At 72.6% G+C, this 56425-nt stretch carries 52 protein-coding genes and 1 tRNA gene (2 of these 53 running past the window's edge); 34 read left to right on the forward strand and 19 right to left on the reverse strand.

What is annotated here, in order from left to right:
* The 3 genes in view from ABT070_RS24430 to ABT070_RS24440 are tightly spaced (each overlapping or abutting the next) and all read left to right on the forward strand, a layout consistent with a single transcriptional unit that may run on beyond the window.
* Positions 1–712, forward strand: the end of a protein-coding gene (locus ABT070_RS24430) for a PP2C family protein-serine/threonine phosphatase (RefSeq protein ID WP_351763967.1). It extends 914 nt beyond the left edge of the window; the window shows 712 of its 1626 coding nt (coding positions 915–1626); its start codon lies off the left edge, out of view; its stop codon occupies positions 710–712.
* On the forward strand, positions 712–1797 hold the full coding sequence (locus ABT070_RS24435; protein WP_351763968.1) for a cobalamin B12-binding domain-containing protein: 1086 nt from the start codon (positions 712–714) through the stop codon (positions 1795–1797). Before ABT070_RS24430 ends, ABT070_RS24435 begins: the two co-directional genes overlap by 1 nt.
* Positions 1794–2180, forward strand: a complete 387-nt coding sequence (locus ABT070_RS24440) for an STAS domain-containing protein (protein ID WP_351763969.1) — start codon at positions 1794–1796, stop codon at positions 2178–2180. The genes ABT070_RS24435 and ABT070_RS24440 overlap by 4 nt, the downstream gene beginning before the upstream one ends.
* Before the next feature lie 43 nt (positions 2181–2223).
* Here the strand turns inward: ABT070_RS24440 and ABT070_RS24445 are convergent, their stop codons facing one another.
* The 3 genes from ABT070_RS24445 to ABT070_RS24455 form a co-directional block, all read right to left on the reverse strand.
* Complete coding sequence (locus ABT070_RS24445) at positions 2224–2571, reverse strand: PRC-barrel domain containing protein (protein WP_351763970.1); 348 nt, start codon at positions 2569–2571, stop codon at positions 2224–2226.
* 86 nt (positions 2572–2657) lie between these two features.
* Positions 2658–3725: a dipeptidase gene (locus ABT070_RS24450; RefSeq protein WP_351763971.1), complete on the reverse strand. Its 1068-nt coding sequence runs from the start codon at positions 3723–3725 to the stop codon at positions 2658–2660.
* On the reverse strand, positions 3722–5095 hold the full coding sequence (locus ABT070_RS24455; RefSeq protein ID WP_451101485.1) for an amidohydrolase family protein: 1374 nt from the start codon (positions 5093–5095) through the stop codon (positions 3722–3724). Before ABT070_RS24455 ends, ABT070_RS24450 begins: the two co-directional genes overlap by 4 nt.
* Positions 5096–5225: 130 nt before the next feature.
* On the opposite strand from ABT070_RS24455, the gene ABT070_RS24460 reads away from it, so the two are divergent.
* From ABT070_RS24460 to ABT070_RS24485, 6 genes are all read left to right on the forward strand, one after another.
* A complete protein-coding gene (locus tag ABT070_RS24460; protein ID WP_351763973.1) occupies positions 5226–5996 on the forward strand; it encodes an IclR family transcriptional regulator in 771 nt (256 codons plus the stop codon).
* Positions 5993–6934: an ornithine cyclodeaminase family protein gene (locus ABT070_RS24465; RefSeq protein ID WP_351763974.1), complete on the forward strand. Its 942-nt coding sequence runs from the start codon at positions 5993–5995 to the stop codon at positions 6932–6934. The genes ABT070_RS24460 and ABT070_RS24465 overlap by 4 nt, the downstream gene beginning before the upstream one ends.
* A 288-nt stretch (positions 6935–7222) precedes the next feature.
* Positions 7223–7660, forward strand: a complete 438-nt coding sequence (locus tag ABT070_RS24470; protein WP_351763975.1) for a DUF485 domain-containing protein — start codon at positions 7223–7225, stop codon at positions 7658–7660.
* The gene (locus tag ABT070_RS24475) at positions 7657–9267 is read left to right on the forward strand and encodes a sodium/solute symporter (protein WP_351763976.1); all 1611 of its coding nucleotides are present in this window, start codon (positions 7657–7659) and stop codon (positions 9265–9267) included. Before ABT070_RS24470 ends, ABT070_RS24475 begins: the two co-directional genes overlap by 4 nt.
* A gap of 318 nt (positions 9268–9585) precedes the next feature.
* Positions 9586–10164, forward strand: coding sequence for a hypothetical protein (locus tag ABT070_RS24480; RefSeq protein WP_351763977.1), 579 nt, complete (start codon positions 9586–9588; stop codon positions 10162–10164).
* 124 nt (positions 10165–10288) lie between these two features.
* Positions 10289–11050, forward strand: coding sequence for a bestrophin-like domain (locus ABT070_RS24485; protein WP_351763978.1), 762 nt, complete (start codon positions 10289–10291; stop codon positions 11048–11050).
* A gap of 42 nt (positions 11051–11092) precedes the next feature.
* Here ABT070_RS24485 and ABT070_RS24490 read toward each other — a convergent pair whose 3' ends face one another.
* Complete coding sequence (locus ABT070_RS24490; protein WP_351764052.1) at positions 11093–11974, reverse strand: LysR family transcriptional regulator; 882 nt, start codon at positions 11972–11974, stop codon at positions 11093–11095.
* Positions 11975–12072: 98 nt separating this feature from the next.
* Here ABT070_RS24490 and ABT070_RS24495 point away from each other — a divergent pair, with 98 nt between their 5' ends.
* Positions 12073–12438 (forward strand): YybH family protein, encoded by a 366-nt coding sequence (locus ABT070_RS24495; RefSeq protein WP_351763979.1) that lies wholly within the window; start codon positions 12073–12075, stop codon positions 12436–12438.
* An 89-nt stretch (positions 12439–12527) separates the two neighbouring features.
* Here the strand turns inward: ABT070_RS24495 and ABT070_RS24500 are convergent, their stop codons facing one another.
* The gene (locus ABT070_RS24500) at positions 12528–13124 is read right to left on the reverse strand and encodes a TetR/AcrR family transcriptional regulator (RefSeq protein ID WP_351763980.1); all 597 of its coding nucleotides are present in this window, start codon (positions 13122–13124) and stop codon (positions 12528–12530) included.
* 72 nt (positions 13125–13196) lie between these two features.
* Between ABT070_RS24500 and ABT070_RS24505 the strand changes: the two genes are divergently transcribed.
* Positions 13197–13724 carry a GNAT family N-acetyltransferase gene (locus ABT070_RS24505; protein ID WP_351763981.1) on the forward strand — a complete coding sequence of 176 codons (528 nt, stop codon included), beginning with the start codon at positions 13197–13199 and terminating at the stop codon, positions 13722–13724.
* 408 nt (positions 13725–14132) lie between these two features.
* On the opposite strand, the gene ABT070_RS24510 is transcribed toward ABT070_RS24505, so the two are convergent.
* Positions 14133–14771: a nucleotidyltransferase domain-containing protein gene (locus ABT070_RS24510; RefSeq protein ID WP_351763982.1), complete on the reverse strand. Its 639-nt coding sequence runs from the start codon at positions 14769–14771 to the stop codon at positions 14133–14135.
* 253 nt (positions 14772–15024) lie between these two features.
* On the opposite strand from ABT070_RS24510, the gene ABT070_RS24515 reads away from it, so the two are divergent.
* Positions 15025–15558 carry a cupin domain-containing protein gene (locus tag ABT070_RS24515; protein WP_351763983.1) on the forward strand — a complete coding sequence of 178 codons (534 nt, stop codon included), beginning with the start codon at positions 15025–15027 and terminating at the stop codon, positions 15556–15558.
* A 75-nt stretch (positions 15559–15633) separates the two neighbouring features.
* On the opposite strand, the gene ABT070_RS24520 is transcribed toward ABT070_RS24515, so the two are convergent.
* Positions 15634–16410, reverse strand: coding sequence for a GNAT family N-acetyltransferase (locus ABT070_RS24520; RefSeq protein ID WP_351763984.1), 777 nt, complete (start codon positions 16408–16410; stop codon positions 15634–15636).
* 123 nt (positions 16411–16533) lie between these two features.
* The gene (locus ABT070_RS24525; protein ID WP_351763985.1) at positions 16534–17103 is read right to left on the reverse strand and encodes a TetR/AcrR family transcriptional regulator; all 570 of its coding nucleotides are present in this window, start codon (positions 17101–17103) and stop codon (positions 16534–16536) included.
* 92 nt (positions 17104–17195) lie between these two features.
* Here ABT070_RS24525 and ABT070_RS24530 point away from each other — a divergent pair, with 92 nt between their 5' ends.
* Positions 17196–18668: an MDR family MFS transporter gene (locus tag ABT070_RS24530; RefSeq protein ID WP_351763986.1), complete on the forward strand. Its 1473-nt coding sequence runs from the start codon at positions 17196–17198 to the stop codon at positions 18666–18668.
* A gap of 41 nt (positions 18669–18709) precedes the next feature.
* Here the strand turns inward: ABT070_RS24530 and ABT070_RS24535 are convergent.
* Both ABT070_RS24535 and ABT070_RS24540 read right to left on the reverse strand, forming a co-directional pair.
* Positions 18710–18783 (reverse strand) — tRNA-Met (locus ABT070_RS24535).
* Between the two features lie 53 nt (positions 18784–18836).
* A complete protein-coding gene (locus tag ABT070_RS24540) occupies positions 18837–19040 on the reverse strand; it encodes a cold-shock protein (RefSeq protein ID WP_009192932.1) in 204 nt (67 codons plus the stop codon).
* A gap of 269 nt (positions 19041–19309) precedes the next feature.
* Between ABT070_RS24540 and ABT070_RS24545 the strand changes: the two genes are divergently transcribed.
* The 4 genes from ABT070_RS24545 to ABT070_RS24560 all read left to right on the forward strand — a co-directional run bounded on the left by ABT070_RS24545 (position 19310) and on the right by ABT070_RS24560 (position 23812).
* Complete coding sequence (locus ABT070_RS24545) at positions 19310–19606, forward strand: hypothetical protein (RefSeq protein WP_351763987.1); 297 nt, start codon at positions 19310–19312, stop codon at positions 19604–19606.
* A gap of 279 nt (positions 19607–19885) precedes the next feature.
* A complete protein-coding gene (locus ABT070_RS24550; RefSeq protein ID WP_351763988.1) occupies positions 19886–21469 on the forward strand; it encodes an FMN-binding glutamate synthase family protein in 1584 nt (527 codons plus the stop codon).
* A gap of 13 nt (positions 21470–21482) precedes the next feature.
* Positions 21483–23279 carry a thiamine pyrophosphate-dependent enzyme gene (locus ABT070_RS24555; RefSeq protein WP_351763989.1) on the forward strand — a complete coding sequence of 599 codons (1797 nt, stop codon included), beginning with the start codon at positions 21483–21485 and terminating at the stop codon, positions 23277–23279.
* A gap of 98 nt (positions 23280–23377) precedes the next feature.
* Positions 23378–23812, forward strand: coding sequence for a VOC family protein (locus tag ABT070_RS24560; RefSeq protein ID WP_351763990.1), 435 nt, complete (start codon positions 23378–23380; stop codon positions 23810–23812).
* Positions 23813–23942: 130 nt separating this feature from the next.
* Here the strand turns inward: ABT070_RS24560 and ABT070_RS24565 are convergent, their stop codons facing one another.
* The 3 genes from ABT070_RS24565 to ABT070_RS24575 form a co-directional block, all read right to left on the reverse strand.
* Entirely contained in the window at positions 23943–25271 is a 1329-nt protein-coding gene (locus ABT070_RS24565; protein WP_351763991.1) for an NtaA/DmoA family FMN-dependent monooxygenase, read from the reverse strand.
* Between the two features lie 10 nt (positions 25272–25281).
* Positions 25282–26367: an LLM class flavin-dependent oxidoreductase gene (locus ABT070_RS24570; protein WP_351763992.1), complete on the reverse strand. Its 1086-nt coding sequence runs from the start codon at positions 26365–26367 to the stop codon at positions 25282–25284.
* Between the two features lie 295 nt (positions 26368–26662).
* Entirely contained in the window at positions 26663–27169 is a 507-nt protein-coding gene (locus ABT070_RS24575) for a cupin domain-containing protein (protein ID WP_351763993.1), read from the reverse strand.
* Between the two features lie 138 nt (positions 27170–27307).
* On the opposite strand from ABT070_RS24575, the gene ABT070_RS24580 reads away from it, so the two are divergent.
* The 13 genes from ABT070_RS24580 to ABT070_RS24640 all read left to right on the forward strand — a co-directional run bounded on the left by ABT070_RS24580 (position 27308) and on the right by ABT070_RS24640 (position 40608).
* Positions 27308–27742 carry an RrF2 family transcriptional regulator gene (locus ABT070_RS24580; protein WP_351763994.1) on the forward strand — a complete coding sequence of 145 codons (435 nt, stop codon included), beginning with the start codon at positions 27308–27310 and terminating at the stop codon, positions 27740–27742.
* Positions 27739–28659, forward strand: a complete 921-nt coding sequence (locus ABT070_RS24585; RefSeq protein ID WP_351763995.1) for a DsbA family oxidoreductase — start codon at positions 27739–27741, stop codon at positions 28657–28659. The genes ABT070_RS24580 and ABT070_RS24585 overlap by 4 nt, the downstream gene beginning before the upstream one ends.
* 486 nt (positions 28660–29145) lie before the next feature.
* The gene (locus tag ABT070_RS24590; protein WP_351763996.1) at positions 29146–30714 is read left to right on the forward strand and encodes an ABC transporter substrate-binding protein; all 1569 of its coding nucleotides are present in this window, start codon (positions 29146–29148) and stop codon (positions 30712–30714) included.
* Between the two features lie 31 nt (positions 30715–30745).
* Positions 30746–31774 carry an ABC transporter permease gene (locus ABT070_RS24595; protein ID WP_351763997.1) on the forward strand — a complete coding sequence of 343 codons (1029 nt, stop codon included), beginning with the start codon at positions 30746–30748 and terminating at the stop codon, positions 31772–31774.
* A gap of 2 nt (positions 31775–31776) precedes the next feature.
* The gene (locus ABT070_RS24600) at positions 31777–32664 is read left to right on the forward strand and encodes an ABC transporter permease (protein WP_351763998.1); all 888 of its coding nucleotides are present in this window, start codon (positions 31777–31779) and stop codon (positions 32662–32664) included.
* The gene (locus ABT070_RS24605) at positions 32664–33542 is read left to right on the forward strand and encodes an ABC transporter ATP-binding protein (protein WP_351763999.1); all 879 of its coding nucleotides are present in this window, start codon (positions 32664–32666) and stop codon (positions 33540–33542) included. The genes ABT070_RS24600 and ABT070_RS24605 overlap by 1 nt, the downstream gene beginning before the upstream one ends.
* Positions 33539–34387, forward strand: coding sequence for an ABC transporter ATP-binding protein (locus ABT070_RS24610; protein ID WP_351764000.1), 849 nt, complete (start codon positions 33539–33541; stop codon positions 34385–34387). The genes ABT070_RS24605 and ABT070_RS24610 overlap by 4 nt, the downstream gene beginning before the upstream one ends.
* Positions 34388–34412: 25 nt before the next feature.
* The gene (locus ABT070_RS24615; protein ID WP_351764001.1) at positions 34413–35753 is read left to right on the forward strand and encodes an LLM class flavin-dependent oxidoreductase; all 1341 of its coding nucleotides are present in this window, start codon (positions 34413–34415) and stop codon (positions 35751–35753) included.
* A gap of 10 nt (positions 35754–35763) precedes the next feature.
* Positions 35764–37515 (forward strand): FAD-dependent monooxygenase, encoded by a 1752-nt coding sequence (locus ABT070_RS24620; protein ID WP_351764002.1) that lies wholly within the window; start codon positions 35764–35766, stop codon positions 37513–37515.
* Between the two features lie 18 nt (positions 37516–37533).
* The gene (locus tag ABT070_RS24625; protein WP_351764003.1) at positions 37534–38568 is read left to right on the forward strand and encodes an LLM class flavin-dependent oxidoreductase; all 1035 of its coding nucleotides are present in this window, start codon (positions 37534–37536) and stop codon (positions 38566–38568) included.
* A gap of 1 nt (position 38569) precedes the next feature.
* Positions 38570–39337 carry an alpha/beta hydrolase gene (locus tag ABT070_RS24630; protein ID WP_351764004.1) on the forward strand — a complete coding sequence of 256 codons (768 nt, stop codon included), beginning with the start codon at positions 38570–38572 and terminating at the stop codon, positions 39335–39337.
* 61 nt (positions 39338–39398) lie between these two features.
* Positions 39399–39962, forward strand: a complete 564-nt coding sequence (gene ssuE, locus ABT070_RS24635; protein ID WP_351764005.1) for an NADPH-dependent FMN reductase — start codon at positions 39399–39401, stop codon at positions 39960–39962.
* A gap of 193 nt (positions 39963–40155) precedes the next feature.
* On the forward strand, positions 40156–40608 hold the full coding sequence (locus ABT070_RS24640; RefSeq protein WP_351764006.1) for an iron chaperone: 453 nt from the start codon (positions 40156–40158) through the stop codon (positions 40606–40608).
* 176 nt (positions 40609–40784) lie between these two features.
* Here the strand turns inward: ABT070_RS24640 and ABT070_RS24645 are convergent, their stop codons facing one another.
* The gene (locus tag ABT070_RS24645; protein WP_351764007.1) at positions 40785–43580 is read right to left on the reverse strand and encodes an ATP-binding protein; all 2796 of its coding nucleotides are present in this window, start codon (positions 43578–43580) and stop codon (positions 40785–40787) included.
* A 136-nt stretch (positions 43581–43716) separates the two neighbouring features.
* On the opposite strand from ABT070_RS24645, the gene ABT070_RS24650 reads away from it, so the two are divergent.
* Together ABT070_RS24650 and ABT070_RS24655 are read left to right on the forward strand one after the other, a co-directional pair.
* Positions 43717–44169, forward strand: coding sequence for a pyridoxamine 5'-phosphate oxidase family protein (locus ABT070_RS24650; RefSeq protein WP_351764008.1), 453 nt, complete (start codon positions 43717–43719; stop codon positions 44167–44169).
* 159 nt (positions 44170–44328) lie between these two features.
* Positions 44329–45018, forward strand: a complete 690-nt coding sequence (locus ABT070_RS24655; protein WP_351764009.1) for an SDR family oxidoreductase — start codon at positions 44329–44331, stop codon at positions 45016–45018.
* A 202-nt stretch (positions 45019–45220) separates the two neighbouring features.
* On the opposite strand, the gene ABT070_RS24660 is transcribed toward ABT070_RS24655, so the two are convergent.
* The 4 genes from ABT070_RS24660 to lanKC all read right to left on the reverse strand — a co-directional run bounded on the left by ABT070_RS24660 (position 45221) and on the right by lanKC (position 51856).
* Positions 45221–47119 (reverse strand): ATP-binding cassette domain-containing protein, encoded by a 1899-nt coding sequence (locus tag ABT070_RS24660; RefSeq protein WP_351764010.1) that lies wholly within the window; start codon positions 47117–47119, stop codon positions 45221–45223.
* Between the two features lie 19 nt (positions 47120–47138).
* Positions 47139–48905, reverse strand: a complete 1767-nt coding sequence (locus tag ABT070_RS24665) for an ATP-binding cassette domain-containing protein (protein WP_351764011.1) — start codon at positions 48903–48905, stop codon at positions 47139–47141.
* A 137-nt stretch (positions 48906–49042) separates the two neighbouring features.
* Positions 49043–49168, reverse strand: coding sequence for a SapB/AmfS family lanthipeptide (locus tag ABT070_RS24670; protein ID WP_020127262.1), 126 nt, complete (start codon positions 49166–49168; stop codon positions 49043–49045).
* Between the two features lie 102 nt (positions 49169–49270).
* Positions 49271–51856: a class III lanthionine synthetase LanKC gene (gene lanKC / locus ABT070_RS24675; protein ID WP_451101422.1), complete on the reverse strand. Its 2586-nt coding sequence runs from the start codon at positions 51854–51856 to the stop codon at positions 49271–49273.
* A gap of 575 nt (positions 51857–52431) precedes the next feature.
* Between lanKC and ABT070_RS24680 the strand changes: the two genes are divergently transcribed.
* Positions 52432–53673 carry an NAD(P)/FAD-dependent oxidoreductase gene (locus ABT070_RS24680; protein WP_351764013.1) on the forward strand — a complete coding sequence of 414 codons (1242 nt, stop codon included), beginning with the start codon at positions 52432–52434 and terminating at the stop codon, positions 53671–53673.
* Between the two features lie 70 nt (positions 53674–53743).
* Here the strand turns inward: ABT070_RS24680 and ABT070_RS24685 are convergent, their stop codons facing one another.
* Positions 53744–54646, reverse strand: a complete 903-nt coding sequence (locus ABT070_RS24685; protein ID WP_351764014.1) for an NAD-dependent protein deacetylase — start codon at positions 54644–54646, stop codon at positions 53744–53746.
* Positions 54647–55124: 478 nt separating this feature from the next.
* Between ABT070_RS24685 and proP the strand changes: the two genes are divergently transcribed.
* Positions 55125–56425: the 5' portion of a glycine betaine/L-proline transporter ProP gene (proP, locus tag ABT070_RS24690; RefSeq protein WP_351764015.1), read on the forward strand. Its footprint extends 58 nt past the window's final position; 1301 of the gene's 1359 nt are visible here — the first part of the coding sequence; the start codon lies at positions 55125–55127; its stop codon lies off the right edge, out of view.

Below are 56425 nucleotides of genomic sequence, written 5' to 3' on the forward strand. Positions count from 1 at the left end.
GTCGCAGGACCATGAGCGGGTCGGCGGGGACTTCTACGACGTCCACCCGGGTGCGGACCCCACCGAGGAAACGTTCGTCATCCTGGGAGACGTGGCCGGCAAGGGTCTGGAAGCCGCCGTGCTGACCGGGAAGATCCGCAGCGTGCTGCACGCGCTGCTGCCCCTGTCCGGTGACCACCAGCAGGTGCTCAGCCTCCTCAACGGCGCGCTGCTCAACTCCCACCACACCCGGTTCGCGACCCTGGTGCTGGCCTCCGTACGGCGGCACTCGGAGCAGGTGCGGCTGCGGCTGACCAGCGCCGGGCACCTGCCGCCGCTGATCGTCCGCGACGACGGCCGGGTGGAGGAGGCCGCCACCAGCGGCACGCTCGTGGGAGCGCTGCCCGACGTCCAGGTGCGCAGCGTCGACGTGGTGCTGGCACCCGGGGAGACCTGCCTGCTGTACACCGACGGGATCACCGAGGCCCGTGGCGGCCCGCTCGGTGATCAGCTCTACGGCGAGGCGAGGCTTCAGGAAGCCCTGCGCGAATGTGCGCGGATGCCCGCGGAGGCGGTGGTGGAACGCGTTCAGATGCTGGCCGCGCAGTGGCTGGACAGCGACCGCCATGACGACATGGCCACGCTCGCGATCACCAATCCCGTCGGCGGCCACGGCACGCCGGACATCGCGCGCGGGCTCGAGGGCCGCCACCCGTACCGGAAGGAGCTGTGATGGTCGGCGGCGAAGTCGACACCTCCCTGCGGGGGCTGTCGGAACGGCTGTGGACCGCGGTGATCGGCCGGGACGAGCCGACCGCGCTGCGGCTGGTGACCGCGGCGGCCGACGCGGGAGCCGACGGCGAGGCGCTGCTGCTGGACGTCGTCGCCGGTGTGCAGCACCGCGTCGGCATGGAGTGGGCCGCCAACCGCATCAGCGTGGCCGAGGAGCACGCGGCCAGCGCGATCACCGACCGGGTCATCGCCGCCCTCGCCCGCCATCCCGCGCCGACGCCCGCCCCGCCCGAGCGGGGGCGGGTCACGGTGGCCTGCGTGGACGGCGAATGGCATGCCCTTCCCGCCCGGTTCCTCGCCGAACTCCTCAGCCTGCGCGGTTGGCGGGTGGACTTCCTCGGCGCCCACACGCCCACCCCGCAGCTCATCGCGCACCTGCACCGGACCAACCCCGCCGCTGTGCTGCTGTCGGCCTCGATCCCCACCCATCTGCCCACCGCGCACCAAGCGGTCACCGCCGTGCAGTCCCTCGGCATCCCCGTCATGGTCGGCGGCGCCGCCTTCGGCGCGGACGGCCGCTACGCCCGGCTCATCCAGGCCGATGCCTGGGCCCCCGACGCGCGCGCCGCCGCGGACCTCCTTGCCCTCGGCCTGCCCGCCCATCGGGCGCAGCAGCGGCAGCAGATCGACGACCTGCCCCACCTCGCCGATCAGGAATACACCTTCATCAGGCAGAGCCGTACCGTCCTGGTCAGGCAGTCTCTGGCCGCCATGGAGGACCGCTGGCCGGGCATGCGGTCCTACAGCACCGCCCAGCGCGAACGGACCGCCGAGGACCTCGCCCACATCGTGGACTTCCTGGCCACCGCCCTCTACGTCGACGACGCGGCCCTGTTCACGACGTTCACGACCTGGACCGCGGGCATCCTCACCGCCCGCCGTGTGCCCGCCGGCAGCCTGCGCCTGGGGCTGGACATCCTGGCCGACCAGCTGCACGACTACCCCCGCGCCCTCGGCTTCCTCAAGAGCGCGTCCGACACCCTGCCGGCCATGCCCACCGGCCCCGGCCCGGGAATCACCGTATGACCCCCTGTCCCTCGGCCGCACTGTCCCTGTCCCTCCAGGCCGCCGACGCGCACACGCTGCGTCTGGCGATCCGTGGCTACCTCGACTACGACACCAGCGACGAGTTCACTCCCGCCGTGGACAAGCTGCTGGGCGCACACGCCGAACAGCACGGGCCGGCCCTGCGCCATCTGCACCTGGACTGGACGGAGCTGACCGCCTTCGACTCCAGCGGCCTGTCCGCCCTGCTCGGTCTGCGCCGCCGCACCCACCCGGCCGGCATCACCCTGCATCTGCACCACCAGCCCGCCCACTTCACCCGCCTGCTCGAAGTAACCGGCGTCATGGGCCACTTGACACAGCAGGCGCAGGAAGCGGGGTCCCCTGAGGCTGCGCTCCCCTGAACGGCGAGCGGCCCGCGCCCCTCAGGGGTGCGGGCCGCTTCCGTCAGTGGCCGGATCCGTGCCGGCCGCCCAGTTGGTCGCGGTGGCGCGGGTCGCCCAGGTAGGTGTCCGCGTCGAAGACGGGTGCCGACTTGGCCTGTGCCTTCGTCCGGGACAGCTGCACGATGCGGGCGTCGTGGTCGACGCCCAGGACGGCGCCCGACGGGATCACCACGTCCTTGCCGAGAACCCACAGGCCGGTGTGCACCACCAGGAACCGCGGACCGAGGTCCCTCGAGTACTTGCTGACCTTGCCCACGTGACCGTCCGTGGCGTCGACCTGGTATCCGGTCAGGTCGTCGTCCGGGGTGTGGCCGGCGGTCGGCACGTGGTGTGTGTGGTGTTGGCTCACGATGTCCTCCCTGTCGTCCTGCTCCTGCTGGTGCCCGCTCAGCCGCGCGACAGACATACGGGAACTTGGCCACGCACATCACAGGGCTACGCCGTCCACACCCGTTCCGCGTAGTCGACGAAGTTGCGCCCCATGATCTTCTCGATGCGGCCGGAGGAGTAGCCGCGCTGTTCCAGCAGCCGTATCAGCTCGCGGAACTGGTCCACGCCCCGCAGGTCGACCACGAAGGGGTAGGTGTCCGCCCGTTCGCCGGCCGCGGAGACGCCCGCCTGCCGGCGCTGCGCCACGTGCTCGGCCAGCCGGGCCCGGTAGGCGTCGAGGTCGTCGATCGCGGTGACGGAGCCGTCGGTGCCGATACCGACGTGGTCCTCGCCGCAGACGTCCACGGCGTGCGCGATGTGCTCGACGACGTCGGCGGCGCGCGCGTGCCCGGTGGGGCTGAGGAACGGCATGAAGTAGATGCCGACGAAGCCGCCGCGCGAGGCCACCAGACGCAGTTCCTCGTCGGTCTTGTTGCGGGGAAGGTCCGTCAGCGCGCGGCACCCCGTGTGATTGATCGACACGGGGACCCGGGAGTGTGTGGCCGCGTCCAGACAGGTCCGCTCGCCGCTGTGCGACAGGTCGACCATGAGGTGGTGCTCGTTGAGGGCGTCGACCACCTCGCGTCCGAAGGCGGTCAGTCCCGTGCCGGCCGGCGCCGTCGAGCCGCCGCCGAGGCGGTTGGCCTGGTTGTAGGTCAACTGGACGACGCGCACGCCGCGTTCGGCGAAGGTGGCGACCCGACCGACGTCGTCCCCGACGGCCACCGCGTTCTGGAACCCGTAGACGACGCCAACACGCCCGTCGACGGCGGCGGTGCGGATGTCCGCGGCGGTGGTGACCTTCAGCAGGTCGTCCGGGTGGCGGTCGATGATGCCGTCCCAGACGTCGATCTCGTGCAGGGTGTGCTCGTAGGGCGGCAGGTCACCCATGACATAGCCCAGGGTGATGTTGACGGCGGTCAGGCCGGAGGCTCTCGCGTCGGCGAGCGTCCGGGCGTCGACGGTGTACTGCTCGCCGGTCGGGTTGAGGTCGCCGGCCGCGTCCATCGACTGCGGGGCGTTGGGGTTGTCGAGCTGTCCCAGCGCGTTGACGATCAGGGGCTTGCCGGTCAACGGGTCTCCCGGGGTGGGGTGGTGGCGTAGCCGGCGCGCGGGAAGCGGCGGCCGCGCTTGACGGTCAGGGTGATGGTGCGCAGGTGGTCGATGTCGGCCAGCGGGTCCTGTGCGAAGACCGCGAAGTCGGCCAGTTTGCCCGGCTCGACGCTGCCCGTCAGGTGCGCTGTGCCGGCGCTGCGGGCGCCGACGAGTGTCGCGGAACGCAGCACGTCCGGGGCCGGGATGCCGCACCGCTTCACCAGGAAGGCGAGCTCTTCGTACAGGGCGGGGAACGGCTCGCCCGGGGCGGTCTCGTAGTCGGTGCCGGTGGCCAGCGCCACGCCGGCCCGGTGTGCCTGCGCCGTGAGGGCGATGGCCAACTCGGTCTGGCGCCGGGCGCGTTCGGCGCTCTCGGGGTCGTCGCCGGCGAGTTCCTCGCTGGCCCACATGCCGGCGGTCGCGTCCAGGACGACGTCCTGTTCCCGCATCCGGGCGAAGAGCGCGTCGAGCCGGGCGTCCTCGCCGGTGACCAGACTTTCGTGATCGACGGCCGGCTTGTCCTTGTAGCGGGTCAGCGGCTCCTCGGCGGCCTCGTGGGCCAGCAGGGTCACATGCGAGACGGTGTCCACGCCGGCCGCGACGACCTCGCCGGGCGTGGCGGGGAACACGGCGGCGTGCGCCCACACGGGGATGCCCTGGCGGTGCGCCTCGGCGGTGACGGCGGCGACGAGTCCGGCGTCCAGGTCGGCGTAGACCTTGATGGCCGACGCGTACGTCCCCCGGGCCATGGCCACCGCCAGGCGGAGGTCGGTCGTGTCGGTGACGGCCTGCATCCAGGGCACGTGTCCGGGCACGGCGCCCTGGGTCACCTGGTGGGTGCGGGGGTCGTCGAAGAAGCCCGGGCCGGCCATGAGCGCCGCGTAGTGGATGTCCGGGGCGGCGATCTCGCCCACCAGCGCGGCCCGCGTGAGGTCGCCGACCTGACGCAGGTCGTCCGCCATGTCCCGCACGGCCGTGACCCCGCTGTGGACGAGGCGGCGCAGGATCGCCTCGGCGGCCGGACGGTCGGGCGGAGTGGCCAGGTGCTGGTGCGCGTCGACGAGGCCGGGGGTGACGAAGTGGCCGGTGAGGTCGACGACTTCGGCTCCCTCGGCGAGGGCGGCCGCCACGTCCGTCTCGTCCGCGACGGACCGGATCACGGGACCGTCCACGACGAGGGACACGGCGGGCCGGGGCGCGCTGCCGGTCCCGTCGAACAGCGTGAGGCCGCGGTAGACCACCAGTTCGCCGGCCTCGGGCGGCGCGAAGCGGTTCGCGCCGGCGGAACTCTCGTCGGCCTCCCCGGAACTCTGGTCCGTCGTCCCGGAACTCTCGTTCGTCAAGGTCACCACTCTCGATCTGTTACGCTCTACGTAACAACTCTCTCGCTGCTCGAAACAAGCGGTACCCTACCCCTGAATCCCGGCGGCGGACACGCCTCGCCGGGACGGTCCGTCAGGTCATCCGGGAAGGGCTTCGATGCCGCAAGCGACACAGGCGACGCGCACGGCCGTGGACAAGGCGCTGGATCTGGTCGAGGCCGTCGCCCGGGCTCCCCGGCCGCCCCGGCTGACCGACCTCGCCGACGAGGTCGGGCTGCACCGGGCCACCGCCTACCGCGTCCTCGTGGACCTCGTCCGACGCGGCTGGGTCCTGCGCGTCGACGACCGCTATCTGCCGGGCACCGCCGTGCTGCGCCTGTCGGCCCGGGCCGCGCACAACTCGCTGACCTCCCTGGCCCGCCCGGTGCTGGAGGGCCTCTCCGCGCGCACCGGCATGATGGTCAACCTCCAGGTCCTCGAGAACGACGGCTCCCGGGTGGTGGACGTGATCCGCCCGGACCGGCTGGCGATGATCAGCACCCTCCGGGACGAGGCGCTGCCCGTCCACCGGTTCGCCGGGCCCCTCGCCCTGGTGGCCGCTCTGCCCCCGGAGGCACGCGGCCCCTACCTCGCCGTGGCCCGCGAGGTCGGACACCCCCTCAACGGCGAGTCGGGTCTGCTCGCCGACCTCGAACGGACCGCGGCCGACGGGTTCGCCGTCGAGCACGGCCGCAACGAACAGTTCGTCGCCTCCCTGAGCCGCGCCGTCGTCCCGGTCCCCGGGGCGCCGGTGTGCGCCGTGACCGTGGTCGGTCCGGACGCCGAGATCGACGAACCCCGGATGCTCCGGCTGCGGGAGGAACTCGCCTCGGCGGTGGACACCCTCAGCCGGCTGCTGTCCGGCCCGGGCCCGGCGAGCGGCGCGTGAACGACGTCCTCGTCCTCGACCGGGCGGCCACCGCGGCCGCCCTCGACCCCCGCCGCCTGATGGCCGCCGTGTCCGACGCGCTGGTCGCCGTGGCACGGGACGCGGTCTCCGCGCCGCCCCGGATAGCGGCCTTCGCGCCGGGAGGCCTGCTGGGCGCCATGCCCGGATACGTGCCGGGGCTCGGCCTCGCGGCGAAACTGGTGTCGGTGTTCGCCGACCCCGCCCGCCCCGGGCGCAGCACCCACCGGGGCATCGTGGCCCTCTTCGACCCCGAGGACGGCCGCCCCCTGGCCGTCATGGACGCCGAACCCGTGACGGCCTGGCGCACCGCGGCGGCCGCCACGCACAGCGCCTGGGCCCTGTCCCGGCCGGGACCCGTCGTGGTCGTCGGCACCGGCGCCCAGGCCCGCGCCCAGGTCTCCCTCCTCGCCGCGCTCCGGCCCGCCGAAACCGTCACCGTCACGGGCCGCGACCCCGGGGCGGCTCGCGCGCTGGCCGCCCTGCATCCGGCGGGCCGCGCGACCGACGGGATCGAGAGCGCCGTACGCGAGGCGGCCACCGTGTACTGCTGCACCGGCGCGACCCGCCCCGTCCTGCGCCGCGCATGGCTCGCCCCCGGCACCCATGTCAGCTCGGTCGGCGGCTCCCACGGACCCGAACTCGACGACGACACCATCCGGGACGCGGCCCTCTTCGCGGAGTGGCACGGCGCCGCCGGCACTCCCCCGCCCTCCGGCGCCCACGAGTTGCAGGGGTTGCCCGAAAACCGCGTCGTCCGCCTCCTCGGTTCCGTCCTCGGCGGCGAGACTCCCGGCCGGACCTCCCCGGATCGGCTCACCGTCTTCAAGTCCACCGGTCACGCGGCCCTGGACGTGGCCGCCGCGCACGTCGTCCACCGCACGGCGACCGGCCACGGTACGCACGAGCCGCCCCGCTAGCGCGATCGGACCGGGTGCCGGCGCCCCCGCGGACCTCTCCCGGCACCCGCTCGAACGATTCGACCCACGCCACCCGCACAGCACCGCCGCGCCCTCTCACCACACCCGCCACTCCCACAACATCCGAGGTCAGAGCGCCGCAAGGGTCCTCACCAGGGAGTTCACGGAAGTCTCTGCGCGCGGTCCGACACCCGCATAACGTGCGGTCACCCGAACATTTGCGCCACTCCCCCACATTCGCGCGGGTCCGCACCACTTGGGGCCCACGACCCAGTAGGAGATCCTGGGATGTCCTCCGACAGCTCCGACTTATACCCGGCGCGGCACCGGCCCGGACGGCACGCCTCCCCCACCGCGACCCCGCAGTGGGCCGCAACCCCACAGGACGAGACCCGCCTGCCGGACCGCGACCGGCCGTGGACCGGCCGGCACCGCGACCTCCGCCGACTGCGCCGGGCCTGCCGCTGGCAGCGGCGCGTGGCCACGTTCGCCGCACTCGGCTACTTCGCCGTCTTCCTGACCCTCACCGTCGAAGCCCCCTCCGTCATGACCCGCCTCGCACCGGGCGGCCTCCCCACCGGACTCCTCCTGGCCCTGGTGCAACTGCCCGTCACCTGGCTGGCCGTGCTGCTCTACGAGTACACCGCGCGCCGGTACGTCGACCCGCTGGCCCGGCGCCTGCACCACCGGCCCGACCCCCTCCCGCACGAGGAGCAACGGTCGTGACGGACTTCGACGGCTCCGCGCAGTCCTGGTCCCTGGTGGCGTTCTCCAGTGTCGTGGCCGTGACGCTCATGCTCTGTGTGCTCACCGGTCCCGACCGCGACGACCTCGACGAGTTCTACACCGGCTACCGCTCGTTGTCGCCCCTGCGCAACGGACTCGCCATCGCCGGTGACTACATCTCCGCCGCCACCGTGCTGACCATCGGCGGGGTCATCGCGCTGTGCGGCTACGACGGCGTCGTACTGGCCCTGAGCACCGTCCTGTCCCTGCTGCTCCTGATGGTCCTGCTGGCCGAACCCCTGCATCACACCGGCCGGTTCACCATGGCCGACGCGCTCGGCAGACGGCTGCCCGGCCGCGCGGTGCGCATCACCGCCTGTGTGGTCACCCTCGCCTCGCTGGTGCCGATGATGGTCGTACAGCTCGCCGGGGTGGGCCAGTTGCTGGCGTACGTCCTCGGTTTCTCCGACAGCGCGATGCGGACCGGCTGCATCGTCGGGGCGGGAACCCTGATGATCAGCTACGCGGCCATCGGGGGCATGCGGGGCACCGCCCTGATCCAGATCCTCAAGACGGTGATCCTGCTCGGGTCCGGCCTGGTCGTCGCCGGACTCATCCTGCACACCTTCGGCTGGAGCCCCCGGACCCTGTTCCGGACCGCCGCCCACGGCAGCGGCGCCGAGGACAACTTCCTGCGCTACGGCCTGCAGTTCGCCAACGGGCCGCACCGCGGACTCGACATGGTGAGCACCCAGTGCGCCATCGTGCTGGGCGGCGCCTGCCTGCCGCACGTCACCATGCGGATGTACACCGCAGGCAGCGCGCCCCAGGTGCGCCGCGCGATGTCCTGGGCGATCTCGACGGTCACCCTGTTCATCGCCGTGATCACGGTCATCGGCGTGGGCGCCACGGCCCTCATCGGGCGCGCGGGCGTCGTCGGTGCCGACCCACGCGGCAACACGGCCTACCTGCTCGGTTCGCGCGCCGCGTTCGGGATGCATCTCTCCCGCCCGGAGAGCCTGCTGTTCGCCACCGTCACGACGGCGATCTTCCTGACCCTGCTGGCCTCCGTGGCGAGCATGACGCTGGCCTGCGCCAACTCCCTGGCCCACGACATCGCCGCCGCCCGCCCGAACGTCTCGCCGCTGCGCGAGATGGCCCTGGCACGGCTGGCCGCCCTGGCCGTGGGCCTCCCGGTCATCCTGCTCGCCGTCATCGCCCAGCACCGCAGTCTCCAGCCGCTCGCCACCGTCTCCTTCTGCCTCGGCGCCTCGGCCATCGCGCCCGCCCTCGTCTACAGCCTCTTCTGGCGGCGCTTCACACGCGCCGGCCTGCTGTGCACGCTCATCGGCGGATCGGTCAGCGTCCTCGTCCTCATGACCGGCACCAACCTCGTCTCCGGCTCTCCCGGATCGGCGTTCCCGGAAGTCGACTTCAACTGGTTCCCCTTCACGACCACGGCCCTGGTCTCGGTACCGGCGGGCTTCCTCTGCGGCCTGCTCGGCACCGTCCTGTCCGGCAGGAAGGCGACCGCACGCGAACGGGAACGCTACGCCGCCATCGAAGCCGTCCTCCTCGCCGGACCGCCCAGTCCCAGGAGCCGCTGACCGCCCCACCCCACCCGGCCCGTCTCGCCCCACCCCGCCTGGCCCGGACCGGACCGACGGCCTGACCACCCCACCTGGCCCGGCCCGGACCAGACCGACGGCCGGACGACGGCCGGACGACGGCCTCGGCGTGCCCGACGACCGGGCCCCGGGCGGGCGAAGAGCGGCCCGCCGAGGCCGGGCGCGACCGTGTCCCCGAGCCGAGCATGATCGTTACTCCCGTTGCCGAACGGCCACCGCCCGGTGGGCGCGTCGGCATCCACTCATGTGCGCCTCCGTCCGAGGCGCGCACACGATCAGCGGAGAGGAACAGCATCGGTGAGCGGCTGGATCACCCTCGGCCTCGGAACCGTCGCCGCGCTCTGCCCCATCCCGGGCGCCGGCGGACCCGCGGTCGTCGTCGACACCACCCCCACCACCACGCACGTGGTGGTGTGTTCCGCCGACGGCTGGGTCGAGATCGGCGCCCCCTCGCGGCAGCGCCCCGCCGCCCCTTCGTCGCCTCCGCACACATCACGGCCGCCGCGCACACCGGCCCCCGCGGCGCCGCCGGAACAGGCGGCACGGACAGCGCAGGCACCTCGCCCTGTCGGCGCCCCACCGACTCCGCCCCCGTCGGCAACCCCGCGCACCCGACCCGCCGAACGCGGGGAGCCCGCGCCGGAACCGCCGTCCGAGGCCGACGAGTTCGCCGCCGACGCGCCCACCCCTGCACCCGCCCCGGTACCCCGCGCCGCGCCCTTCCGCTGGGTGCCGCGCTTCCACTACGGAGGCGGTTCGGCGCGTCCGGCACCCGCCGGCCTGTCCACCACGATGACCACCGTCGTGATCACCACCCCGGCCGTCCTGGCCGCCGCCGCGCTGCGCCCGGGCTCCCGACGCCGCAACGCCGGCTGACCCGCCCACGGGCCGCCTCCACCCAGACCACTCGACCGCTCATCCACTCCCCCCACCCCCATCCCTCCATCCCCCCATCCCTCCATCCGCTCATCCGCTCATCCGCTCATCCTGGAGTCCTGCTGTGCCGGAATGGCTGATCTACACCCTCGCCTGCGCGCTGGTCTGCGCCTTCGTGGTCGCCGCCACCGTGATGCGCCACCGCCGCGTGGCCGACGACGAGGACACCTCGCAGACACCGGACGTGCTCGAGTACATGGTGATGATGGTGGGCGTCGTCTACGCCATCGTCCTGGGCCTGGCGATCGCCGGCGTCTGGGAGGCGCGCGGCGCCGCCGAGGACACCGTGCAGCGCGAGGCCCAGGCACTGTACGAGATCGACCAGCGCCTGGACGTCTACCCCGCCGCCTTCCACACCCAGGTCCAGCAGCACATCGACGCCTACGCCCGGCACGCCGTGAGCACGGAGTGGCCGGCCATGGAGGACGACGGTCCGATCGACGCCACCGGGGGCCGGCTGCTGACCCGCATCCGCAGCGACATCGCACACCACACGCCCACCGACGAACTCCAGGCCCAGGCCTACCAGCCGCTCCTCGACCAGGTCGCCGCCGCCGACGACGCGCGCCACCAGCGCCTCGACAGCGCCGGCAGCACCCTGCCGGGGGTGGTCTGGTTCGGCCTGATCGCGGGCGGGTTCGTCACGCTCGGCCTGCTCTACGCTCTCCAGATCCGTCGCTCCGCACGGGAGTTGATGCTGGCCACCGCGTTCAGCGCCCTGGTGGTCTTCCTGCTCTTCATGGTCTGGAGCTTCGACGCTCCCTTCGGCCACTCCGGCACGGACTCGGCTCAGCCGTTGCAGGAGCTGTTCGCGAGCACGACCTGAGGCCGCGGACTCGTACCCGAACCTGCACCCGAACCCGAACCCTCAGGGTTGGCGAAAGGCCTGGCGGCTGTGCACGATCAACTCGCGCACGGCAGGGTTGTGCGTGCTCTTCCAGACCAGGGCGAGCACCGCCGGTGTTTCGATGTCCTCGATGACGCGGGCGGTGAGCCGGTCACGGTAGCTCACAGCCATCGACTCACTGAGGATCGCGACCCCCAGTCCCCGGGAGGCCAGGTCGGCGATGGCATCCGCCGCGCTGGCTTGCAGCGCGATCGCGGGTTGCAGGCCCTGTGCGGCGCAGGCCCGGTCGAACACCGTACGCAGGCCGGTGCCGGGTGGCATGCAGACCGTCGGGTGGGCGACCAAGTCGCCCAGAACGACCCGATGTCGTCTCGCCAAGGGGTGTCCCTGGGGAACGGCCGCGACGAGCCGCTCGCTGATGATCGTCAGTGAATCCAGCCCGTCCGGGGCGGTGTCCGCGGTACCGACGAGAGCCAGGTCGACGACGTCGGCGCGCACTCCCTCGATGAGCCGGTCGGAGTTGTCCTCCAGCAGCGAGAGCTCCACCCCTCGATGAACCCGGTGAAACTCGGCGAGGGCGTCGAACAGCGGGGTGACGGTGCAGCCGATGACCATGCCGACCGTGAGCCGGCCCCGGATCAGATCGGTCACCTGCCCCACCGCCTGACCGACCGCCGCAGCCGCGGCGAGTGCGGCGCGGGCGTGTTCGAGCGCGGCAGTTCCCGCGACGGTCAGCGTGACGGTACGCCCCGACCGGTCGAACAGCTCGGCGCCGAGTTCGTCTTCCAGCCGACGGATCTGGGCGCTCACGCCGGACTGGCTGATGTGCACGCGCCCGGCCGCCCGGGTGAAGTTCCGCTCCTCGGCGACCGCGACGAAGTATTCCAGCTGCCTCAGATCCATGACCAAGGATTCTAGCTTCCAGAAAATCCATCTGTTGGACTTCTGATCGACGGGCGACAAGGCTGGAGGGCGTCGAAGCCGGACGCCAGGAGGAACCCATGCAGGACCACGAGAAGGCCGCGCGGCCCGAGGACATCACTCGCCTGTTCGTCGAACGATCCAATTCCGGTGACGCGGCCGGGGTCGCCGCGCTCTACGAGGAGGACGCGGTGCTGGCCTTCCCGCCCGGGGAGCTGACGGTGGGGCGGGACGCGATCCGAGCGGTGTGGGAGAAGGTGCTGGCGCACCGCCCCCACTTCGAACCGGAACCCCCGCTGCCGACGCTGATCAGCGGTGACATCGCCCTCACCGCCACCCCGCCGAGGGACGGGGCCGGCGCCCGGGCACAGGTCGTCCGACGCCAGCCCGACGGAAGCTGGCTGCGCGTGCTCGACCAGCCCGAGTTCGTCCCGCCCACCCGCTGAAGAGGCCGCTCACTCGATCGCCGCCGCGCACCGGTCCCGAACGTGGCGGTCTTGGCGGCCAACGGGTGCGGGGAGGCGGCGCACCGCGGTCACGAGGTGTCGCGGTCCTCGCCGCGCAGGAGGGCCAGTTGCCGATGGACGGCGGCGGTCACCCTGCGCTCGTCGTCCGTGGCGAGCAGGTCGAGCAGGGCCCCGCGCAGTACCGCCAGCGCCAGAGTGCGGCGGACGGCGCCGTCCTCGGCGTCCCGTTCCGACGGCGGCTGACAGGCGGCCAGGACGTCGAGCCAGTCGTCCACGGTGGCCTTGGCGAACCCGGCCCAGGGGCCGTCGGGTTCGACGAGGGAGCGGGCGTACGCCTCCGCCCACAGACGCAGCAGCGGGCGGTGCTCGTCGGCCGCGAGCCACGTCCACACCTGATCTGTCGCCGGAACCAGGCCGACGGGGCGGTCGGCCTGACGGAGACGCGTCAGAAGCGCCAGCTCGTCGGTACGGGCCCGCTCCAGCAAGGCCCGCACGAGTCCGTCCTTGTTCCCGAACAGGAACATCAACACCCGCGTACTCGAGCCGATGGCCTCGGCCAGCGGGCGGAGCGACAGGTCGGCCAGACCGTGGGTGAGCGCGTACCGGTAAGCGGCTTCGAGCAACTGGGTCTGACGTGGAGAGGGGTTTGCGGTTTCCGGGGACATGGTCCTAGCCTAAAGCGACTGACACAACCGTGTCAGTAACATGCTGTGACGAAACACTCCGGAGAGTACGCAATGCCGAATACAGCACGCCGCCGGCCGGTCGTGATCCGCCGCGCCGACCGTCCCGGCGACCTGGGCTGGATCGTGATGGCCCACGGCGAGCTGTACGCCCGGCAGTTCGGCTGGAACACGGACTTCGAGGCCCTGGTGGCCAAGATCGTCGCCGAGTACGCGGCAGGACACTCCCCCGCCACAGAGGCGGCCTGGGTCGCCGAGGTCGACGGCGAACGCGCGGGCTGTGTGTTTCTGGTCGCCGACGACCGACCCGAAGTGGCCAAGCTGCGCGTTCTGCTCGTCACCCCGGCCGCCCGGGGCCTCGGCCTCGGCACCCGTCTCGTCGAGGAGTCCCTGACCTTCGCCCGCGAGGCCGGCTACCGGCGCGTGACGCTGTGGACCACCGACAACCTCGTGTCCGCCCGCAGAATCTACGAACACTTCGGTTTCGTCCTCTCCGACGAAGAGCCCCATCACGGATTCGGCCACGATCTCGTCGGCCAGAACTGGACCCTCGACCTCCACGACCGCCCCACGGAGAATTGAACGACCCCGCCGTCGCCCGGGGCCGCCTCGCTGTCCGGCCGACCGACCGGCTTTCTGGCCGACTGACCGACTGTGCATGGGGAGTCGGTTGCCGATCTGCGCCGCGCAGTCCGTCGTGCCGCCGCACCGACATCGGCGCTGTTCCGGTCTGTGGACCATGAAGCTGCCGACGACGCCTTCGGCCGGACCGTGCAACAGCCGCGCCGTGACGACCAGCCCGGCCTGCTCCAGCAGTTCGACCCACGGCCGAAGTCCCGCACGAGTTCGGCATACGAATCCCGGATAGCGGAGAGGCAGGAGGCGTCGGTCGCGCCGCCAACCCAGGGGAGCGCACTGGCAGCGGCGGCCGAACAGCCCTTGGTGACGCGCGGGTTGTCCTTGGTGATCGACCGGCGCGGCCCCGAGCGACTACCGCGCCAGCTCCGCCAGCCACGGATGTCCGGGGTGCACGCGGTCCAGCCACTCGCCGAGGCGATCCCGCCGAACCCGGCCCAGCAGTGGCAGCACCCCGTCGAAGTCCGTCTGATCCTTGGGCCGCGTCGCCTTCGCCTTGAACAGCAGCACCAACTCCGGCACCAGATAGGGGATTCCGTCCGCCGTCCGCGCGATGATCGCGTCGTACGGCAGCCGCAGGCTCTCGTCCCGTCGGCAGATCCATGTCCCGCCCTCGTGCGGCTCACGGAAGACATCGAACAGGAACCGACCGCTTGCCGGATCCCGGAGCCAGGTCTGGTGCGTGGCTGCGAGCGCCTCGGCTCCCGCACCCGCCCAGACCCGTCCCGAACCCACCGCGTCCCACACGTACTCGGGGAAGCGGTCCCGAATCTCGGGGAATCCCGCCGCGGGCACCGCGATCTCCAGATCACCGTGCGCCCGCGACTGCTCCCCGCGAAACAGGTCCAGCGCCCACCCGGCGGCGACGCACCAGGGCGTACCCACCCCACCCAACCGCTCCGCGACCTGCTCCGGCCTCCAGGCGTCCGCCCATCGGGCATGCAGTTCGTCCGTATCGGGCACAGCGCCACCGGGCGGCAGGGGTTCGGTCATCGCCACAACCTACTTCCACAAGCCGTCCGGCCGCGGTCGTCTTCCGGGCGGGCAAGCACGTCGGCCGGCCGGCGCCGGGCTGCGACGACGCCAGGCGGCGGCCGACATCCAGCTCGTGGCCACCCATCCGCGGACGGGAGAGACCTGGGCCCCGACGGAAGCGGCGGTCGTCGCGGACGGTCTCGATTGACCCATGGAATCGACCCCGAAATGCACCCTGTCACCGGTCGATCGACTCCCTAGAGTCGTAGTCATGACGAAGAAGAACGAGACCACGCAGACCGTGCAGACCATGCAGACCGCGGACTTCGCCCCGGTCCTCACCCGCGCCGCCGACGCCGAGACGACCAGTGACCCCAGCAGTGTCATGACTCTGCTCGCGGACTCCGGCCACACCGGAGGGCGGCTCACCAGTTACCGGTCGACGTTCGCCGAAGGCGCGGTCGGAGCACCCGCCCATCTGCACACCAGGGCGTCCGAGGCGTTCTTCGTGATCGACGGAGCGCTCCAGGTGCTGGTGGGCGAGGAGATCACCGTCCTGGAGGCGGGCGACTTCCTCGTGGTGCCGCCGCACACCCCGCACGCCTTCGCCGCGGCGCCCGGCAGGACGGCCGACGTACTGTTCGTCTTCACCCCGGGTGCCGACCGCTTCGACTACCTGCGGCTCCTCGGCCGGGTGATGCGCGGCGAGGCCGACCCGCAGGAGATCAAGGACTCCTCGGAGCGGTTCGACAACCACTACGTCGACAGCCCGGCGTGGCGCGAGGCACTCGCCGCACGCGGCTGAGGCCTCACGGCCCTGCGCCCCGCAGGGGCACCTACGACACCGGCGCCACGCCGAGCCCCGCGGCCAGGACCCGGGCTACGGCGTCCAGACGTACGGCGTCATCGTGGTGATCGTCCGGAAGCCCAGCCGTCGCAGGAGCGGGGCGCTGTCGGGCGAGGCGTCCACGTGCAGGTACGGGATCCCGCGCTCGGCGGCGAGGGCGACGCGGGCGTCGACCAGGGCGCGGTGGATTCCCCTGCGGCGCCACTGGACGAGGGTCGAGCCGCCCAGCAGGGTGGCGAACTGCGTGCCGGGGCGGAAGACCAGCCAGGCCGCGGAGACCATCTCGCCGCCCGCCTCGGCGACGAGGACGACGGTGTCCCGCGGGGCGGCGCCGATCCGGGCGATGAGATCGTCGCCGAGGCCGCTCAGGTCCAGGCCCCAGATGGCCGACTGGAGTGCCGCGACGGCGTGCAGGTCGGCGTCGGCGCTGACCTGCCGCAGCGTCACGCCCCCAGGAAGCACGGGCCGGCGTACGGCCGTCTCGGCGACCGGGCCGATCAGCACCGTGGACGGCGGGTGCGGGGTGAAGCCCGCCGCGCTCAGTCGGTCGGGGAGGTCGGCCGGGGTGTCGTGAACGCGCAGCCGCCACTCCACCGCCTCCCCGCGCGCCGCGAAGAAGTCGCGCTGCCGGGCTATGAGTTCGTCCAGTTCCCGGCCGTGCAGACCCAGGTCCGGGGGGCCGCTCACCAGTGCCCGTAAGGGGCCGACGGCCCGGGTGAGCGGGCCGTCGGGGGCATGGGTGGCGGCGTGGGGCGGTGCGCCGCGCAACTGAGCGTCGTAGGCGGCCAGAAGATCCCGGGCATCGGTCATACCGCCCGACGTTAGGACCTGTCCGCCGCTCACGCGTCGCTTCGGCGCGACCGCGACGGAAGGACGCGACTGCGGCTGACGGCCCTGGCGGACCTGGCGAGCGGGTGGTGCCGCTGTTGCCGGTCAGCGCACCAGAGGGAGGAACAGCGTGTCGACGATCTCCTCGAGGACGTGGTCGGGTGCGGGGGCGGAGGTCGTGAGGATTTCGTGGCGCAGCAGGTCGAAGGGGAGGGACTTGACGCGTTCGGTGAGGAGTTCCCGTTCGGCCTCGCCACGGTCGACGGCGCGGTCGAAGAGGACGTCGAGAGCTTCCTTGCGTCCTGTCGCGAGGGGGTCGCGCAGGTCGGCGGGGCTGATGCCGGTTCCCTGGTGGTAGCCGGCCAGTTGGACGCTCATGACGGTGACGAGCTGGGCACGGGTGGCGTTGATCTCCCGCATGAGGGTGAGGACGTCCTCCCGCAGGCTTCCCGTGTCGGGAAGCTCCAGGAGGTTCTCCTTCAGGGTGTGGACGATGGCTGCCCGGACGAGTTCGTCACGGTCGGACCAGCGGCGATAGAGAACGGGGGGGCTGGTGCCCGCGCGTTGCACGACGGCGTCCATGGTGAACCTGGCGTAGCCGTGGTCCGCGAGTTCTTCCCAGGCCGCATCGAGGAGCGCCTTCTCCAGTGCCGCTCCGCGGCGTCGCTCGGGCATCCACACCTCCATTGGATAGACTTGCCTATCTTATTCTAGCGCCCTACCCTGACGGCCGTAAGATAGATCTCTATATCTTAAGGTGACTGTCCATGAGCACTGCCGACCGGACCGGGCCCGCGCCCGCCGCGGTGGACCCCGACCGTACAGACCCCGCCGTGTGGCGCATGGCGTTCACCGTCATCGTGGGCGCCCTCGCCGTCGTCTTCGACACCACCATCGTCAGCGTCGCCCTCGACGACCTGGCGAAGGGACTCGACGCACCGCTGTCCACGATCCAGTGGGTGAGTACCGGCTATCTGCTGGCCCTGTTCGTCACGATCCCGCTCGCCGGATGGGCCCAGTCCCGGCTCGGCGGCAGGCGCCTGTGGATCGCGTCCCTGGGCGTGTTCCTGCTCGGCTCGATCCTGAGCGCGCTGGCCTGGAGCGTGACCAGCCTCATCGCCTTCCGCGTCGTCCAGGGCGTCGCGGGCGGCATCATGATGCCGCTCACCACCACGCTGATCATGCAGGCGGCCAAGGGCCGCACCATCGGCAGGGTCATGGCCGTCATCACCGTGCCCACCGCGCTCGGCCCGATCCTCGGCCCGGTCCTGGGCGGCCTCATCCTGCATCTGGCCGACTGGCGCTGGCTGTTCTTCGTCAACGTCCCCTTCTGTGCCGTCGGCGGCTGGCTCGCCTGGCGCAACCTGCCCCACGACCGTCCCGCCCCCGGCCGACCCCGCGCCCGCCTGGACGTCGTCGGCCTGCTCCTGCTCTCCCCCGGCGTCGCCGCCACCATCTACGGACTCTCCCGGGTCGAGGGCAGCGCGGGCTTCACCAGCGCCGAGGTCCTCATCCCGCTGACCGGCGGACTCGCCCTGGTCGGCGGCTTCGTCGCCTGGGCGCTGCCGCGGGCCGGCGCCCTGGTCGATCTGCGGCTGTTCCGCCACCGCGCGGTGGCCTCTTCCTCCGCCCTGATCTTCCTGGCCGGCGTCGCCCTGTACGGGGCGATGATGCTGCTGCCCCTGTACTTCCAACAGGTCCGCGGCGAGGACGCCCTCGGCGCCGGGCTGCTGCTCATCCCGCAGGGGGCCGGCGCGCTCGTCGCACGCGGCCTGGCGGGCAGGTACATCGACCGCGTGGGCCCCCGCTGGGTCGCCTTCGCCGCCTTCGCCTTCGTCACCGCGGCCACCGTGCCGTTCGCCTTCGTCACCGCCGACACCGGCAAGGTCCTGCTCATGGCCGCCCTGTTCGTCCGCGGCATCGGCTTGGGCGCTGCCATGATCGCGCCCATCGGCGCCGCCTACGTCGGCCTGCGACACGAGGAGATCCCGGACGCCAGCATCATCACCCGCGTCGCCCAGCAGATCGGCGGCTCGGTGGGCATAGCCGTCCTCGCCGTCGTCCTCCAGCGCACCACCGGGGGCGCCCACACCCCTGGCGCCCTGGCCGACGGCTTCGGCGCGGCCTTCTGGTGGTCGGTGGCCTTCACCGCCGCCGCCGTCCCGCTGTGCCTGCTGCTGCCGGGCCGCCCCGAACCGGTGGCGCCCGTCGACGAAGCAGCGACCGAGCGGGTGGCATGACAGCGAAGGGGTCCGGCGCGATGCCGGACCCCTTCTTCTCGTAGCGGGGACAGGATTTGAACCTGCGACCTCTGGGTTATGAGCCCAGCGAGCTACCGAGCTGCTCCACCCCGCGTCGGTGATGCCACCCTACACCGTGGTCACGGGGCGATGCGCCGTGCGGCCGTCTCAGCCGCGGACGATGTTCTCGGCCTGCGGGCCCTTCTGCCCCTGGGTCACGTCGAAGGTGACCGGCTCTCCCTCCACCAGTTCCCGGTAGCCGTTGCCGGAGATGTTGGAGTAGTGGGCGAAGACATCCGGTCCGCCGCCGTCCTGGGCGATGAATCCGAAACCCTTTTCGGAGTTGAACCACTTCACGGTGCCGCTGGCCATGCTGCTCGTCCTTCGGGTCTTGCCGGGAGGTCCCGGCTGGTCTGCGTGCGGGGCCTTCCACGACCGGAAGGCACCCGGCGTTCGTCCTACCCCGTCGACGGAGTGGTTATCCGACTTCTTCACCGGCCGCAGCGCTCGGGGTGCGGGCCGGGCGCCCCGATGTCCCGGTCGCCCTCCGTGCCCTGTCTGGCCCAGGTCCCCGCGCAGGCGGCTCACCGGGCTGGTCAACTGGCCGGAAGGCTCCGTACCTCTTCGCAAGGGAACTCAGTATGGCCATCGTCGTGGTTCTCGATATGCCGGGGATGACCCAGGCCCAGTACGAGCAGAGCGCGGAGAAGGTGGCCGGCCGCCCCGGCCCGGTCGAGAGCCCCGCCGACTGGCCGGTGGCCGGTCTCATCTCGCACACCTCCGCCCCCACCGAAAACGGCTGGCTCGTCGTGGACGTCTGGGAGTCCGAGGAGGCGTTCCGGCAGTTCGGCGAGACGCTCCTCCCGATCCTGCGGGAACTCGGCCTCGCGGACGTACAGCCGCGGACCTACCCGGTGTTCAACGTGGTCACCCGGTAGCGCCGCCCCACCGCCCCATGCTCTGAGACAGCGACGGCGGCCCGTCACCAGGGGCCGCCGGCCTTGTCGCGCGGCCACGTGACCGCGCGGCCACGCGTCCTCGATCCCTCTCCTCTCGTCTCCTCTTCCTCTCCTCCCTCCCTCGATCCCTCGCTCCCCGATCGCGTGCTCGGTCTTCGGCGGGCGGTGCGGTTGCCGGGCGGGCGTGCGGCCATTTCTTGACGATCTCTGGAGAGAGCGGAGGGACATGATCGTCGGCTGTCGGGCAACGAGGGGGAGGTGACACGTATCGGACTGGTGGTCCTGGCTCTGGCTGTCGCGCTCGCGGCGGGCGCGGCCGCGGTGGGAGATTCACCGTGGTGGTGGTGCGCCGCCGCGCCGATGCTCGTACTGGGGCTGCTGGGCGCAGGGGACCTGATCCAGCGCCGGCACTCCGTGCTGCGCAACTATCCCGTCCTCGGGCACGCCCGCTTCCTCCTGGAGAAGATCCGCCCGGAACTGCAGCAGTACTTCATCGAGCGGAACTTCGACGGCCGCCCCTTCGACCGGGACACCCGCACCATCGTCTACGAGCGGGCGAAGGGAACCGACGCCGAGCAGCCGTACGGCACCGAGCGGGACGTCTACGGCCCCGGCCACGAGTTCCTGGTGCCGTCGATGGCGCCCTGTCCGGTGCCGAAGGCCGCACCGCGGGTCCGGATCGGCGGACCCGACTGCGGCCGTCCGTACGACATGGCGCTGCTCAACGTGTCGGCGATGAGCTTCGGCTCGCTCTCCGCGAACGCGATCCTCGCGCTCAACGGGGGCGCCGCGGCCGGGGGTTTCGCCCATGACACCGGCGAGGGCGGTCTGTCGGAGTACCACCTGCGGCCGGGCGGTGACCTCGTCTGGGAGATCGGCACCGGCTACTTCGGCTGCCGGACCGACGACGGCGACTTCGACCCGGAGGAGTTCGCCGACAAGGCCGCGCACGAGCACGTGAAGTGCGTGTCGCTCAAGCTCTCGCAGGGCGCGAAGCCCGGCATCGGCGGGGTCCTGCCCGGAGCGAAGGTCAACGCCGAGATCGCGCGGGTGCGGGACGTGCCCCCGGGCCGGACGGTGATCTCACCGCCCTACCACCGGGTGTTCTCCACGCCGCGCGAACTCGTCCGCTTCGTCGCCAGGATGCGGGAACTCTCCGGTGGGAAACCGACCGGTTTCAAACTCTGCGTGGGGTCGCGCCGGCAGTTCCTCGCCGTGTGCAAGGCGATGCTGGCGGAGGGCACCGCCCCGGACTTCATCGTGGTGGACGGCGCGGAGGGCGGGACCGGGGCGGCACCCCTGGAGTTCGCCGACCATGTCGGCACCCCGCTCACCGAGGGACTCCTGACCGTGCACAACGCCCTCGTCGGCGCGGGTCTGCGCGATCGTGTCAGGATCGGGGCGAGCGGCAAGATCGCCACCGGTACCGACCTGGTCAAGCGCATGGTGCAGGGCGCCGACTACGGCAACGCCGCACGGGCGATGATGTTCGCCGTCGGCTGCATCCAGGCGCAGCGGTGCCATACGAACACCTGCCCCACCGGTGTCACCACGCAGGACCCCCGGCGGGCCCGCGCGCTCCACGTCGGCGACAAGACACTCCGGGTCCGGCGCCTGCAGGAGGCGACGGTGGCCAGCGCGCTGCAGATCATGGCGTCGATGGGGGTCACCGATCCCGCGCAGCTGCGTCCGCACATGCTGCGCCGCCGCATCGACCCCCGCACCGAATGCTCCTTCGAGGAACTCTACGAGTGGCTGGAGCCGGGGCAGTTGCTCGCCGAGCCGCCCGCTTCCTGGGCGGCCGACTGGGCCGCCGCCGACCCCGACCGCTTCACCGTGTGATCTGGAGGATCCCGTGGCCCGAACCGTCGCGCGCGTCATCGTGGACGCGCTGAGCGAACTTGGCGTGCGCCAGGTCTTCGGCGTCGTAGGCGACGCGCTCAATCCGCTGACCGACGCCATCCGCACCACCGAGGGCCTGGAGTGGGTGGGCTGCCGGCACGAGGAGGCCGCGGCCTTCGCCGCGAGCGCCCAGTCGCAGCTCAGCGGCACTCTGGGCGTGTGCATGGGCACCGTGGGACCCGGCTCGGTGCACCTGCTCAACGGACTCTACGACGCGGCCAAGAGCCGTACCCCGGTGCTGGCGATCGCCGGCCAGGTGCCGCTCGCCGAACTCGGCAGCGACTCCTTCCAGGAGGTCGACAACGACGCGCTCTTCAGCGACGTGGCCGTCTTCCGGGCCACTATCACCTCGGGTGACCAGCTGCCTCAGATGCTGGAGACGGCGGTGCGCACCGCGCTGGGCCGCAAGGGCGTCGCCGTGCTGACCGTCCCCGGTGACCTGGGGGAACGGGAGCTGAGCGCGGACCGGCCGGCCCGGTTCTCACTGAACGCCCCGGTGAGCCGGCCGGACGGGTCCGCCGTCCGGCAAGCCGCCGAGCTGCTCGACCGGGCGCGGCGGGTCACGCTGCTCGTCGGACGAGGCGCCCGCGCCGCGCGGGAGGACGTACTGGCCCTCGCCGACCGGCTGGCCGCGCCGATGGTGCTCACGCTGAAGGCGAAGGAGGGCTTCGAGGGCGACGCCAATCCCTTCCAGGTCGGCCAGACCGGGCTGATCGGCAACCCCGCGGCCGCGTCGGCCCTGCAGGATGCCGACACGCTGTTGCTGCTGGGCACCGACTTCCCCTACCGGGAGTGGTACCCGGACGGCAGGACCGTCATCCAGGTGGACACCGAGGCCGCTCACATCGGGCGACGGGTACCCGTGGAGGTGGGGCTGGTCGGTGACACGGGCGCGACCGTCCGGGACCTCCTGGCCGAACTGGCCGAACTGGCCGAACTGGCCGAACTGGCCGAGCTGGCCGAGCCGGCCGCCGGGAGCGGCGGCGCGCGCGACCGCTCGCACCTGGAGGACGCCCGCGAACGCTTCGAGCGGTGGCGCGAGGGTCAGGCGCGGCTCGCCGACCCGGCGCACGACAAGGGTCTGGTGGGCCGGGTCCGCTCCGCGCTGGACAACCGCGCCGGCGACATCCGCCCCGAGGCGCTGGCCGCCGTGGTGGACCGCCTCGCCGACGACGACACCGTCTTCACGTCCGACACGGGCATGGCCACCGTGTGGCTCTCGCGTTTCGTCGAGATGCGCGGCCGGCGGCAGCTGATCGGCTCCTACAACCTGGGTTCCATGGCCAACGCCATGCCACAGGCCCTCGGCGCCCAGTGCCTGGACCGGGACCGCCAGGTGGTGGCCTTCTGCGGCGACGGCGGGCTGAGCATGCTCCTCGGCGACCTCATGACACTCAAGACGAACCGGCTCCCCGTCAAACTCGTCGTCTTCGACAACCGCCGGCTGGGCATGGTCAAACTCGAACAGGAACAGGCCGGGCTGCCGGAGTTCGGCACCGTGCTGGACAACCCCGACTTCGCGGCCGTCGCCACGGCCATGGGCATCACCGGCATCCGCGTGACCGACCCGGCCGAACTGGAGGAGTCCGTACGCCGGGCCTTCGGCACCCCCGGACCGGTCCTGCTCGACGTGCTCACCAACCCGGACGAGATCGCCGTCCCGGCCAAGCCGACCGTCGCGCAGGGGTGGGGCTTCGCGGTGGCCAAGATCAAGGAGGTCGTGCGCAGCAAGGGGGACACGGAGGACTGACAAGGTCCCACGCTGCGCGGCGAGTTGGCCGCGTATGCCCGCCCCGGCCAGGGCGGGGCCGTGGGGGCGATGAAAGATCCCGCCTCTACGATGGGCCCATGGCGTCGATCAAGCAGGTCCAGATCACCTTCGACTGCGCGGAACCCGAGCGCGTCGCCCGCTTCTGGTGCGAGGTGTTGGGGTATGTCGTACCGCCGCCGCCGGAGGGGTTCGCCGCCTGGGACGACTTCGATCGCTCGTTGCCGCCCGAGCGCCAGGGTGCGGCGTTCGCCTGCGGTGATCCCTCGGGTGTGGGCCCGCGGCTGTTCTTCCAGCGCGTTCCCGAGGGCAAGGTCGTCAAGAACCGGGTGCATCTCGACGTGCGGGTCGGCACCGGGCTCGTGGGTGCGGAGCGAGTGGCCGCACTCGAGGCGGAATGCGCCCGGCTGGTCGCGCTCGGCGCGGTGCGCGTGCGGCTTCTGACCGCCGACGGCTACAACGAGTCGTGCCTCCTGATGCAGGACGTCGAGGGCAACGAGTTCTGTCTCGACTGAGGGACGGCGGACGGGGCACCTTGTCGACGTGTCCCACCCGCACGACGGCGGGTTCGCGCAGCTGGTCCGGGAGGGATTCACGGGACCCGGGTGACGGCCGGCGGTCGGCGGTCGGCGGTCCGCCGTGCGCTCACCCGCCCTGCGGGGCGGGGAGCGACGGCAGTTCCAGATGCTCGCGCAGGGTGGTGCCCCGGTACTCGGTGCGGTAGACGCCCCGGCTCTGGAGCTCCGGGACCAGCTTGTCGACGATGTCGGTGACCGACGACGGGAGCAGGTGGGGCACGAGGTTGAATCCGTCGACGGCGCGGGTGGTGACGTAGCGGGTCCACTCGTCGGCGACGGCCGACGGCGTGCCGACGAACGCCGGGTGGCCCGGTGCCACCTCCAGCACCAACTGCCTTATCGTCAGGCCCCGTTCGGCCGAAAGCTCACGCCATTTGCGGATCAGGGCCGCTTTGCCGGTGCGGTGGGCGATCGCGATCGTGCCGCGTGAGGGGTCGAGTTCGTCCTCGCCGGGCTCGATGTCGGGCAGCGGGCCGTCCGGGTCGTAGGCGGACAGGTCGGTGCCCCAGTACTGCTCCAGGAAGGCGATCGCCCGGGGCCCGTTGATCTGCTCGCCGCGCACCCAGCGGGCCTTCTCCTCCGCCTCGGCCGGGGTGTCGCCGAGGACGACGCTCGCGCCCGGCAGGATGCGCAGCGAGTCCGGCGACCGGCCGTGCCGGGCCAACCGCTCACGCAGGTCGGCCGCGTAGGCGACGGCCTTGCCGTACTCGGTGTTGGCGGAGAAGACGACGTCGGCGTGGCGGGCGGCGAGTTCGCGGCCGCCGTCGGAGTCTCCCGCCTGGAAGAGCACCGGCCTGCCCTGCGGGCCGGCCGGTACCGTGGCGGTGGCCCGCAGCCGGACCAGGTCGGTGTCCCGCTCGACCGGACGGGCAGGGCCCCGGCCGTCCCAGGAGGACCACAGTTCCTTCGCCGCGTCGACGAACTGGCCCGCGCGGTCGTAGCGGCGTTCGTGCTCCAGCCAGCCGCCCTGCCGGAAGTTGGCGCCGGTCCAGGCGTTGTCGGTGGTGACGATGTTCCATCCGGCGCGGCCCGCGGACAGCAGGTCGAGGCTCGCCAGGCGGCGCGCGAGATCGGCCGGGTAGTTGTAGGTGGTGTTCTGGGTGGCCACCAGGCCGATCCGGTCGGTGACGGCTGCCAGCGCGGACAGTTGGGTGATGGCGTCGGGGCGGCCGGCCGCGTCGAGGTCGAAGATCCTCCCCCGGTTCTCCCGCACCCGCAGCCCCTCGCCGAGGAAGAAGGCGTCGAAGAGGCCCCGCTCCAGTGTCCGCACCACGTCGACGAAGGTCTCGATCGCCGTGTGCGAGGGGGCGTCCGGGTCGCTCCAGATCAACTGGGGCCCCACGCCCGTGAAGAAGAGACCGAGGTGGAGTTGGGGTCGGGAGGGCTGTTCGGTCATGGCGGTCACCTCAGGCGTTCGTGGTCGCGGCGGCGAATCGGCCGACGGGGCGGGGCAGGCCGAGCGTGGTGCGCAGCGTGTCGCCGGGACGGGGCGGGCGGTGGAGTCCGGCGGCGGCCAGGGCGGGCAGTACCCGGTCGGCCAGGACGGGCAGGTCGTCGGCGAGGACGGCGGGGTGCAGCCGCACGCCGTCGACGGACCGGGCGAGTTCGGTGAGGAGTTCGGTCAGCGCTTCCGGGGAGCCGACGTGGCGCAGCCGTCCGGTCTGCGGCCACCCGGCGGTGCCGTTCAGCTCGGCCAGCCGGTCGGCGGCCGGGACGGCTGTGTCGAGCGCCACCTCCACCTCGGCGAAGACCAGGGGGGCGCCGCTGCCCCGGGCGGTGGCCGAGCGGGAGGCGATCCCGGCGGGTGTGGGGCGGGCCACCAGGACCACGTCGGCGCGCTCGTCGATCTCCAGCGCGTCCGGGGCGAGGACGACGATCTGCCCCTGCGGCGGGCGGGGCGTGATCAGGGGGCCCTTGACGGTGAAGGTGGCGCCCTCGAAGTCGATGTGGTGGACACGGTCGGGGTCCAGGAAGCGGCCGGTGGCGACGTCCTTGATGACCGCGTCGTCCTCCCAGGAGTCCCACAGGGCGCGGGCGGTGTCGACGACGTCCGTGAGCTCCCGGTGCAGCGCGTCGGCGGAAAGCGGGGCGCGTCCGACGGTGGCGAGTTCGGCCGCGTCGGCGGCCGCTCCCACCAGCCAGGCGGCCCGGCCGTGCGAGGCGTGGTCCAGGGCGGCCAGCTGGGTGGCGAGGTGGAACGGCTCGGTGGTCGTGACGTGCAGCGTGGGCGCGAGCCCGATGCGGTCGGTGAGGCCCGAGACGTACGCCGCGCGGGTTCCGGCCTCGATACGGGCGACGGGGTCCGAGCCCGTGCCGGGTGGCAGCGGCGCGTCGGCGAAGGTGACGAGGGCGAACCCGGCGTGCTCGGCGGCGACGGCCGACTCGCGCACCGCCCGCGGGGTCGGGGCCGCGGGGGCGGCGGGGTGGGCGCCGCCTCCGTCGGCCTCGAGGACGAGGTGCAGAGCGGGCTGCCGGGTGGGGCGGTCGGTCATGGGGAGTTCCTCCGGTGGACGGTTCGGATGCGACGGGACGAAGGCGCTCACCACCGTTTCGGCGTCGTCGAGGCGACACCGGCGGGCCGTACCGGGGCGACGGGTGCGGGTCGCGCGGGCAGCAACGGCGCCTCGGAACCGCCGGACAGCGGCGCGCCCACGGCGGTCCTCATCCCGGGCGGGACACCACGCGTGACCGGGAACCTCCCGGCGAGGGGCCGGGCCCCGTGTGCCGGTCGCCGAGGTTCGGGGACGGACGTCGAAGGACCCGGGCGACGAACCGGATCGCGGCCGGTCAGTCCTGCTCGCGTCCCAGTACGTACAGGTGCGGAAGGTTGACGACGATCGCCTCCTGGGTGCTGCGGGCGATGACCACCACGGCCTCCTCGGCGGGGTCCGGGTTCTCCTCGCGGTGGGGCACGAACGGGGGGACGAAGATGTAGTCGCCGGGTGAGGTGCGCAGTCGTACCTCTTCCGGGGTGCCGCCGGATTCGTCGAGGAAGACGAACTCGGGGTGTCCGCTCACCACATGGATGGCGGTCTCGGACTCGCCGTGGTGATGGTCCGAGGACGCGGTCGAAGGGGCGACGTGCGTCTGCCCCATCCACAGCTTCTCGGAGCCCACCGTCGTGCCGCTGACGGCGGCGAACCTGCGCATGCCTCCGCTCTGGGCGGTGTCACCGTCGAGTTCGTCGGCGCGGATGTGGTGCAGCCGGGCGCGGAGGGGCGTTGCCGAATGGCCGGCACTGTCACCGAGATGAGGGTGGAATCCTTGGCCGGGGGTGGTCAGCGGCTCGCTCATGAGTCGGACGCTAGAGCCGTCCCGAAAAGGATGTCAAGAGGTGTCCATTGCGCTTCACCTGCGGCAATGTTCCCGCAATGTAGGAGGAGAGGGGAAGGAAGCCCTGGCTGCGGCCCGCTCTTCAGGCATCATGTGCGCATGCATATCTCCGCGAAGGCGGACTACGCCACGCGGGCCCTGTTGGAGCTCGCCCGCGAACCCGACCGCCCCCTGACATGCGAGGCCATCGCCTCCTCGCAGCAGATCCCGTTCCGCTTCCTCAAGTCCGTGGTGGGCGAGCTGCGCAAGGCCGGTCTGGTGCGCAGCCAGCGCGGCTGCGAGGGCGGGTACTGGCTCGGCCGGCCCGCCGACCAGATCACCCTGCTCGATGTCGCGCACGCCGTGGACGGCGAGTTGATCACCCTGCGGGGCGAGCCGCTCGACGGGCTCGACTATCCCGGTCCCGCCTCCGGCCTGCCCGGACTGTGGCGCCGTATCGAGGCGGATGCCGCCGCCGTCCTGGGTGGGACCACGCTGACCACGCTGCTGCCCGAGAAGGTGGGCGGGCAGCTGGACCGGAAGGGAGCCGCGTGACGGGCGAGGCAGGTCGTGCGCCGGTCGAGGTGGTGGAGTACACCGACCCGCTGTGCCCCTGGGCCTGGGGGTCGGAGCCCGTCTTCCGCGGGCTGCGTGCCGCACTGGCCGGCCGGGTCCGCTGGCGTCGCGTGTACTGCATCCTCTTCGACCACGACGACGATCCGGCACCCGACCCGGCGGCCGAGACCGCCTGGTACTCCCGCTACGTCGAGGACATCGGCGGGCACACCCGGGCGCCGAGGGCGTTCAGGCTCAGCCGGGTGGCGGCGAGTTCGTGGCCCGTCTCCCTGGTCGCCAAGGCCGCCGAGGCACAGGGCCCCGAGGTGGCCGACCGGGTGCTGCGCCGGCTGCGCGAGAGCGTCTTCGTCCTGGGCGAGCCCGCGGACACGCCCGCGCTCGCGTCGGCGGCGGCGCGGGGCGTGCCGGGACTGGACCACGAGCGGCTGGTGGCCGACGCGGCCTCGGCAGCCGTACTCCACCGGGTGCGCGCCGACCACGCCGAGGCACGTCGGCCGGTCCGCGAGGTGCTGTCCGTGCCGGGCGGGTCCTCCCCGCATCCCGGCGCCGCGAAGGAGACGCCCGACGGCGGGCACCGGTACGCGCTGCCGACGCTGCTCTTCCGCTCGCCCGCCGGTACCCGTGCGGTGCCCGGCTGGCGGGCCTACGCGGAGTACACGGCGGCGGTCGACGCCTTGGAGCCGGGGCTGTCGGCGGCCCCCGTGCCACTGGAGCCGGCGGTGGCGCTCGCGCGCTACCGCAGCCTCACCGAGCCGGAGCGCGGGCTGCTCACGCGGGGTGCGTGGCCCCCCGCGGACGCCGTCCGGGTGGAGACGGCGGGCGGTCCCCTGTGGCTGCACCCCGACGAGGCCCGCACGCACCCGGCCACCGGGCGCGGCGCTCCCGCCGCCCCCTGACAGGGCTCTGATCAGCACTCAGAGGTCGTCCCGCCGAATGAGACACCTTTTGGTGTCCATTGACAGGCCCTGACGGCTGACCCCAGGATGTGCAGCATGCTTACGACGCACCCCGGTGTGGTGTGCCGCTACGTGGACCTGCGGCGCACCTGTAGCGCTCTCTGTCGCTGACCGCACCCCGCCGCCCACGATCCACAGGCGCCTGACCGCTCGAGCCGGCACCGGCCCCCCGCCGTTCGTCCGCGCAGGGCCCGTCATCTCGCGCCGTCTCCTCCGGGCCTCCTCGCCCGCCTTCCTCACCCATCCCGGCTCTCCCCCGCGACTGCGCCGACGCCTCGCGGCCCGAGTTCGGCATGCCCCTGCGCGCACCGCGGCGCACCGGCCTGCCCGCTCCGGCGCCCAGCGACGTCCGAAGCCGCGGCACCCCGCCCTGGTTCCCGAGCCCCCAGCCCCGACACGGCCGGAGCCATCGAAGAAAGAATTGAGATGTTCGGACGAATCACGCCGCGCCGCCCCAGACTGAACCTCCCCTCCTCACGCCGAGGCCGGCTCCGCGCCGCCGCCCTGGGGACCGCACTCACCACCGTGCTCGTCCCGGCACTCAGCGCCTGCGGCGGCGACTCCGCGTCGGCGAGCGGCAACGCCACTCTGAAGTGGACCTCCTCCTACTTCCCCACCCACTGGGACCCGGTGGTCGGCGGCAGCGGTGCCCAGTTCCGCGAACTCGCCCTGGTGTACGCCTCCTTGACCCGCACCGACGAGAGCGGCAAGGCCGTGCCCGACCTGGCCAAGAGCTGGGAGTACAACGCGAAGGGCGACCGGATCACCTTCCATCTGCGCCCGGGACTCAAGTTCAGCGACGGGGAGCCGGTCGACGCCGCCGCCGTGAAGGCCGCCATCGAACGCGCCAAGACCCAGAAGAACTCGGCGCTCTTCGGCGACCTGACCTCCATCGAGTCGGTGACCGCCAAGGGGCTCGACGCGGTCGTCCAGCTCAGTCAGGTCGACTACCAGATCCCCCAGTTGCTCGGGGAGCGCGTCCTCCAGATCACCAGCCCCAAGGCGGCGAAGTCCCCGGAGAAGCTGGACCAGAACCCGGTCGGCGCGGGCCCGTTCGTCGTCACCCAGATCGTGCCGGGCACCAAGGCGGTCCTGAAGAAGAACCCCGACTACTGGGACGCCGAGAACATCCACATCGACAACGTCGAACTGACCTCGGCCCCCGACGCGTCCACGGTGGTCTCCGGTCTCCAGACCGGCGTCTACAACTTCGCCGACATCCGCCCCAGTCAGGCGGACGCCGCCAAGAAGGCCGGCCTGGACGTCTTCGTCCAGCCCGGGTTCAACGCCTCCAACATCAGCCTCAACATCAACAAGGCACCGTTCGACAACGACAAGGTCGTCGACGCGGTCCGCCACGCGATCAACCGTCAGGAGTTCGTCGACAAGCTGACGTTCGGCTACGGCGAGGTGACCGACCAGCCCTTCCCCAAGGGATACGTGGCCTACGACCCCGAATCGACGGACACCTACGCCTACGACCCCGCGAAGTCGAAGAAGCTGCTCACCGAGGCGGGATACAAGTCCGGTGAGATCAAGCTGAACCTGGTCATCCCGGCGGACGACCCCCAGGCGGAGATCGTCCAGTCGCAGCTGGCGAAGGTCGGCATCACCGTCACCATCAAGATCGACAAGAACTGGTCGACGCCCTTCTTCGCCAAGGACCTGACGTTCTCGCTGTACGGCACCACCGGGCGGGACTCGGCGGTGCAGACCCTGACCGCGCACTTCGGCCCCAACGGCCCGCTCAACCTCAGCTCGCCCTACGAGCCGGCCGGCTTCGAGGCGGCCGTCGCCAAGGTCCGCCAGACCCCGCTGGACTCGCCCGACTACACCAAGGTCCTCCAGGCCGCGACCCGGGCCGGTCTCCAGAGCAAGGCGCTGGTCTTCACGTACGCCCAGCCCAACCTGATCGCCAAGAGCAAGTCCATCTCCGATCTGCCGAAGAACCCGGCCCACATCGACTGGACCGGCGTGACCATCGGCGGCAGCTGACACTCCGTCCACCACTGAGAGGGGGCACCCCATGACGACGACGGAGGCTCAGGCCACACCCGACGTCCGTCGCACGGTCGCCGCGGCCGGAACGCGGCACACACTCGGCCGCGTCCTGGCCACCCTCGCCCGGTCGGTCGCGATCTTCGTGCCGGTCTTCCTGGTCGCGACGTTCGTGACGTTCGCGCTGCGCTCGCTCAGCGGGCTCAGCCCGGCGCGGATCCAGCTGGGCGAGGACGCGACACCCGAGGCGATCGCCAGGGTCGAGGCACAGTGGGGCCTGGACCGGCCCTTCCTGGTGCAGTACGGCGACTGGTTCAACGGCGTCCTGCACGGACAGCTCGGGACGAGCTGGACCAACGGCGCCGACATCTCCACCCTGATCGGCCTCGGGCTCGGCGTGAGCCTGTCGGTGGCGACCTTCGCGCTGCTGATCGGCGTGGTCGTGGGTTTCGCCCTCGGCACGGTCGCGGCCCTGCGCCGCACGACCTGGATCGACCGCGCCATCACCGGCTTCGTCACGGCGATCTCGGTGATGCCGGCCTTCGTCGTCGGGATCGTGCTGGTCGCTGTCTTCGCGGTCGGACTGAAGCTGTTCCCCTCCGCCGGGTACGTCCCGGCGGAGCAGGGGCTGGGGCCGTGGCTCGCCCACATCACCCTGCCCGCCGTCGCGTTGAGCTTCGACGTCGTCGCCGACGTCGCCCGCCAACTGCGCTCCAGTCTCGTCGCGGCCTACCGCGAGAACTACGTGACGGGCGCCGTCGTCAGGGGTCTCGGCCCACGCCGGGTCTTCTTCGGCCACGTGCTGCGCAACGGTCTCGGGCCGGCCCTCGCAACCCTGGGCCTGAAGTTCCCCTCCCTCGTCGGAGCCTCCGTCGTCACGGAGTGGATCTTCGGCCTCCAGGGGTTCGGCCGGTTCGCCAACGACGCCGCGCAGGCGGGCGACGTACCGGCCGTGCAAGGGGTCCTCGTCGTCTCGATCGTCCTGGTCGTGGTGTTCAACCTGTTCGTCAACCTGGTGCTGGCGCGAGTGACGCCCGCATCGCAACGGGGGGTGTGACCGTGGTACGCCGTGTACTGGCCCTGCCGTCCGGGCGGATCGCCGTGGCCGTTCTGGCCGTGATCGCCGTCCTCGCCGCGCTCGGCCCGCTGCTGGCTCCCCAGGATCCGCTGGCGACCAGCGACAACACCCTCGCCGCCGCTTCCGGCGCGCACTGGCTGGGGACCGACTACCTGGGCCGGGACGTGCTGAGCCGACTCCTCGACGGTTCCCGTGTCAGCGTGCTCGGCTCGCTGGAGGTCGCGCTCACGGCCCTGGTGGTCGGGGTGGTCCCCGGCATCCTGTCGGTCTACCTGGGCCGGGCCTTCGAATGGATCACCCTCAGGCTCGCCGACACCCTGGTCGCCCTGCCCTTCCTGCTGTTCGCCGTCGCCGTCGTCGCCCTGCTGGGCAACGGCATCACCCAGGCGATGCTCGTCACCGGGGTGCTGGTCTCCCCGCTGTTCTACCGGGTCTCCCGCGCCGCGACGCTGGCCGTGGCCCGCTCGCAGTACGTGGAGGCCGCGATCATCTCCGGGGCCTCCCTCGGCCGGGTCGTGCGCCGCCACGTCTGGGTCAAGGTGCTGCCGCCCATCGCGGTCGCCCTCGCCCAGACCGTCGGCGTCGGCTTCGTGATCGTGTCGAGCCTGACGTTCCTCGGCATCGGCGTACAGCCACCCGCTCCCACCTGGGGCGGCCTGCTCGCCTCGGACCTCGGCTACCTCAGCCACCGCCCGTGGGCGCCGCTCACACCGGCCCTGCTGATCGTGGTCACGGTCTGGGCCTGCAACCTGCTCGCCGACGCCATCCGCGACGTCTCCGGCGAAGCGGGCCGCGCGCTGCTCAACAACCGCAGGGCCCGCGCCAACCGGCTCGACAAGACCGACCCCGCTCCCGCCGGAGGTGCGTGATGAACACGCTGTCCGAGAAGCTCCAGGCTCCCGCCGAACACACCGCGAAGCGGGCCCGGCCGACCGCGTCCGTGCTGTCGGTGCGCGACGTGCGCATCAGCGACCGGGCCGCCGGACGGGAGATCGTCCACGGGGTGAGCTTCGACCTCACCCCCGGCAGGACGGTGGGCATCGTCGGCGAGTCCGGCAGCGGAAAGACGCTCACCTGCCGGGCCGCCCTGGGCATCCTGCCCGCCCACTTCGAGGTGACCGGCGGTTCGATCGAACTCGACGGCCACGACATCACCGGCTTCTCCCCCGCCGAGTGGACCTCCCTGCGCGGCTCGACGATCAGCGCGGTCTTCCAGGACCCGGCCTCCTACCTCAACCCCTCGATCCGCGTGGGCGCGCAGGTGGCCGAGGTGATCCGGGTCAAGAAGAAGGTCAAGCGGCGCGAGGCCCGCCGGCAGACCATCGAGCTGCTGCGCGCGGTGCACCTGCGGGAGCCGGAGCTGGTGTACGGCCAGTACACCTACGAGCTGTCCGGCGGCATGCTCCAGCGGGTGCTCATCGCCGCGGCGATCGCCGCCGGCCCGCGCGTCCTGATCGCCGACGAGGCCACCACCGCGCTCGACGTCACCGTCCAGGCGGAGATCCTCGATCTGCTGGCCGACCTGCGCGAACGCACCGGTCTGGCCCTCGTGGTGGTCTCCCACGACCTGGCCGTCGTCGCCCAGCTGTGCGACGAGGTCCTCGTCCTGCGGCAGGGCGAGGTGGTCGAGCAGGGCCCGACCCACGAGGTCCTGCACCACCCCCGCCACGAGTACACCCGGCTCCTGATCGCCGAGCACGAGCAGTACGGACTGGACAAGTTCCTGACCCCCGAGGAGGACGCGTGAGCACCGATCCGAACCGGGAGTCCGCCGCCCCGGTCCTGACGGTCGAGGGCCTGGAAGTCCACTACGGACCGCGCCGCCGACGTCGCCGCGTCCTGCACGACGTCTCGCTGAGCATCGCTCCGGGCGAGACGGTCGGCGTCATCGGCGAGACCGGCTCGGGCAAGTCCACGCTCGCCCGGACCGTGCTCGGCCTGGTACGCGCCTCGGCCGGTTCGATCGTCGTCGGCGGTGAGGAGGTCAGCGCGTACGGTCCCCGCCAGTGGCGCGCGCTGCGCCGCCGGGGCGTGGTCCAGTACGTCTTCCAGGACCCCCTGCGCAGTCTCGACCCGGATCTCACCGTCGAGGACTCGCTCGCCGAGCCGCTCCTCGTGCAGGGCGTCTCCCGCGCCGAGGCGGCCGGCCGGGTGCGGGCCTTCCTCTCCCGGGTCCACCTGACCGAGGACCTGCTCGACCGGCTGCCCGGCGAGCTGTCCGGCGGGCAGCGCCAGCGCGTCGCGGTGGCGCGGGCCCTGGTCACCGAACCGCGGCTGCTGATCCTGGACGAGCCGGTCAGCGCCCTGGACTCCGCCAACCGGGTCCAGGTCCTGGAGATCCTCAAGGAACTCCGCGCGGACGGGGTGGCCCTCGTCTTCATCTCCCACGACCTCGGCTCCGTGGCCGGGGTCGCCGACCGCATCGCGGTGCTGTACCAGGGCGAGCTGGTCGAGGTCGGCGCCGCCGGGGACGTCATCAACACGCCGCGGCATCCCTACACACGCCTGCTCGTCAGGTCCGCGCCCACCCTGCACAGCGCGTCGGCCGACCGGGCCGAACGCGAAGCGCTGCGCGCCCTGTTGCACGCCTGAGCCCACGACAGACAGGAACGAAGTCATGTCCCGCACGATCCACCTCGCCCTCCATCCCTACGGCGTCGGCGGCCCGGGCCAGCACGGCCTGTGGAAGGACCCGCGCGTCGCGAAGAACGCCAGCATCGACATCGACTACTACATCCGGTTGGCGCAGGCGGCCGAACACGCCCTGTTCGACGCCCTGTTCATCGTGGACAGCCAGTTCATCAACGCGACCTACCCGGCGCACTACCTCAACCGCCTGGAGCCGCTGACCCTGCTGTCCGCGGTCGCCACCCACACCCGGCACATCGGCCTGGTGGGCACCGCGAGCTCGACGTACAACTCGCCCTTCAACCTCGCCCGCCGGTTCTCCTCGCTCGACCACATCAGCGGCGGCCGCGCCGGCTGGAACGTCGTCACCAGTTTCGACACCGGCACCTCCCGCAACTACGGCCTCGACGAACACCTCGACTACACCACCCGCTACGGCCGCGCCCTGGAGTTCGTCCAGGTCGCCCGCGGGCTGTGGGACTCCTACGAGGACGACGCCTTCCCCGCCGACGTCGAGCGGGGCGTCTTCCTGGACCCGGCCAAGCTGCACGAACTCGACCACGCGGGCGAGCACTTCAAGGTGGCCGGACCGCTCAACCTCTCCCGCTCCCCGCAGGGCCAGCCGGTGATCTTCCAGGCCGGGGTGTCCGAGGAGGGCCGTGATCTCGCCGCCCGGGTCGCCGAGGGCATCTACGCGCCCGGCGGCACCCTGGAGCAGGCGCGGGAGTACTACGCCGACATCAAGAAGCGCACCGCCTCCTACGGCCGCGACCCCGACCACATCAAGATCTTCATCCACGGCGGCCCGGTCGTCGCCGCCACCGACGAGGCGGCCCGCCGCCGTGAGCGGGAGATCTTCGAGGAGGACAACGACTTCGACCGGAACCTCGCTCTGCTGGGCCGCGCCTTCGGGGCGTACGACTTCAGCGTGCACGACCTGGACGCGCCCTTCCCTGATGTCGCGCACCTCGCCGAGAAGGGCGGCCGCACCGGCGCGGCCAAGCTCATCGAGCGGGCCCGCACGGAGGGTCTGACGTTGCGTCAAGTGGCGGAGTCTGTCAACCAGTTCCGTCAGTCGCCGTTCGTCGGCGATCCGCGCACCGTCGCCGACACCATCGAGCGCTGGTTCGACGCCGGAACCTTCGACGGCATCAACCTCGCCTTCCGCACCGAGGAGGAGCTGCACCTCTTCGTCGACGGGGTGGTGCCGATCCTTCAGAAGCGCGGCCTGTTCCGCACCGAGTACGCGGCCGACACCCTGCGCGGCAACCTCGGACTGCCCGTCCCGGCCAACCGGCACGCCCGCGAGCCGCAGCTCGTGCAGGACTGAGGGCGCCGCCATGAGCGAACTGTCGGTCACGGGAGGCCGTGACGTGCACACCGTCCACTTCCCCGACGCCACTCCCCCGTCGACGGTCGACGTCCTGATCGTCGGCGCCGGCCCGGTGGGCCTGGCGGCGGCCGTCGAGCTGACCTCGCGCGGGGTGCGGGCCGCCGTGGTCGAACGGGCCCGTACCGCCACCCTGGTGCGAGCGGGCGCGATGGGCCACACCCCACGGGTGGTGGAGCATCTGCGCCGCTGGCGACTGCTCCAGCGCGTCCGCGACGCCTGGACCTACCCGCCCGAGTGGAACCAGGGCACCCGACTGGTCACTTCCCTGGCCGGTCATGAACTCGTGGCCGCTCCCCGTCCGTCCTTCGGCGACCGGGGCGGCCGGCCCGGCCACTCTTCGGACGAGGCACTGCGCCGTCCGCAGACCGTGTTCCAGCAGGTGTTCCTGGACCACCTGGCGGAGCAGGGCGTCACCGTCGCCGGCGGCTGGGAACTGACGGACCTGCGCCAGGACGCCGACGGGGTCCGCACCGAGGTCGTGGACACCGCCTCGGGCGAGCGACGTGTCATCCGGGCCGCCTACGTCCTGGGCACCGACGGCGGTAAAAGCACCACCCGCAGGCTGGCCGGTGTCGGCCGCGAAGGCGAGCACGCCACCGACAAACAGCTGCGGCTCGTCGTGCGCACCGGTGACCTCTCCGACCGGCTCGGGCCGGCCCCGAGCGCGACCAACATCGTCGTCAACGCCGGGGCTTCGGGCTTCCTCGCCGCCGTCAGCACCCGCGAGTGGCGGGTGTACGCCGGCCCGTATCCCCTGGACCACGAGCCCTGTGAGGACGAACTGCTGGCGGTGGCCCGGGCCGCGTTCGGATTCGACGTCGACCTGGAACTGGTGTCGGCGACGACCTTCTACCACGCCACCCGGATCGCCGAGACGTTCCGCCGCGGCCGGGTCCTGCTCGCCGGTGACGCCGCCCATGTGCGTACCCCCGGCGGCAATCTGGGCGAGGGCATCGGCGATGTCGTCAACCTCGGCTGGAAGCTGGCCGCTGTCCTCGCCGGTCACGCCCCGCAGTCCCTGCTGGACTCCTACGACCAGGAGCGGCGCCCGCACAACTGGCGCGTCGCCGACCACTCGCTGGCCCGGTCGCGCCGTACCCGGGCCACCCTGGCGGAGATCCGCCGCGGCGGCATTCCCGACGACGCCGATCTCGGCGCCGAGGCCGTGCGACGCCGGGCCGAGATCGGAGAACGCCTGCGCCAGGACCGCTTCGGCTCCGACGGTGTCGCCTTCGACGAGCGGTACGACGCCTCCACCGTCGTCTGGTACGAACCCGGCCGGCCCGCCGCCGAACCGCCGTGGCGTGCCGACGTCTACGAGGACGACCCGCGCCCGGGCCACCGCGCGCCGGACGGCCCCGTCGACCCGAACGGCGGGACGCTCCACGACCGGCTCGGCACCTCCTTCGGCCTGCTCGTCCTCACCGAGGACCGGACGGTCGAGCGGGCCTTCGCCGCGGAGGCGGCCGCCCGTTCGCTGCCCTTCACCGTCGTCCACCTCTCCGACCGCTCGGCACGCGCCGTCTACGGCACCGACAACGTCCTGATCCGCCCCGACCAGCACGTCGTGTGGCGCGGTGAGCGGCTGCCCGGGGGCGGTGCCGGCGCGGTCCTCGACCGGGTGCTGGGCGTGGCCGCCGCCGCGACGCCCGGCAGCACCGACGCGTTCGTCCCGGACGCCGTGGGCACCACGGCCTGACAACGAAAGGCCATCCCCATGACGAGCGAGAGACCTCGCCTCCGGCTGGGCTTCCTCACCCATGTCCAGGGCCGCGACGGCGACTTCGCCCGCACCTACCGCAACGCCCAGGAACTGTTCACCGTCGCCGACGAACTCGGCTTCGACATCGGCTGGGTCGCCCAGCACCACGTCCCGCTCGGCGGCGGTGGACTGTCCTCCCCGTGGACCTTCCTCGCCCACGCGGCGGCTCGCACCACCCGCATCCGGCTCGGCACCGCGGTCACCGTCCTCCCGCTGGAGAACCCCGTCCGACTGGCCGAGGACATCGCCACCGTCGACACCCTCAGCGGCGGGCGGGTCGAGATCGGTGTGGGCAGCGGGTCGAGCGATCTGGAGTACGCCGCCTTCGGGCAGGACGTCGCCCTCAAGCGCGAACTGACCAGCCGGAACCTGGACGTCCTGCGCGAGGCCCTGGCGGGCCGGGAGGTGGGTGCGCCCGGATTCCGGATCCAGCCCGAGCCGGGCGACTTCACCGACCGGGTGTGGCAGGGCGTGTTCAGCGCGCCGGGCGCCGTGTACGCAGCGGAGCATGGTTCGAACCTGCTGCTCAACCGGGCGGCGTACGGCTTCGACGCTCCCACCGACGAGGTGCAGCGCCCCTGGGCCGATGCCTTCCTCGCCGCCTGGGACGGACCGCGCCGCCCGCGCGTCGGCCTCTCCCGTTTCGTGTTCCCGGCCCAGGACCGGCGCACCGCGCTGCGCCACATCGGTGACGACGTCCACCGCGCGGCACTGCGCATGGCGGAGCACGGGGCGTTCCCCGAGGGCCTGGACGCGGACGAGGCGCTGCGTCGCTTCCACTGCTTCTACGGCCACCCCGACGAGATCGTCGAGGCGTTGCGGCAGGAGAGGGTCCTGCCCGTCGCGACGGATCTGATCGCCCAGTTCAACCCCGCAGTCCCCGACCACGACGCGACCGTCCGCGCGCTCGAACTCATCGCGACCGAAGTGGCCCCCGCGCTGGGCTGGACGCCCGCGCGCCGGGCCGAACCCGCATCCGCAGGAGTGTGACATGACCCAGTACAGCGACTATCACGGCCCCGAAGGCCTGCGCGTCCGCGGCACCGTCGTCGTCGTTCCCGGCCGGGGAGAGACCCGCGCGACCTACGCCCGCCTCGGCAGGCGACTCGCCGCGGACGCCTACCGCGTGCGGGTGATCGACGCCCCGGACCTCTCCGCCCAGGACGTGGACGCCTCGTCGGACGGCTTCGCCGCCCAGGTCGCCGACGCCGTCGAGGGCACCGTGTCCGAGGGCGACGTGGTCCGGCCCGTCGTGCTCGTCGGGGCCGACTCGGGTGCCGCCGCGGTCGCCGCGCTCCTCGGCCGCACGGGGGAACCGGCCGCCCGGCGACCCGACGCCCTCGTGCTCGCCGGCCTGCCCGGGCGGACCGCGGGCCCCGTCGAGAGCTGGGACGACGAACTCGCCATCCGTACCTCCTGCCCCGCCCACCGGGGTGTGCTCACGCAGGATCCGCAGGTACGGAGGGGCGCGCTCGACGACACCGTGCCGGAGGCCCTGCTCGCCTCCCTCGACGACGGCGCCGTCGACGTCCCGGTGCTGCTCCTCGTCGGGGACGCCGACCCCCTCGCCGACCACGAGGCACTGGCGCGCACGGCGAAGTCGCTGCCCCACGCCCGTCTTTCGGTCGTGCACGGCGCCCATCACGACGTCCTCAACGACCTCCAGCACCGTTCGGCGGCGGCCGAGGTCGTCTCGTTCCTCGAAACGCTCCGCAACGAACTGCGCCCGCTGATCACGGTGCGGTCGAGCGCGTGGTGAGCGACCGCCCGACGAGTCCGCCCAGTTCGCACGTCTGAACCTCATTCCCGGAAGGTCCCGCATGGCTGCCATCCTGTCCGTCTCCGGAAGCCCCTCCCCCACCTCCCGCACCACCCGGCTGCTGCGCCACCTGGACGACCGACTGCGGCGGCAGGGGCACGAGGTGATCCCGCTGGACGTACGCACCCTGCCCCCCGAGGCGCTGCTCGGCGCGGACTTCGGCCATCCGGCGATCGTCGCCGCCACGGAGCTGTTCGCGGGGGCGCAGGGGGTGGTGATCGGCACGCCCGTGTACAAGGCCGCCTACTCGGGCCTGTTGAAGTCGCTGCTCGACCTGCTCCCGCAGTACGCGCTGACCGGCAAGACCGTGCTGCCGCTGGCCACCGGCGGGAGCACGGCCCACGTCCTGGCCATCGACTACGCCCTGCGTCCGGTCCTCAGCTCCATGGGCGCGGCACACATCGTGCCCGGCTGGTTCACGCTCGACCGGGACATCGCCGACATCGCCACGGAGGTCGGCGTGTCACCCGTCGCGCCCGCCGCCGCGGCGGCGCTGGAGCAGGTCACCGACCAGTTCTCCGCCGCGCTGGGCGGACGCACGGACGTCCTCGCCGCCACGGGATGAGGCGCGCCGGCCCGCCGCGCGGCGGGCCCGGCTCAGGGGCTCCCGTGCACGTCGGCGACCACTCCGTGGTGGTTTCCGTGGTCAGCACGGAGGCGGTCCGTACCCCCGGCGGGAGAGGGTGTGACCACAGCGACCGGGCCGGACAGAACGCACCGGACCGGTCGTGGCCCACGCCTTGACCACGGGAGCGACCATGACCAGCACCGAAAGCGGCACGTACGAGGGATTCACGGCCGAGGAGCGGGCCGCGATGAAGGAGCACGCCGAGGGGCAGAAGAAGGCAGCGCGCCGCGGCTCGCGCGCGGACAAGGCGGCGGAGGCCGAGCGGGACGTACTCGCGAAGATCGCCGAGATGCAGGACTCCGACCGGATCCTGGCCGAGCGCGTCCATGCCCTCGTCCTGGCCAACGCCCCGGCCCTCGCGCCGAAGCTCTGGTACGGGATGCCCGCCTACGCACTGGACGGCAAGGTCGTCTGCTTCTTCCAGAGCGCGGCGAAGTTCACGTCGCGCTACGCGACGCTCGGGTTCAGCGACCCGGCGAAGCTGGACGAAGGCGACATGTGGGCGACCGCTTTCGCCCTGACCGAGGCGACGGACGAAGTGGAGGCGTGGATCGCGGCACTGGTGAAGCGCGCGGTGAGCTGACGCGCACCGGCCGGTGAACGGGCGGGCCTGCGGGGGTGGGAGCGGCTCCGCTCCCACCCCGCCCCACCGCTCGCACGGCTGGACGCGCAGGTGAAGCGGCCGGCGGCCCACCGGACGCCAGGCGAAGCGGCCACCGGACGCCTCGCGAAGCGGCCACCCGACGCCACCTGAAGCGGCTACCGGACGGCCATGGGTGCGAAGCCCAGCTCGGCCAGCGCGGCCGCGCCGGTGGCGGCATGTTCGCCCCCGGCGAGCAGCAGCGTGCGCGCTGACTGGTAGGGGCAGCCGGCCGCGTCGAAAGCCGCGGCAGCGGCGAGTTGCCGCGACAGGTCGCCGTCGAGCAGGGCTTCGGCGCGGTCCACCTGGGCGGTGGCGACCGGATTGCCGGCGACCACGGTCCGGGCCGCGTCGATCCGGGACCGGGCGCCCGGGTGCCCGGCGAGCACCGCGCTCTCCGCCCGGAGCGCCACGTACCAGTGGAGCCAGACCCAGGACACCCACTTCCACACCTGATCCGGCTCCGGCGCCACCCGCTCCGACGCGGCGTCCGCGTCGCCGTCGTGGAGGAGCACCATCGCGTCGAACACCGCACCGTAGCCGTGGCGGTGCTCCGGTGCGTTGCCCGCCTGGTCGACGATCGCGCGCCAGGTGTCCCGGCCGTCGTGGTCACCGCGCAGGCCGTGCACCATGGCGACCGAGGCCGCGGCCGGGCCGAGCGAGAACGAGCGCTGGCGGCCGCTCTGCTCCCACGCGTCGAGGAACCGCACACTGCCGGTGCGCACCCCGTCGACATGGCCGGCGAACGCGTCCGCGACCAGCAGCCAGGACGTGGCATGGTGCCCCACCTCGGCCAACAGCGGGTGGTCGGCGAGTTGTCCGCCCCACCGCCGGGCCTCGGGCAGCCGGCCCACGCCGACGGCGGTTCCGGCGGCCATGGCGAGGGCGTCCATGAGTTCGTGCGCACCGGCCGGGGTACGCGGTACCGGATCCAGCACGTCGATCCGGCGCCGGGCGGCGGCTGCCGCGGCGAAGGCCTCACCGGTCCAGCTCCTGGCCCCGGAGAGCGCGTCGAGGGCGGCCGACTCCGCCACCGGATCGCCCGCGCGCCGGGCGAGGCCGACAGCACGCTCGGCGCGTACGACCGTCTCCTCCACCGTGTTGACCACATCGCCCTGGACGGCGCCGAACGCGTCCGCGACCACCGCCGCCTCGGCCAGCGCGATGGCCGCCTCGGCAGCCGGGGCATCGCCGGCCAGTTCCTGCGCCGCCGCGAGCAGGGCGGTCACCTCTCCCCTGGCGGGAATCCGCGTGAACGTGCTGGAGAAGCGGTACGCGATGGTGGCGGCCGCCGCCAGTTCGCGGCCCGCACCGGCGGCGTTCCCGGCCCGGTGCGCCGCGTCCGCGGCGGCGCGGTGCAGCCGGAACATGTCGTCACCGAGCCTGCGGCACCCGGCCACCGCGGCGGCCTGTCGCAGCGCCGCCGCGCCGGCTGCGTCGTCGGAGAGTCCGGCCGCCTGCTCGTACCGCTGCTGGGACTCGCCGAGCAGGTTGCGGAAGAAGGCCAGCTCGGCCAGGGAGAGGGCGAGCCGGTGCGCGTCCGCGCGCCGCTCCGGCCGGTCGGCGGCCCAGGTGAGGGCGGCCCGCAGGTCGTCCGCCACGGCCTCGAACCGGGCGCGCCAGTCCGCGCCCGACGCTCCCGCGAGGGCACTGGCGCCGGTCAGGCACCAGTCCACGTGACGGGACCGGACACGGGTGAGTTCGTCGGCGTCGGCGAGCCGCTCCGTCCCGTACTGACGGATGGTCTCCAGCGCGTGGTAGCGGGTACCGGCGGCTGACGATGTCACGGCGAGCAGGCTCTGCTCGGCCAGCCTGCCGAGCCCGTCCACCACCGCGGCCGGATCCAGCGGGTTGAATCCGGCGACCTCGGCGGCCGCCTCGGCGGTGAACGGCGCGACGAACACCGAAACCCGGCGCAGCAGCGCCTGGCTCTGGGGGTCCAGCAGGTCGTGGCTCCAGTCCAACACCGCTCGCACCGACCGGTGTCGGTCGTCGGCGCGTGGTCCGCCGGTGAGGATCCGCAGCTGATCGGAGAGGCCCGCCGTGAGACCGTCCGGCCCGAGCGTGGACCACCGCGCCGCCGCCAGCTCGATCGCCAACGCCATGCCGCCGAGCCGCTCGCAGATGGTCACGACCGCCTCGTTCGCCGCCGGATGCGGTGGCCGGCCGGCCACCGACGCCCGGTCCATGAACAGGGCCACGGCCTCCGACTCGTCACCGCCGGCCCGCGACAGCGGCGGGACCGGGAAGACCCGCTCGAACGGCACCATCAGCCGGGCCCGGCTGGTCACCAGCACCCGCAACCGCGGACAGGCCGCCAACAGCCGCTCCAGGAACGGCGCCACCGCGACGCTCACCCGCTCGCAGTTGTCCAGCACCAGCAGCGTCCGTCGATCCGCCAGCGCGGCCGACAACGCGTCGTCGATGCCTCGCCCGGGTTGCTCGCCCACCCCCACGGCCGCCGCGACCGCCGCGCCCACCCGACCCGGTTCGGTGACCGGGACCAGGTCGACGAACCACACCCCGTCGGCGAAGTCGTCGGCGACGTCCGCCGCCACCGCCAGCGCGAGGCGCGTCTTGCCCACCCCACCGGGGCCGACCACGGTCACCAACTGGTGCGCCTTCACCGCCTCGGCCAGCTCCCCGCGCTCCCCGGCCCGGCCGATGAACGCCGTCAACTGCGCAGGCAGGGCAGGGGCCTTGGGCGACGGCTCGGCGTGGGCGAACTCCGCCGCGTGCCGGGCGAGCGCCCGCCGATCCGGCAGCAGCAGCTTGCGCAGCAGCGACGAGACATGCGACTCGACGGTACGTACGGAGATGACCAACCGCGCGGCGATCTCCGCGTTGCTGAGGTGCTCCCCCAGCAGCGCGAGCACCTGGGCTTCCCGGGCAGATATCTCTGAACTGGTGGTCACCGCCTCATTATCCGTGGCGATCTCCGTGGTCGGCACGGAGGCGGCCGACGCCGGGGCCGGGAGAGTCTGGGTCCACGGCGATCGGCCGGGCAGGACGGCGGCCGATCGCGACCCACGACGGACTTCCGGAGGACCGATGCACACCGAACCCCGCTCCCGAGCCGAGCGTCGTCACGACACCGAGCACCGGCTCACCCACGATGTCGACGTCTGGGTGGCCACGTCCTCGGCGGACGGCGCACCCTACCTGGTGCCGCTGTCCTTCGACTGGGACGGCCGGGCGCTGTTGGCGGCCACCCCGACGAACAGCCCCACCGGCAGGAACCTGGCCACCACCCGCGTCGCCCGGCTGGCACTCGGCTCCACCCGCGACGTGACCATGATCGAGGGCGCCGTCGACGTCCTCGCCCTCGATGCGCTGCCGCGGGAGCGAGGCGACCGGTTCGCCCGACGCACCGGTTTCGATCCCCGTGAAACGGCCGCGTCGTACAGCTGGTTCCGGATCACCCCGCGCCGCGTCCAGGCCTGGCGCGAGGAGAACGAACTGTCCGACCGCGAGCTGATGCGCGACGGGCGGTGGCTGATCTGACGCAGGGCCGACTCCCTCCGGGTCGACCGCAGCCGGTCGAAGGCCGGATCCCCTCGGCGGTGTGGGCTTCGGCGGCGCGTGCGGTGCGGTGCGGTGCGGTGTCCCGAACTCGCGGGCGCCACAAGGGGTGAGGTGGTGATATTGGGTATGTATCAGGTTATGGGAGTTCACCTCATCACAGGGGCCGGTTCGGGCATCGGAGCGGCGGTGGCGGCGCTGTTCACCGCGCGGGGACAGGAGTTGTGGCTGCTGGCACGGGACGAGGCACGGGCGAGAGAACTGCGCGCCCGTTTCCCGCGGAGCCGGACCCTGGTGGCCGACCTGTCCGTACCGGGTGCGATACGAGCCCGGCTGGAGGCGCAGGCGCTGCCCGCGCGGCTGGACTCGCTGCTGCATGTGGCCGGGGTGGTGGAGTCGGGCCGGGTGGGCGAGTTGAGCGCGGAGGTCTGGCAGGACACGCTGGCCGTGAACCTGATCGCCCCCGCGGAGCTGACGGGGTTGCTGCTGCCCGCGCTGCGCGAGGGCCGGGGACACGTCGTCTTCGTGAACTCGGGCGCGGGAGTGCACGCACCTCCACGGCTGAGCGCCTACGCGGCGTCCAAGTTCGGCCTGAAGGCGCTGGCCGAGTCCCTGAGGGCGGAGGAGTACGCGCACGGCGTCCGGGTCACCACCGTGTATCCCGGGGAGACGGACACGCCGATGCAGGTCCGGTTGCACGAGCAGTTCGGGCTCCCCTACGCGCCGGAGGCCCACATGAGTGCGGCGTCCGTGGCCGCCGCCGTCGTCACGGCGCTGGACCTGCCACGGGACGCGACGATGAGCGACCTGATGCTGCGTCCGGGATGCTGAGTCCCGCCCCTGCGCTGCCGCCTCGGGGGTGGTCGCCACAGGCGTGGTTGTCACGGGCGTGGTCGTCACGGGGGCGGCCGTCACGGGCGTAGTCGTCACAGAGGCGGCTGTCCCAGAGACGACCGTCACGGGCATGGTCGTCACGGGCGTGGTCGTCACGGGCGTGGTCGTCACGGGCGTGGTCGTCACGGGGATGGTCGTCTCAGGGGCAGTCGTCGTGGGGGCGGCTGTTCCTGTCGTAGTCGTCCCTGTTGTAGCCGTCCCTGTCGTAGTCGTCCCCGGTGTGGCCGGCCCCGCTGTGGTCGGCCGTGCCGGCTCGCCAGTGGCCCATCAGGTCGGCGTAGAGGGGGACTTCGGCCAGCAGGGTCCGGTGCGTGCCGACGCGTGGACGGCCTCCGTCCAGCAGCAGCACCTGGTGCGCGCGGTGGGCCGAGGTCATGCGGTGCGCGATGGTGACCACGGTTCCGGGCCGGCGGCGGAACGCCTGCTCCACCTGCCGCTCGGCCGCCGCGTCGAGGTGCCCGGTGGCCTCGTCGAGGACGACCAGCCGGGCGGCGGAGAGGAAGGCCCGTGCCAGGGCCACGAGTTCACGTTCGCCGGAGGAGAGTCCGGCCGGATCGACCCGGCCGTCGGCTCCGCCCAGCCGCTCCATCAGAGCGGACATCCCCAGTTCCTGCACTGCCTCGGCGAGGACGCTGTCGGGGGTGTCGGGGGCGAGGTAGCAGAGGTTCTCGCGCAGGGTGCCCGCGAAGACGTAGGGGGTCTGCGGCAGCAGGACCCGGGCGTCTGCCAGGTCGCGCAGGGCGACCCGGTCGAGGGGCACACCACCGAGGACGACCTGCCCGCGGTGCGGCGACAGCATGCCGGTCAGCACGTCGGCCAGCGTGGACTTCCCGATGCCGGAGGGGCCGACGACGACGAGGTGGTCGCCGTCGGCAAGGGTCAGGTCGAGCCCGCCGAGCACGGGTTCGGCCGCGGGACCGTAGGCGAAGACGATCCCCGACAGGGCGGCCGAGCCGTCCGCGGGCCGCAGGGCGGGACGGGGGTCCGGGCGGGGATCCGGGTGGCGCGCGGCCTCGGCGAGCCGCTCCGCCGCCACGGCCAGACGCAGCCAGGAGGCGCCGAGCCCCTGTACCAGCAGCCGGATCGCCGGCTCCAGGGTGGCCAGCACGTAGGCGAGCACGCCCACGATCTCGCCGGCGGTCATCCCGTGGGCGAGCAGGCTCGGCGCGGCGAGGACGATGAGCAGCAGGGGGCCGTGCGCGCCCAGTGCCACGATCAGGCGTCGCAGCGCGGACACGGAGGCGAGGGCTGTCGAGGTGCGCAGGTGGCGGCGCACCGCGTCGAGGGCCTCGCGTTGCGCGTGCTCGTCGGCTCCGCAGGCGACGATGTCGCGGATCGCCGTGACGGTCTCGACCGTACGGCCCGCCAGTGCCTCCTCGGCATCGAACGCCTCGCGTTGCCTGCGGACGGTCGCGGGCGCCAGTACGGCGAAGAGGCCGAGCGCCACGAGGAGCGGTGCGGCGACGAGGGGGACCGCGGCCGGGGCGACCACGGCGGTTCCGGTGACGACGGCGGCGACCGTCAGGACGAACTGCCACAGGAGCATGAGCTGGCCGGCGAGGGCGTCCCGGACGGCCTCGACCTGCCGGGTGAGCCGGGCGACGGCGACGGCGGCGCAGTCGTCCCGCCCGGCCCCCGGTGTCACCGCGCGGTGCAGGGTGCCCGTGACGACGTCGCGCAGCAGCCGGTCCCGCAGCGGCTCGACGATCTCGGCCAGCCAGGGGTAGGTCTGCCGGCTCGCCCAGGCGCCGCCGAGGGTGCAGAGGGCGAACAGGCCCAGTCCGAGAGCCGCCGTGCGGGGCCGGTCCATCAGGAAGCCCTGGTCGACGGCGAGGGCGAGGGCCTTGCCCGAGACGAGGGCGGGCGCGGCGGAGAGCAGTGTCCACCAGGTCAGCCGGAGGGCGGCGGCGCGGTTGTCCGCGAGGCTGTCGCGGATCAGGCGCAGGGCCGCGCCGTTGGCCGCGGTGAGGGTGCGGGAGGCCCGGTGCGGGGCCGGGCGGAGCGGGCGGGCGGCGGGCGCCGCCAGGGGGTGTCCCATGGGTGTCGTCCTTTCGTCTTCAGCCCTCCGCGTCCTCGGCGCCGCGGAACATGCTGCGGTAGGCGGGTACGCGCCACAGCTCGTGGTGCGGAGCGAGGGCCCTGATGCGCCCTTCGTGCAGCCAGGCCACGAGGTCCGCCCGGGCGGCCGTGGCGGTCCGGCGCGTCACGACGAGCCGGGTGCGGTCTCCGTGGGTGTCGTCCATGGCACGCAGGACCGCGGCCTCGGTGGCGGAGTCCAGGCTGGACGTCGCGTCGTCGAGGACGAGCAGCCGGCTGTCGCGGGCCAGGGCGCGGGCGAGTCCCAGGCGCTGGCGCTGTCCTCCGGAGAGGGGCGCGTCGCGGACGGGGGTGTGATACCCGGCGGGCAGACGGCGGATGAAGCCGTCGGCCTGTGCTGCTCGCGCGGCCGCGTGGACCCGGGCTTCCGGGACCGGCTCCGCGGCGACGCGCAGGGCGTCGAGGACTGTGGCGCCGGTCAGTTCCGGGTCGCTGAAGGCGTAGGAGACGGCGGCGCGCAGGTCGGCGGGGCGGACCTCGTCCATGGGCAGGCCGTCGAGCAGCACGGTGCCCCGCTCCGGGGACAGGAGTCCGCCGGCCACCGCCGCCAGCAGGGAGGTACCCGCGCCGGAGCGGCCCACGAGGGCGACGCAACGCCCGGCGGGGAGGGTGAGGTCGAGCCCGTCGAGCACGGTGCCGCCGGACCTGCGCACGGTGATCGCGCGCAGCTCGACCTGCCCGGGGCCCGACGGCAGGCCGCGCAGGCCCGGCGGCTGCCGTGGCACGGCGAGGGCCTCCGAGACGCGCAGGCGTCCGGCGCGGGCGCGGGCGTGGTCCAGGAGGCTCTGCGCGGTGCCGAAGCCGCCGAGTCCCAGCGTGGCGTAGCCGAGCGCGGCGACGAGGCCGCCGGGGCCGAGTGTCCCGGTGGACAGTTCGTACCCGGCGACGGCGATCACGGTGATCTGGGTCGCGGGGGCGAGCAGTCCGGTGGACCAGGCGACCCGGCGCTGGCTGTCCCACAGGGCGCGGCCGTGCCGGGAGAGTTCCGGTACCGGTCGCAGGACGCGCTCGATCTCGCGCTCGACCGTTCCGGCGGCCGCGATGGTGCGGTGGCCGGCCAGGGCGTCCAGCAGCCGGGCGGCCACGGCGGCCTGCGCGCCCTGGTAGCCCGCGCCGCGTTGCACGGTCCGCCGCAGATGGCGGCGCAGCAGCAGCCAGCCCACGGGTGCCGTGACCGCGAAGGCGGCGGCCAGTTCCGGGGCGAGCAGCGCGAGGGCGAGCACGGAACCGGCCGCCATGGCGAGTTGGGCGACGGCGTAGACGGCCGCCTGGACGCCGAGTCCGGCCTCGGCGGCGCTCGCGGTGAGCCGGGCCACCAGGTCGCCGGTGGCCGTCCGCAGTGCCGGGTAGGGGCCGACGGCCACGAGGTGCCGTATCAGGGCGGCGCGCAGCCGCGCCGTCGCCTCGGCGGTGGCGCGGGGGCCCGCGTACTGCGCGAGGGTCTCGGCCGCCGTGAGCAGGGCGAGGACGGCGGCGAGCGGTGCGATGCCCGTGCCGGTGTCGCCGGACAAGGCTCGGTCGACGCCCGCGGCGAGGACCGCGGGCAGCACCAGCGCGGCGACCGAACTCGTCGCCACCGACAGGGCGAGGACGGTGGGCCACCACCAGGGAACGGAGGCGCTCGGCAGACCGGTCCGCGGCGACCGGTCCTTCTGTGCGAGGGTGGGGGAAGCCGTACGATCGGGAGCCCCGCTCCGCTGCGGCGGCTGTCGGTGGTCCTGTCCCATGCGGGCTCCTGCGGGAGATGGACGGACGGTCTGCGGGGCGGCAAGAGAACGCCGGCCCGGGCTGTCCCTCAGCCCGGGCCGGCTCTGTTCACCAGGTCATCCGAGGGTGGGGCGGTCGGACGGCCGGGGCGGTGCGACTACAGGCACAGCAGCGTGCTGACGGTGCTGTTGGTGCAGTTGACGGCGCTCAGGGAGCTGAGCACCGACAGGTACTCGGTGGTCTCTTCGGGGGTCTCCAGGGCCTGAAGGCTGAGGATGGACATGGTGTACTCCTGTCACTTCGGTTGTGGCTTCCCGGCGATCGCCGGAAACTCTGGGCTGCGACCGGTTACGTCGCAGGGGGCGCCGCTTCCGTGGTGCGGCGGTCAGGACGCCTTCGGGAGGGGGAGGGAGGCGGGAGCCGCGATCCCTCGGCCGTTCCAGAAGGGCAGCGCCGGGGTGTCGGCGAGGGCCGAGCCGAGCGCGAGGAGGACGCCGGCCGAGCCGGTGGCGAGGTCCATCGACAGGCGCAGCAACTGCTCGCCGGGGAAGGCCGCGTGCCCCTGGTAGGGGACGAGATGCCAGACCAGGCGCCGGATGTGCCGTCGGATCACCGGATCGTGGAGCGTGCCGCCGTCCTGGAGCAGGTGCAGCAGCAGGATCAGGCCCGCGCGTCCGTTGAACAGGCCGGACTGGACGATGAACTCGGGCTCGGCGGCGCCGCGCATCTGGTCGAGGCTGCGTCGGCGCTGCGGGTCGGGGCGATGTCGCAGCAGGGCGTGGAGTGCCGCGGCGATGCCGGCACTGCCCGTCTCGAGGTACGGCAGGACCCGGCTGCCGTCGTCGACCTGGAGGGTCCCGTCGTCGCCGAGGACGCATCGGGCCAGGTCGAGGTCGAGGGCCTGTTCCGCGAGGTCCAGCAGACCGGCGTCACCGGTGCTGTCGTGGAGGCTCAGGAAGAACAGTGCCGCGCCGGAGGCGCCGTGCAGCAGTCCTGGGCGCCGGCCGGATGCCGGGCCGGGGTTGCCTGAGTCCGGTTTCAGGCGGGCGGCGAGACGTTCGGCGACATCGACCGCGACGGCGTGCAGAGAGGCGTCGGCGGTGGTGTCGGCGAAGTGCAGCAGCGTCAGTCCGATGCCGGGCAGGCCCCCGGCGAGATCGCTCCCCTGGGCGTCGAGCGGGTCCTTGAGGAGCCGGTCGAGGAGGTTGTGGGCCTGCCGGGTGCGACCGAGCCGGTCCAGGGCGAAGGCCACTCCGTGGGCGCCCGTGTAGAGACCGGGGCGACAGGGTTCGCGGGCGACGGCCTCCACGAGCCATTCGACGTGGTCGGGGTGGACGGGCGCGCCCACGTTGTGCAGGGCCCAGAGCACGCCCGCCGCGCCGTAGGCGAGGCCCAGTCCGTCGTGGGTGAACTGGTTGGGGTCACCGGGGAAGAGGCGGTCGGTGCGCTCCGGGGTGGCGCTGGCGTTGATCGCCGCCGCCAGTGAGTCCCGCAGCGCGGGCCACTCCGCGCGGTCGCCGCTGAACAGGCCTGCCGGCGCGGCGCGTTCGGATGGACCGGCAGGTGGTGCGGGGGGTGGTGCGGGCGACCGGCCGGCGGCCGGCCGGGTCGGCAGTCCGAAGCGTCTGGAGGCGGCTTCCGTCAGTTCGTCCCGTTTCCCCGGGGCCAGCGAGGTCAGTTGGAGGAGCGGCATGAAGATCCACAGCCGGAGGGCGTCGAGCGCGTACGCGTCGATCGCGAAGCCCTCGAGGTCGGGAGGGGCTGCGAAGCCGGCGGCACCGAGCGCGGGTCTGACGAACTCGTCGACGGGTGAGGCGAGTTCGAAGTCCACGAAGCACACCCGTCCGTCGGGGCGGACGATCAGGTTGCGCGGGTGGAGGTCCCCGAAGACGACGCCCTGGGCGTGGATGGCGCGCAGCCCCTCCTCGATGCCGGCGAGGACGGTCAGCGCCTCCTCCCGGTAGCGGTCGATCGTCTCCTGGCCCGGATCGGGATGGACCAGGGGGTAGCGCTGCCCGAACCATCTGTTCAGGGGTTCGCCGGGCACGTACTCCTGCACGAGGAAGTGGTGCTCCCAGGCCGTCAGGTAGCCGAGCGCGGACGGTACGGCGGGTACGCCCTCCAGGCGGCGCAGGATGTCGTGCTCTCTGCCGAGCCGCAGTACGGCGTCGTCGCCGCGCTGATCGAGGCCGGCGTCCGGGCGGGCCTCCTTGAGGACCACCTGATCGCCCCCGGCGGCGGGGCGCGCCATGTAGATGCCTCCGCCGTTGGAGAAGTGCAGGGCCCGTTCCACCGTGTACGGGAAGTCGGCCGTGCTCGTCGCGGCCCGGTCGCTCAGGGCCTGGGCCAGGACGGCCGGTACGGGAGCCCAGTCGGGCACCTCGAACACCGCGCGCCGTACGTCCGGGCGGAGCCGGCCCGACGGTTCGCGCAGGGCGAGGACGAGCTCACCGGTCTCCGATCGGCAGAACTGCTCGGTGAAGCCTCCGTAGCGCAGGTACAACGGCCCGTTGCGCCAGCGCAGGTCGCTGAGGATGTACGGCCCGCGCAGGCCGGCGAGGGCCTCGTCGAGGTCGGTGAGGCATCGCTCCAGTTCGGGTTCGTCGACCGGGTACAGGGTCATGAACTTGCCGCTGGATCCGCGCGAGGCGTACTTCGCGTTCTGGGTCTGCACCAGGGCCGGGCTGCGCAGGAACTTGTAGGCCACGCGCTGCTCGACGCAGTAGGCGCCGACCACGGAGAGTATGTGCTCCGCGTTGTCCAGACACGCGGACACATGGATCTTCCAGCCCTGGTCGGGCAGTTCGACGTCGGCCGGCCGGCGGCCCACCCACACCTCTCTCGCGGAGGCCAGCCAGCCGGCGGGTAAGGGGTCGCCGACCGCCGCGAACTCCTCCATGGCCGCCCATCGGACCGGCGAGTCGTAGAACATTTTGTCGGCGTACGAAAAGGCCTCGTAGCGCATATCCATAACGCTCCCCCTTCACAGTGACAAGCCATTCCCGGACGGATGCAGTACGGACGGTGTTCCCCGTCGACTTCCTTGCGGAGTGATAGGTTGAACGTTTTTCGTCCTGCGATGTGAAGGTAGGGCACGCCGGACTCCGGTCGGCAGAGCGCATTCAACGCGCACATCGGGGCGCGCGAAGCCCGGCCACCTCGCCGTTCTGCCCCTCAATTGCACCGCGCATATGCGTTCGGCCTGCCACCTGGGCAGATCCTGGTCGGGCCGAACACGCATGCCATCACCATTGACCGATGCACGCAGCCGGACCCACAACCGCGTCGGCCTACGCAGGGAAGTGAACCGGCTTCTGGAAAGGGCGACTTGACGGCTCCGAATCCCGTCGCCCGGGTCCGGTGCGGCGCGAAGGCCCGGCCGGACCGCCGATTCCGGGCAGGCCGCACGGGCGAGACCCTCGACGGCGCGGCCGAGCCGCATCCGCTCCCCCGGTCGAGAGAGAAGTGGAATAGACGGTAGGCAGCCGCATACCGGCACGGGTGCCCCCGCACCCGTGGGCGACCCGGTGACGGAGGGAAGACAACGTGACCGCAACCGAACGATCACCGGACGTCGTGGTGATCGGAGCAGGCGTCGCCGGCCTCGCCTGCGCTCAGGACCTGCTGGCCGCCGGCGTCGGCGTACAGATCCTGGAAGCCTCCGACGGCGTCGGTGGCCGGATGCGCTCCGACCGTGTGCACGACTTCGTGATCGACCGCGGCTTCCAGGTCTTCAACCCGTCCTACCCGCAGGTGCGGCGACGTCTGGCAGGGGACGAGCTGGACCTCCGTCCCTTCGGCCGGGGCGTCCTCATCCACACCGAAACGGGCAGGCGCCGGCTGACCGACCCCCGCGCTCGCCCGTCCGCACTCGTCGACCTCCTTCCGGGACGCCTCGCGGGACCACGCGACCTGGCGGCGCTGGGCGCCCTCACCGCCTCGGACGCGCTGGCCCCGCCGCACCGGCTGAAAGGGCGGCCGGACCGGAGCACACGCGAGGCGCTCGCGGACGCGGGCTTCACCGACGCGTTCGTCGAGCGCTTCTTCCTGCCCTTCCTGTCCGGAGTGTTCCTGGAGGACCGGCTGGAGACGTCCGCCCGGGTGTTCCATCTCGTGTGGCGCAGCATGGTGCGCGGCGCCCTGAGCCTGCCCGCCGCAGGCATCGGTGCGGTGCCTCTCGCGCTGGCGGCGTCACTGCCGAAGGGCACCGTGCGGCTGGAGACCCCGGTCGAGCGTCTGACGGACGACGGTGTCGAGACCACCACCCGCGAACGCGTCCCGGCGCGCGCCGTGGTGGTGGCCACGGGCCCGGGACCGGCCGGGACCCTGATGCCCGACGTGGCGGTGCCCGCGTACCGCGTGGTGACGACCTACTACCACGCCATGCCGGACCCGCCGCTGAACGAGCCCACGCTTCTGGTGGACACCCGGCGCCGCTTCCTCAACACCTGCGTGCTGAGCAATGTGGCCGCCTCGTACGCGCCACCCGGCCGGGCGCTCGTGGCCACCTCGGTGCTCGGCGCGGACGCCGAAGGCCGGGAACGCGCGCTGCGCCCGACGCTGAGCGAGGCCTACGGCACCGATGCCGACCGCTGGGACCTGCTGACCGTCCGTACGGTGCCCGACGCGTTGCCCGCGATGGCGCCCCCTCAGGAACTCAGCCGCACGACCCGGGTGGCCCGGCGGCGGTACGTCTGCGGTGACCACCGGGCCACGGGCTCGGTCCAGGGGGCGATGGCCTCGGGTGCGCGCGCCGCCAGGGAGGTGCTGCGCGACCTCGGCCACTAGCACCCGGAAACAGAGCAGGGCGTGGGCACGCCGACCGGCATCGTCGTGACGCCCTGCCGCCGGCGCGGTCTCACGCGGGCGCCGCCCGGTCGTCGAGCGGGACGCCCAGCCGATCGGCCACCGTGGTGAGGGCCGTTCCCAGCGGGAGCTCGACCCGGGTGAGGGCGTGCTGGTCACCCCGGGTCGGATCCCGGTTGACGATCAGCACAGGCGTCCCCACCTGGCTCGCCTGACGGACGAACCGAAGCCCTGACATCACCGTCAGCGAGGAGCCCAGGACCAGCATCGAGGCCGCCTCGCGGACCAGCGTGCGGCAGTGTTCGACGCGCGGCGGCGGAACGGTCTCACCGAAGAACACCACGTCCGGTTTGAGGAGGCCGCCGCAGACCGCGCAGGGCACCACGCGGAAGTCCCCGACCTGTTCGTCGGTCAGATCGGCGTCACCGTCCGGGTTGATCGCCGCTGCCACCGGCGCGAAATCCGCGTTGGCCTCCTCCAGTCGCGCCGCGAGCTCGCGGCGCGGGCTGAAGGCGCCGCAGGACAGACAGACGACCCGGCCCAGGCTTCCGTGGAGTTCCACGACGTCGTCACTGCCGGCGGCCTGGTGCAGGCCGTCGACGTTCTGGGTGATGACACCCGAGAGGAGCCCGTGCCGCGCGAACGCGGCCACGGCCCGGTGCCCGGCATTGGGGCGGGCACGCCCGAAGGTGCGCCATCCGAGGTGGCTGCGCGCCCAGTACCGGCGCCGGGCCTGGGCATCGGCGGTGAAGTCCTGGTACGTCATCGGGGTGTGCCGGCTCAGGCTGCCGCCCTCGCCCCGGTAGTCGGGGATACCCGACTCCGTGGAGATGCCCGCCCCGCTGAGCACCAGTACGCCGCCGGCGCTCAGCGCGTCGACCACCTGCTCCAGATCGGTCGTGCCCGGCGGCAGGTCCTCGCCAGGGATCCAGCTCAGAGTGGGGCGCATGCGCATGCCGCCAGCGTACGGAACGGGCTGCACTCAGTGCCCGTGACCGGGTCCACGACCGGGTCCGTGACCGGGTCCGAGTCTGGCTACGGCTCTGGGCGGGGCTGGGGCGGATGCGGAGGCTATTTGTGGCTGAGGCTGGGTGTGGGGCCGAGGCGGGGGCTAAGGGCGGTGTCCTGTCCGGGCCCGGCGCGCGGCCCGGACAGCAGGCACCCCGCAACGACGTAGGCGGATCACTCGCCGGAGACGGGCTCCCACGGTTCGGTTGCCCGCACAGGACGCGAGATGGGTCACAACACGATCCGGCCAGGTGCACTCCGGAGCGGGTCTACGGTCCTGCCCACACCACATTTACGTGCACCATGCAACGAGGTGCACACGGCCCGTAAGCGGCACATGTCCCCCTATCGTCGCTCTTTGGCCTGCCGCCGGCGTCGTCGAGCAGACCCGCCCCTGCCCCCGACGAAAGTAGGCGAGCGAAGCTTTGCCGACTGCCACAGTCGCCTCTCCCCCGACGCCCCTCCCGACCGCCCCGAAGAACGCCACCGTCACGGACCCCGCACTCGTGAAACGCGCCGTCAAGGCCGCCGCGCTGGGCAACGCGATGGAATGGTTCGACTTCGGCGTCTACAGCTACATCGCGGTCACTCTGGGCAAGGTCTTCTTCCCGTCCGGGAACCCGACCGCCCAGCTGCTCTCCACCTTCGGCGCCTTCGCGGCCGCCTTCCTCGTCCGACCGCTCGGCGGCATGGTCTTCGGGCCGCTCGGCGACCGCGTCGGCCGTCAGAAGGTACTGGCCGTCACCATGATCCTGATGGCCGCGGGCACCTTCGCCATCGGCCTCATCCCGTCGTACGCCTCGATCGGCGTCGGTGCCCCGCTGCTCCTGCTGGCCGCCCGTCTGGTGCAGGGCTTCTCCACCGGCGGCGAGTACGCGGGCGCCTCCACCTTCATCGCCGAGTACGCGCCCGACAAGCGACGCGGCTTCTTCGGCAGCTGGCTGGAGTTCGGCACGCTCGCCGGGTACATCGGCGGCGCCGGCCTGGTCACGGTGATGACCGCCCTGCTGTCCACGGAGGACCTGCTGAGCTGGGGCTGGCGGATCCCGTTCCTGATCGCGGGCCCGATGGGCATCATCGGCCTCTACCTGCGGATGCGGCTGGAGGAGACCCCGGCGTTCGCGGCCGAGCTCGAGAAGGCCGAGTCGAACCGCCCGAAGGTGCCTCTGCGCCGGATGATCGTGGGCCAGTGGCGGGCGCTGCTGCTCTGCGTGGGCCTGGTGCTCGTCTTCAACGTCACCGACTACATGCTGCTGTCGTACATGCCGAGCTACCTGACCAGTGAGCTCGGCTACGACGAGACGCACGGACTGCTCGTGGTCCTCGGCGTGATGGCCGCGATGATGATCGTCCAGCCCTTCGCGGGCGCCCTGACCGACCGTGTGGGTCGCCGGCCGGTGATCGCCGCGGGCTGTGCGGGCTTCCTGCTGCTGTCCCTCCCCGCCCTGTTGCTGATCCGTCAGGGCAGCCTGTTCGCGGTGGCGCTCGGCATGGGCGCGCTGGGCCTGCTGCTCGTCTGTTTCACGGCGGCGATGCCGGCCGCTCTGCCGGCCCTGTTCCCGACGAAGGTCCGCTACGGATCGCTGTCGATCGGCTTCAACGTCTCCGTCTCGCTCTTCGGCGGCACCACCCCGCTGGTGGTGACGGCCCTGATCGGGGCGACCGGGAACATGATGATGCCCGCGTACTACATGATGGCCGCGGCCGTGATCGGCGGCGTGGCGGT

This window comes from Streptomyces sp. NPDC002884 (assembly GCF_040295245.1).
Lineage (GTDB): Bacteria > Actinomycetota > Actinomycetes > Streptomycetales > Streptomycetaceae > Streptomyces.

Bases quoted from the DNA above. Each gene is read 5' to 3' on its own strand.
- ABT070_RS24435 (WP_351763968.1), top strand. From the start codon at position 712: ATGGTCGGCGGCGAAGTCGACACCTCCCTGCGGGGGCTGTCGGAACGG.
- ABT070_RS24440 (WP_351763969.1), top strand. From the start codon at position 1,794: ATGACCCCCTGTCCCTCGGCCGCACTGTCCCTGTCCCTCCAGGCCGCC.
- ABT070_RS24460 (WP_351763973.1), top strand. From the start codon at position 5,226: ATGCCGCAAGCGACACAGGCGACGCGCACGGCCGTGGACAAGGCGCTG.
- ABT070_RS24470 (WP_351763975.1), top strand. From the start codon at position 7,223: ATGTCCTCCGACAGCTCCGACTTATACCCGGCGCGGCACCGGCCCGGA.
- ABT070_RS24490 (WP_351764052.1), bottom strand. From the start codon at position 11,974: ATGGATCTGAGGCAGCTGGAATACTTCGTCGCGGTCGCCGAGGAGCGG.
- ABT070_RS24495 (WP_351763979.1), top strand. From the start codon at position 12,073: ATGCAGGACCACGAGAAGGCCGCGCGGCCCGAGGACATCACTCGCCTG.
- ABT070_RS24500 (WP_351763980.1), bottom strand. From the start codon at position 13,124: ATGTCCCCGGAAACCGCAAACCCCTCTCCACGTCAGACCCAGTTGCTC.
- ABT070_RS24505 (WP_351763981.1), top strand. From the start codon at position 13,197: ATGCCGAATACAGCACGCCGCCGGCCGGTCGTGATCCGCCGCGCCGAC.
- ABT070_RS24510 (WP_351763982.1), bottom strand. From the start codon at position 14,771: ATGACCGAACCCCTGCCGCCCGGTGGCGCTGTGCCCGATACGGACGAA.
- ABT070_RS24515 (WP_351763983.1), top strand. From the start codon at position 15,025: ATGACGAAGAAGAACGAGACCACGCAGACCGTGCAGACCATGCAGACC.
- ABT070_RS24520 (WP_351763984.1), bottom strand. From the start codon at position 16,410: ATGACCGATGCCCGGGATCTTCTGGCCGCCTACGACGCTCAGTTGCGC.
- ABT070_RS24525 (WP_351763985.1), bottom strand. From the start codon at position 17,103: ATGCCCGAGCGACGCCGCGGAGCGGCACTGGAGAAGGCGCTCCTCGAT.
- ABT070_RS24530 (WP_351763986.1), top strand. From the start codon at position 17,196: ATGAGCACTGCCGACCGGACCGGGCCCGCGCCCGCCGCGGTGGACCCC.
- ABT070_RS24540 (WP_009192932.1), bottom strand. From the start codon at position 19,040: ATGGCCAGCGGCACCGTGAAGTGGTTCAACTCCGAAAAGGGTTTCGGA.
- ABT070_RS24545 (WP_351763987.1), top strand. From the start codon at position 19,310: ATGGCCATCGTCGTGGTTCTCGATATGCCGGGGATGACCCAGGCCCAG.
- ABT070_RS24560 (WP_351763990.1), top strand. From the start codon at position 23,378: ATGGCGTCGATCAAGCAGGTCCAGATCACCTTCGACTGCGCGGAACCC.
- ABT070_RS24565 (WP_351763991.1), bottom strand. From the start codon at position 25,271: ATGACCGAACAGCCCTCCCGACCCCAACTCCACCTCGGTCTCTTCTTC.
- ABT070_RS24570 (WP_351763992.1), bottom strand. From the start codon at position 26,367: ATGACCGACCGCCCCACCCGGCAGCCCGCTCTGCACCTCGTCCTCGAG.
- ABT070_RS24575 (WP_351763993.1), bottom strand. From the start codon at position 27,169: ATGAGCGAGCCGCTGACCACCCCCGGCCAAGGATTCCACCCTCATCTC.
- ABT070_RS24580 (WP_351763994.1), top strand. From the start codon at position 27,308: ATGCATATCTCCGCGAAGGCGGACTACGCCACGCGGGCCCTGTTGGAG.
- ABT070_RS24590 (WP_351763996.1), top strand. From the start codon at position 29,146: ATGTTCGGACGAATCACGCCGCGCCGCCCCAGACTGAACCTCCCCTCC.
- ABT070_RS24595 (WP_351763997.1), top strand. From the start codon at position 30,746: ATGACGACGACGGAGGCTCAGGCCACACCCGACGTCCGTCGCACGGTC.
- ABT070_RS24605 (WP_351763999.1), top strand. From the start codon at position 32,664: ATGAACACGCTGTCCGAGAAGCTCCAGGCTCCCGCCGAACACACCGCG.
- ABT070_RS24615 (WP_351764001.1), top strand. From the start codon at position 34,413: ATGTCCCGCACGATCCACCTCGCCCTCCATCCCTACGGCGTCGGCGGC.
- ABT070_RS24620 (WP_351764002.1), top strand. From the start codon at position 35,764: ATGAGCGAACTGTCGGTCACGGGAGGCCGTGACGTGCACACCGTCCAC.
- ABT070_RS24625 (WP_351764003.1), top strand. From the start codon at position 37,534: ATGACGAGCGAGAGACCTCGCCTCCGGCTGGGCTTCCTCACCCATGTC.
- ABT070_RS24630 (WP_351764004.1), top strand. From the start codon at position 38,570: ATGACCCAGTACAGCGACTATCACGGCCCCGAAGGCCTGCGCGTCCGC.
- ssuE (WP_351764005.1), top strand. From the start codon at position 39,399: ATGGCTGCCATCCTGTCCGTCTCCGGAAGCCCCTCCCCCACCTCCCGC.
- ABT070_RS24640 (WP_351764006.1), top strand. From the start codon at position 40,156: ATGACCAGCACCGAAAGCGGCACGTACGAGGGATTCACGGCCGAGGAG.
- ABT070_RS24650 (WP_351764008.1), top strand. From the start codon at position 43,717: ATGCACACCGAACCCCGCTCCCGAGCCGAGCGTCGTCACGACACCGAG.
- ABT070_RS24655 (WP_351764009.1), top strand. From the start codon at position 44,329: ATGGGAGTTCACCTCATCACAGGGGCCGGTTCGGGCATCGGAGCGGCG.
- ABT070_RS24660 (WP_351764010.1), bottom strand. From the start codon at position 47,119: ATGGGACACCCCCTGGCGGCGCCCGCCGCCCGCCCGCTCCGCCCGGCC.
- ABT070_RS24665 (WP_351764011.1), bottom strand. From the start codon at position 48,905: ATGGGACAGGACCACCGACAGCCGCCGCAGCGGAGCGGGGCTCCCGAT.
- ABT070_RS24670 (WP_020127262.1), bottom strand. From the start codon at position 49,168: ATGTCCATCCTCAGCCTTCAGGCCCTGGAGACCCCCGAAGAGACCACC.
- lanKC (WP_451101422.1), bottom strand. From the start codon at position 51,856: ATGGATATGCGCTACGAGGCCTTTTCGTACGCCGACAAAATGTTCTAC.
- ABT070_RS24685 (WP_351764014.1), bottom strand. From the start codon at position 54,646: ATGCGCATGCGCCCCACTCTGAGCTGGATCCCTGGCGAGGACCTGCCG.